This window comes from Trinickia acidisoli (assembly GCF_017315725.1).
Lineage (GTDB): Bacteria > Pseudomonadota > Gammaproteobacteria > Burkholderiales > Burkholderiaceae > Trinickia > Trinickia acidisoli.
This window is the reverse complement of the sequence record NZ_JAFLRG010000001.1, coordinates 1,659,041-1,716,711: the sequence shown is the minus strand read 5'-3', so window position 1 is coordinate 1,716,711 and position 57,671 is coordinate 1,659,041. Positions and strand designations below refer to the sequence as shown.

The window sequence follows — 57,671 nt, the reverse complement described above, 5'->3', positions numbered from 1 at the left end:
GTCGTCTTGCCGTCGCGGCTGTCGGGCTTTGGTAGAGCGCGTTGCACGCGACGCATCAGTGCCCGAAACAGAGGTTCGCGACGGGCACTCGCCGCATCGGCGATCCGCACAAAGTGAAGAAGCGCTTCATTCGGGACAAAACCAGGAACTGTCTTCGGCCAAAGATTGCAGCGCGCCAGCAACTCGTCAGGATGCAGCCGCTCGAGTTCTGTGATTTGTGCCTCAACGGCCTCGCGCCGCACATAGGGCGCCCCGTCCCTCGTTAGTTTGCGTAATGGCCGTGCCATGGCCGGTCTCCTATCGGGTGTCCGATGTGAACCTACATGCGTATTCAGCACATTTTATCGCCACATGCGAGCGGAATGCGAATCAGCAGGGGGACCCAAGATCCGAAAATCTTTCAATCACATATCACCCTCCCGAACGCGGTCAGCAACGACCGCTCCGCCGATGCGATCCCGCTTCGGTGCAATTCATTCAGGAGCTTTCGTGAATTTTTCTCTCAATACCGTCTTATTGGCCGGATTGTCGCTTACGCTCGTCGCTATGTTCGCCCTGGTTTTCTACTGGCTCGCCGCAAATCGCCGTTCGACACGTGCTCATTCGCCTATCGCCCCCCCGCCCGTTCGGGCTGCCACCGTCCAACGCCCGGCATTCGACATCGGCGAACTTGACGAATGGGAAGCGCTCGGGCATTACCCCGATCACGTCCTACATCCCATGCATGAAGCCAGCGTCGAACCACCGGGCATCCCTTCACAGTTCGAACGCTCCGAGGAAGTCGCCCCTTCTCCCCACAAACTCAACGTCTGCCGCGACCCGCACGATGCGATCGAGCCGCTTTTGAGCGCAGCGGCAAAGCCAGAAGCGGCACCGGCCCAAGCACCCGCCAAGGGTGGTACAGCGTCATCCGAACCGGTGCTCCGCTGTCCCCGGTGTCTGTCATCGCGCATCGATACGCGCAACCGCGCCCGGAAAGCGGGCAGCGCGATCGGCAGCGTCGCAGGTGCTACCGGTGGTATGGCGGCAGCACTTGCCGGCGCGGAAACCGGCGCGGTTGTCGGTTCGGTTGCCGGCCCCATCGGTACCGTATTCGGCGGCCTTGCCGGCGCCGTGATTGCCGGCCTCGTCGGCAGCGCCGCAGGCTGCGCGGCCGGTTCTGCGGTCGGCTCTGCGGTCGACGACAATTTGCTCGACAACTATCAATGTCTGGCATGCACGCATTCGTTCAGCGTGAAGCAAGCCGTCTGAATCCTCTCGTTACCACGCTGTCGCCAGCGCGGCGCCCTCTCTTCTCCTTTCCATTCTCAACCTGTCCGGCGATTGCCGGGCTGTATGCACTCGCATATTTTCAGGAGGCTTTATGCATCTCGTTCAAACGATGGCCTATGTCGGCGCCGAACCGTGGCACGGCCTCGGCAATAAGCTCACCCCGAACCAGCCGATCGAACTGTGGGCCGAACGCGCTGGCATGAACTGGCGCATCGAAGAAGCCGAAGTCCGTTTCGTCGCCGCCGGCAATCGGAGCCTCGGCTCGATCCACGCATTTCCCGAACAGAAAGTCCTTTATCGCTCGGACACCAAGGCGCCACTGTCGGTCGTCTCCGCTCGGTATCAGGTCGTGCAACCCTCGGAGATCTTGGAGTTCTACCGCGATCTCACAGAGGTGGGGGGCTTTCAGCTCGAAACCGCAGGTGTCCTGAAAGACGGCAAAAAACTGTGGGCGCTTGCCCGTACCGGGCAGGGTGCGACGCTCAAGGGTAAAGATCAGATCGACGGCTACCTTCTGTTGGCGACGGCCTGCGACGGCACTCTGGCGACCACGGCGCAGTTCTGCAGCGTGCGCGTGGTCTGCAACAACACGATGCAAATCGCGCTCGGCGATAGCACCGGCGCGGTCAAGGTCCCGCACCGCTCTCAGTTCGATGCCCAAGCCATCAAGCGCCAGCTCGGCATCGCGATTTCGTCGTGGGACGCCTTTATGGCAAGAACCAAAGCACTTGCGGAACGAAAGATGTCGGACTCGTCTGCCGAAACATTTCTGCGCCGCGTGCTCACCTACTCTACGCCCAACCTCGCCGACCGCGATGCACTCGCCGTCAATGAACGCGCGATCAAGGCCGTGGGCCAGCTGTATGCCGGACGTGGCAAGGGTGCCGATCTGGCGTCGGCGAGCGGCACCGCGTGGGGACTGCTGAACGCAGTAACGGAATACGTCGATCACCACCGCCGGGCGCGCAGCGACGATCACAGACGCGACGCCGCTTGGTTCGGTCAAGGCGCATCCATCAAGCAAAAAGCATGGGACGAAGCACTCAAGCTTGTCGTGTGAGCCAGGCTTCCCCCGTTTCTCCTCACCCTTGGCCCGGTCAGGTTCGCCTGCCGGGCCGCTTTGTTTTGAGAGGCACTATGACTGCAGTCCAGCCCGACGGGCCACGTACGCGCCGACCGGCGCTCAAGCTCGTCAAGACACAGGACCTGAGCCGCGACGACTGGCTCGCCGTTCGCCGCACGGGTATCGGCGGATCGGACGCCGCCGCGGCCGTCGGACTTAATCCGTACATGAGCACCTTGGAACTATGGCTCGACAAAACGGGACGAGCCGACGGCATGCCCCGCCCGGCACCAGACGACACGACATCGCCCACTTATTGGGGGACGCTGCTCGAGCCCATCGTTGCCGCGTCTTACACCAAGCAAACCGGCAACCGGGTTCGACGCATCAACGCCGTGCTGCGGCACCCCACGATCCCTTTCATGCTCGCGAATCTCGATCGTGAAGTAGTGGGGTGCCGCGATGTCTCTATTTTGGAATGTAAAACGGCGGGGGAGTTCGGCGCGCGGCTCTGGCGAGAAGGTGTCCCGGAGTACGTGCAGATTCAAGTGCAGCACCAACTGGCAGTGACAGGCAAGCAGGCAGCGCACGTCGCGGTACTGCTGTGCGGGCAGGCACTAGAGGTCTATCGCATCGAACGCGACGACGCATTGATCGGTCGACTCGTCGAACTCGAAGCACGCTTTTGGCGTTACGTCGAGTCGGACACGCCTCCGCCTTCGGACGGGTCCGAGTCGGCCGACCGGGCACTGCGCCACCTCTATCCCGGCAATGGCGGCACCGTCGACTTCACGGACGACCGGCAACTCTCGTCGGTGTTCGCCGACCTCGTTGCCGTACGTGCACAGATCGAATCACACCAAGCGGTCGAGGCGCGATTGAAACAGACGATTCAACAAGCGATGGGCGAGGCAACGCGCGCGGTGTTCGAGACCGGTCAAGTCTCGTTCAAGCGCAGCCGAGACTCGTCCACCGTCGACCTGAAACGGCTGCTCGCCGAACACCCGGAATTGGAACAGCAATACGCCGATTCGAAACCCGGTTCGCGGCGCTTCCTCGTTTCCAACTGATCGGAGTTTGTCATGACCAATCTCGAACGCCTCACGCAGATCATGACTTTCTCTCGGTACGGCGCGCTCGCGCAAGCGTTCGTCATGGACGCATTAGGCAAGCAGGCCGAGCACATCGCCCAGATGCCGCTTGAACAGTTACAGGAGAGCTTCGGCAATCACCCCATGATCGGCGCAAACGCTTGGCAGCTCGTTGCCAAAGAGATTCACGAAAAGCTCCAGGCCCACTTCGCTCGATAAAGGCCCACAAAGCTACTTACCCGCGACCGGACGCGGTGACGCCGTCATCGATCTCAGGCCACCCTTCCATTTTGAGGAACATCATGCTCAAAGGCTTAGCCATAACTCCGCCCGTCGTCGGGCGCATTGCCATCGGACGTATCGTCGAGCGTGCAGGCAAACGTCTGCCCGAGAAAGACGATCAATTCACTCTCACCACGCAGGTCCAGCAGCGCGGAGAATGGTTGCTTCACCCGCTCAACGAACAACTGCGCAAAGCCACGTCCGGCAAGCTGCGCGCGATTCCCGTCCGGGTGCTCTTCAACGATCCGAATCTGAACCTGCGGGCCGACTACAGCCTGTTCGATCGCGACACCGGTCGGCCCGTGTGTGTCGGCGACGGTCAAACGTGTAAGCGTGCTACGGATAAAGGCATCGAGACGATGTCCTGCGCTTCACCCGACGGCTGCGCGTTTGGACAACAAGGCGGCTGCAAGCCATATGCGCGGCTGAACGTGCTAATCGATGACGAAGATGAGATGGGCTCCTTCGTCTTTCGTACAACCTCGTTCAATTCGATTCGCACCCTCGCCGCGCGCCTGTACTACTTCGCCGCGGTGTCGGGCAACCTTCTCGCTTGCCTGCCGCTTGAGCTGAAACTGCGTGGCAAGTCGACCACGCAAAGCTATCGGACGCCGATCTACTACGTCGATCTGTCGGTACGGGCTGGCGGTACGCTCGAAGACGCTCTTGTGCAGGCCCGGGAACTCGATGCCCGGCGACGAGCAGCCGGTTTCGACCAAGCTGCGCTCGATGCGGCGGCGCGTCTCGGCTTCGCTAACGGTGCATTCGAGGACAGCCCCGAGGAACGCGCAGCAGTGGCCGAGGAGTTCTATCCGTTACCTGAGCCAGTGAAGCCGAGCGGCGAATCTTCACCCGTCGAGGCCGGAGCAGCCGCGAAACCCTCGTTGCGTGAGAAGCTCGAGCGCCAAGCAGTGCTGCTCGGCGGAGCGGCGGCATGACAACGCAGCGCTGGGCGTTTGCCTTGGCGGTCGCCGCCACCGGCACGGCCGTCACACTGTCTATCCTTTCCGGGTGGCAGCGCGGCGGCACGCTACCTGAACGACTGGTGTGGGTCGCGATCGGAGTCGTCCTGGTCGTGACCGCACACCTGTTGCCGGCGTTGGTAGGTTCATCGGCGCAGCGCCTGCGGTTCCTCGCGGCCGGATTGTGGCTGGGCTGCATGGGAGCGGCCGTCTACGGTCATTCGGCGTTCTTCCTATTGGCACAAATGCATGCAGGTGAGCGGCGCGCGGCATCGGTGGCATCGCCCGCTAAGCCGTCCAGTCGCAGCCTCACCACCGTCATGGCCGAGCGTGCCGTCGTGGTGACGCAGGTAGCAGCGGCGGGCGTTCGGCGTTGCACGCGTGACTGCCCCAGCCTGCGTGCGCAACGCGCGTCGCTTGCTGCGCGGCTCGATGCGCTGAACGCGGAAGCCAGCGACATTCGACGTCACGAGGCATTTGACGATCGAGTCGAGGCCCAACGTGACGCATTACTCGCCGATCCGGTCACGTCGCGACTCGCGGTGTTACTCGGGACGACTGCTTCGCGCGTCGATCTGCTGTCGGGGCTGACGTTCGCCGCAGTCCTGGAAGGCGTGGCCTGCCTGCTGTGGGTGCTCACGCTGGAGTCGTCGCAGTCACAAGTGCCGACACCTGTCGTTAGCGGGGCTGCACTGGCCGCGGTCACGCCGGCCACCTCCGTGACTGCCGTGACTCCATCCGAAGTAACGGTCGATGAGGAAAGTCACGCGGACGAGACTGTGACTTTCGAACGCGCGTCGGCCGGTCACAGCGGTACGACTCCCAGTCGTGCTCCACGCGACGATCCGCTCACGCCGCTATCGGGCTCCCACGCCTCCGACGACGTGACACGGCTCATCCAGGACATCGCCGGAGGCCGTGTTCGGCCGACTGTCTCCGACATCCGACGCCATCTTGGCTGCTCACAAGCCAAGGCAACGGCTCTGCGCCGTCAACTCGTCAAACGCACTGTGGCGGCATAAGACGGAGCATCACGCCCCGCGTCTCTTTCCTTTAATCACCTTCACGCCATACCGGCCGCAGGCTTATGGACACTACAACCGAACTTGTCAAAAGCATCAGCATTACCAATCTCGTCAACCAGCGTGTCGCCGTCGTCGAGCGCGTGCATGCCGCGCTCGATCTGCTCGCCGAAGCGGAGCGAATCGCAAAGACGGCTCACCTAGGTTTTCCACGACTAGTCCTTGACGACAGCTATGCCTGTCGAGGCCGACCGTCCGTCACCGGTGACTACGCCAAACGTGACGAGGCTGAAGGCGCCATCGTCCGCGTGATCGACGTGCGCGGCTGGAGCTACCTACTGTCCGAATCAGGCTTGCGCACCTTCATGGATGCCCAAGCCCGAGAGCAATGGGATCGACAGCTTTCCGAGGGCGACGTACCCGAACTGACCGCAGCCAACATCGAAGCGACGTTCGCGCAGCTATACGGCGCGCGCGGGGATATGTTCGAACGCGGCGTGATTCAGTGTTTCCGGAGACTGTCGTGGGATTACAAGACCAATCGGCCGTTCAAGTTCGGAAAACGGATCATCGTGAAGTACCTTCTACGGGACGGCTGCACTAATCACCGCGTCACCAATGAACTGGACGACCTCATCCGCGTGTTTTGCGTGCTCGACGGTAAGCCCGAGCCGGATCACCGACACGCGGCCTACGCTCTGGTCTCAGACGCACAGCAAGCCCGGCAAACCGAAGCCGAACACGGCTACTTCCACCTACGTTGGTTCAAGAACGGCAATGGGCATCTGACGTTCAAGCGGTCCGATCTGGTCGAGCAAATGAACCGCCTTCTCGCCAAGCACTACCCGAACGCCCTCGCAGCCGAAACGCGATAGCGCGCTGCCTTCTCATCCTGTTCCCTGACGCGCCCCGCGTCTCGGCCTTTTCCCGATTGCTTTCAATGCTCGCGCATCCGGCAGGACCGGAGGCCGGTACTCAACCATTTTCAGGAGAAATTTATCTTGAATCTTCCTTCGACTGACCACGCGGGTCCCCGTTTCAAGCTCGGCCGCATCCTTGCGACGCCCGGGGCGTTGGAAGTCATCGCCGACGCGCGCGTTTCGATCGTCGACCTGCTCATCCGGCACCTGCGCGGCGACTGGGGCGAGCTGTCCGATTCGGATCGCCAGCAAAACGAGCTGGCGATCACGGCCGGCCAGCGCATCCTGTCGAACTACGTGCTGCCCGGTGGCCGCACTATCTGGATCATTACCGAGGCCGACCGCTTCGCCACGACATTCCTGTTGCCGGGCGAATACTGACATGCTGGTCCAGAGATTCCACCCGGCGCTGCGGCCCGGCCAGCAACTGGTCCTCGCTGAATCCGGCAATCCGCTCTTCAGCCGTCAAGGCCATTGGGACAGCGGCAGTGCCCTGCATTGCGTCGCCATGGCCCTCGCGCTACTGGGCAAGCTGGCAGATCCGGTCGCGCTTTCCCGAAGCGACACCGGCCCGGAAGCAGGTTTTTGGGATCGTGCTTGGCCGTACTACCTGCACGGTCTCACGCTTTCCGAACTGGAAAGCTTCATCTGGGAACTAAACCTTGGCGTACGGCCGGGTGCGCGACCCGATGGTCGGGGCTCAATTCTTAACTTTTGTGAACGTGAACTGAAGCGGGGATGGCCCGTCATCGTCGGCTGGCGTCGCCACCCTGTTCGCGATGCACACGCCGCACTTGTCATCGGCATCGAAGGGCGGTGGCAGAAACGAGCCTTCGAACCCAACGCCCTGCTGCTTCTTGATCCGGCCGCGACCGAGCCAAGGCTTTCGGCCTACAACGCGCGCTTGGCCTTCGATCGCAAGCGCCCGTCGTACATGACTGAGACTCACGCCTATCCGGTCACACTTGATGCCGCCATCGCGCTTCGGCCTATCGCCAGGCCGCCGCCTGCCGTCATCTCAAGCGGCTGCGCTTGATCTCCGGGGGCGTCGCGGCATTGGCGCGGCGCTCCCCTGTCGGTTTCAGCGACACGCCGTCCAACGGCGCGAAAAGCTCGGCGAGCGTGATGTTTAGCGAATAGCAAATATTCGCAAGCGCCTCGATGGTCGGATTGGCAATCCCGCGCTCGATCGTCGAGATATAGGTGCGGTCGATGTGCGCCTCGAAGGCGAGCGTTTCCTGCGATTTCTCGGCTTCGTGCCGGCATTGCTTGACGCGTTTGCCGAGGGCAATCGAGATCGGGGCCGGCCGGGCGGCGGATGAAGTGGAGCGCTTGGCAGTCATGCCGAGCAGGATGCCTATCCGTCGACTAATTCTCGACGCTATAAACTCGACAATTAACGTAGAGTTTACTCTTCATTTTTATCCATGCGCGCCGATATAGCGGTCTGAGGGCGTGCAGCCCAGGCCGGCTCACGCTCTATTTTGTCGAGTAAACACGACAACCACTTCTTTGAAAGGAAAATGGAAGAAATGAACAACGATCGTCCTAATCGAGGAATTCGAATCGCGCTCGGCGCATCCTTCGGCTCCCTTACCCTACTTGCTGCGTGCGGCGGGGGCGGTGGCGGCTCGTCGACAGGGACCACGTCGACGCCAACATCGACTTCGCAGCTATCGGGAAAAGCTATCGATGGCTATCTGTCGGGCGCCACAGTCTGCTTCGATAACGGCGCAGGCGCTTGCGACACGTCGCTGCCCTCGACGACCACCGATGCGAGCGGCAACTACACGCTCAATGTCAGCGGAAGCGTCACCGGCAAACAGATCGACGTTATCGTCACCCCGAACACGACCGACCTGTCGAACCCGACAACGCCATTTACGTCGACGTTCACGCTGTCGGCGATCATGGCCGGGACCACGCAGAACGTGACGCCACTGACCACCATGGTCGTGTCGCAAATGAACGCCGGCCTCACGCGGGACCAAGCCACGCAAGCTGTGCAAACCCTCATCGGCAGCAGCGCCGATCCCAATGCAGACTATGTCTCCAACGGCGACAGCAGCACCGCTTCGGTCGCTGCGAGCATGGTCAGCCACATGACGGCACTCGCCGGCCAAGGCGCGATTTCCTGGTCCCAGGTGCAGGCCACAATGAACGCATATGCGGCCAAGGGCAACGTCAACGGCGTCCAGCAGTCCGACGTCGATGCACAGCTGACCAACCCGAAATTCAGCACTGCGGTCGACGCCTCGTCGGCGCTCGCCGATCCGCTCTATACGGTCGACGGCGACCTGACACAATTCATCGTCGGCAGCAGCGTTTCCGTGGCGCTCTCGCCCGTTCGCGAGAACTACACGCTCAATGGTTCGACGCTGTCGGTTGCCCAAGAAGTCCAATCGAACGGAAGTTGGTCCTCGGCGTCTCCCGTCGGTAGCTACGATGCCGGCTTCAGCGGCGCCTGGATTTCTCTGGATGGCGGGGTGGGCGAGTACGAGATGAAGGCCGATGGCTCCTGGACGAGTTGGCTCACGGCGGCGCAACTGCATCCATCGTACAGCCTTTCGGCGGCCGGCACGAACCTAGTCGGCATCGATCCGAACACGGGCGACACGGTTACCGTCTCGTACCGGAAAACCGACGTCAGCGGTCAGCCGTTGTCTTCGGCATTGCAAATCGACTATCGCAATCCGATCCGGGGCGCCATGACGGGCAGTTTCTCCTCCGGCACCACCGCTTACCTCGCGACGACCGCCTATGCCAATGACCGCCTGATGCTCGTGAATCAAGGGCTCGGTCAGTCTTGGATGAATGGCGGGGATGTGAACTCATCTACGGTGGTCAATGGGTCGGTCCTTTATGCCCTCGGTGATCCGAATACAACGTACACGTCAGTGCAACAGGCCGTAGGGACGCAAACGGACATCGGCGGCGGCTGCCTCCTGCTGAGCATTCAGGCTGGCGGAGTTGCTCAAGTGGTTGAAAGTGGTAAGTCGGGCTGCAACTACAGCAATGAACCGATCTCGCTCGCCGTGACGGGTAGCTGGTCAGTCTATCCGCGTAACGCCAGCGTCATCACGATCAGTCTGCCGAAATCGATCGGTGCGCCCACGGTGCCCATCGACGACACGATCAAGAACACGATCAACGCCGGCGGCTCGCTCGTGGTTGCGCTGATGAACGGCAAGCTGATGGGAGGTTTTATGCTGCCCGCTAGTGCGTCGGCCACTGTCGCGCAATTTCCATCGTCTGTCTCCGACGCCATTGCGACATCGATGCGTGCAGCTGCCGCGAAGCTCGGCATCACGCAAAACCCGTAAGACAGCAGTACCTCTCCTGAGAGCGTCAATAGCGCTGCCTTTGTATGTCGCAGCCCACATCTTGGACGGTCTCGGTCCTGGCAATGGATTTTCACCCTCGGATCGCCAGGACCTTTTCGCCGACCGGTTCGCCGGTCGGTCTTTTTCCAGCGGTTGACTGTCACTTCGCGTGCATCGACATGCACCGCTGCTATTCGATCCTCCTCCGAAGCTCATGAAAACTATCCATGTTCAACGCCGCGGAGCGGCGCTCGCCGCTGCCGCGATTGCGGCTGTTCTTCTCGTCGGTTGCAAAGGCGAAGTACTCGACTATCGCAACGCTCAGATGGTGAACGGCAAAGTCTATGACGGAAGCGCCAATGAGCCTTTTTCCGGGAAGCTGACGAACGTGCCGGATCGCTCGCTGCTGATCGCGCAAGCTGGGTTTCAGTTGGCAGGCAAACTTGCGAGCATTGCCCTCTCTGATAGCGTGCCCGCTACCGAACGCAATGCGCAGTCGTTCCTCGGTAGGTCGGGCGCCGAAACTCTGCTCTCCGGCGCGTCGTGTGATGTTCAGATCAACGACGGCCAGCCTGATGGCCCTGCGGTGTGCAAAGCGCCGCAGTCGGACCTCGTGCGCATCGAAACATCGTTTAAGCACGGCGCTCTCAACGGTCCGCTCAAGCTCTCTGGTGGTCAAAACGAGGGGCCGCTGCTCGAGGCGACATTCAACAACGGCCAGCTCGACGGTACCGAAAAGGTGTACAGCTGGACTGACCACAAACTCATCCACACCTTCCCGTGGAACAATGGCGTCGCCTCCGGCACTGAGGAAGCGTTCGATCCGAATACCGGTGCGGTCGTTAAGCGCGCAACGTTCGTCAACGGAAAATATGAAGGCGAAGTCGTCCACTACGCCCCTGACGGCAAGCAGGTCATCCTCAGAGCGACCTACGTGAACGGTAATCTCAACGGGCCTTACAAGGAATGGGATGCGGGCGGCTCGCTCATCGCGGACAAGACCTACTCGAGTGGTGTTGAAGTCGGTGCTGACGGTTCGGATGTCGGGGCGTGCGTGAGCGAATGGGACGACGCATATCGGGCTGTGCCGGGCCGTCCAGCTTTTCCCGCGGCAGAACTGAAACAGGAGTGGGAAGCGTCCTGTCGCGAAGGCAAGCATCCTTTGAGCTCCGATTCGGAGCTCTCGGGCCGATCAGCTTCCGGCGGACAGCCAGCCCTGAAAGGTTGCGTCGACGCATGGACCGCCGCCTACCAACGCGAACGCGGTGGCGACGCTATCGTCACGGTCGATCAACTCGGCGAGTGGCAATCGTGGTGCAAAGAAGGGAAGCGGCCAAGCTAATGTCTCATTGCTGACGACGGGAGGGCCACGAGGGATGCGCCTTCGGGGCGCATCCCTCGCCACACCGTATCTCTTATTTTTTTATTGGGACTACTGCGCGATCATCGGCGCAATCGATTCGACCGCCGCCCACGTCGACGGATGTTCGCTACGCTGCTCGCGCACCAGTGGCACTGCGCGCTCCCGGACTTGGAGCCTCCACAAAATCCGGGGCGCTTCATCTCCTAGTCACGACCCAAGTAGTTGGCGATCGGTAGTCATGCCACCCGGGAGCCAGACCATTGCTCACTTTCCGGTGGCCGATATGGAGAAAGGTCCAATACTAGTCCCCGCAAAATGGCGAACGTCCCGTCGCTCCCTTCAGACAGCATCTGCACCACGTCCTCCGGATTAGGCTGACCTAGTGCGATGCGATAAAGTAGACGCTGTCGCTGCAGTTGCTCAAATCGCTGCTCGTCCTTGCCAAGTGGGAGTCTGAACAAGTACCGCGTCACCCGGGCGCCGGCTACTTGCCACCAGGGCTGCAAACCCGAATCATCACCGCATCGCTCACCGGCGAGCCGCTCTACGATTGCCCACGGCGAAACGCTATTTTCAGCGTGCACACCTAGCGCCTCGCGGCGCAATGCTGTCGCTAGTGTACGGCGTACAGCAAGTCCGGCATAGCGGTTGACCCGCCCCTCCCGTTGTTCCAGTTCCACAGGCGTCGGGCAGAGATCCCAGTGTGCCACCCTTGAGCACCAAGTGTGAAAATCGAGGCCCTCCTGGCCAACTGAGGTCGACGAGAGAACGTGAGGCCAGAACGGCGTATTGAAAGCTTCGCGCAGCTCATCGGGCCGCGCTGGCGGTCGCGCGCCCTGACCATGCTTGCCGCGGTCCTGATCATCAGTGCCGCCGAACGGTACGGCCGCGTGGCAGCGTATGCGAATGCCCTTGGCAGCGCGTTCCCCGTTGCGTTCGATGACTTGAAACGTGAACGATCCCGCGCTAAGTTGAAAGGTCTTCGCCAGGTCTTCCGCGAGTTTTGGCGCACCGCCTTCGACCGTGGGTAAACGCATCCAAAAGTGTTCGTCCAGTACAGATTCGAAACAACCATCGACCATCAGGGCGTGCACGGATTCCACGACCGCTCGCTTTTTCCACCTGGCCCAGAATACCGGTTCGTCAAGATAGACCCGCAATCCGCCCCACGACAGAGCCACGAGCTTGGCGAGCTTATTCGGGGACAACGCATCCGCATAATGGCGACGTAGTGCTCGCGCGCATATGACGCCCGGCGCCGACAGCGCCATTTCGATCAGGTCGTCAAGTTCGGGCGCGCTCAACGCCTCAAGCGGCTCGACAGCGCACCATGCTTCGCGCATTGCGTTCACGCTCGTGTCCCGTCCTGCGAGTTCCGCCCAAGCGATGTGCATCTGCCCGGAATAGTCGAAAAGGCGCTCGATTGCGGCCAGTACCCTCCACACTGGCCGACGTGTAGTGCGCCGCTTCTGAGCGCGCATGCTCGGCAATGCGACTCTGCCGTCGAGAGCCCGACGAATCTGAGCGCCTAGCTCGCGGCGAACCTTGTCGGGGGAACAGGGCATACCCGCCGCAAGTGGGTCAGTGAACGTCGCGAGAAAAGGCGAAGGATGGAATAACGCGAACAGCGGCATTTGTGGCTTACCGGGCTGTAGCCGGCTCGCGCGAGTTCCTCGCTGATAGCCACGATGCACGGCACGAAGTTCAGTGGCGTCAACGGCGTAGCTAGTAAGTGCTGCGATGCTCTGCGGGGTCGCCTTAAAGCGGCTGAAAACCAAAAGCTTTTCGGGCGCGCGCTTTTTCCACGCGCCACGTAGATCCCACCAGGGCAGCGTCGGCGCGATCCAGGGCAAAGCGAGGCTCGCCGGCGGCACAACCTGATGTAGTGCGCGCAGTTTCGGATGCGGCCAAGCCGATGGCTGCTCCAGCCGCGCGACGGAGGACGCATTTAGCTTAGGGCCGCTCAATGCGCCCCGTTTGCGCTGCTTCCATGCCTCGTAACGCGGGCCGAGCGCTTGTCCTGGCAAGGGCACGGAAAGCCAGTAAGCTAGAGCGTCACATTGATCCTTCGGCCGGAACAGCGACACGAGTCCGCGGTATGCCATAAGGTCGGCGTCCGATAGCGGCACGGTGCAGTGCAATGTCTTGAAATCGGAAACGGAAGCATCCCACATGTGCCTCTCCGTTCGCGCCATTACGGTCGTCATCTTCCGTTGGATCGCATCCCTCAGATCGCGGGCCTTTGTGACGAGTTCCATCTGACATTTTGGATCGCCAGCCGCTCGAGCTATCGCTTGCAGGAATTCACCAAAACCCTGGAACTGGTCGGCCAGACTCTTGGCGAATTTATCGCTTCCCTTCAAAAACGCCAGAAGCTCGAACAACTGGTGACGAGCGTTTTCGCCGACACTCGGATAGGGCGTTCCTGACAACAGCAGGACGGCGGGACGCTTACCATCTCGTCCGTCATAAAGCGTACTGACGAGACGGTCGCGGCATCCTTGCTCGGTCACCATGTGCCGATATTTCTGGAACTCGTCAAGTATCACTAAGTCCGGCGGATGATGCAGCAATGCAGCATGCGATAACGCGCGACGCAGGCGCGTCAAAAGCGTGCGGGCGGAAGACTGGGCCACTGTGGTGCAGGTATCTAGGAGAGGTTCGCCGAACTCCTCGCGCATACACTTCTTGAATAAGTGGAGAAGCGCCAATGACAAGGCCGAAACCTGCGGCGCCATTCGTTCGCAGGCCTTTGTCCAGGTCTCGGACCCTGCTCGCTGACGCAATAACTTCTCAGACACCACGCGGGCAACGTCCGGCAGTGCCCGTTGCATGATACAGAACAGAAACGCGCGCTCATCGACTCGCCCCCCGGTAAAAGGCATCACCCCCCCCGGGAAAGACGTCGCGGGTGTCAGCGCAAATAGCTCCACGGGACCACGCAATCGAGGAGTCTTCAAGATGAGCGATAGCCGCTCGGCGGGCGAGACGAGTTCATGCTGCGTGGTTTCCTGAAGCGCTGCCACGAGCCGATTGCTGTTCTGGTGAGCAACCCGCAAACCGTTCGTGACGTAGTACACAACCACCGGGCGACGCGAATCGATCTTGCGGCGCTCGGCAACGAATGCTGAAATGATCTCCCGCGCCACCATAGTCTTGCCGAGGCCCGGCTCGTCGGCGACTAGGAAGCGGCGCAGCCCCTTGAAATCTGTGAGCACCGCGCAAGCCCGTTCAGCAGTGGCGGACTGAAAGCGTTTCGGAACAGCAGCCATCAATGAGCCCCCAGGGATGCGTGGAGGAGCTTCCAAACGCTGCGCAATTGCTCGATATGTACCTGTTCCGCAGCCGTCGGAACCGTTGTTCGCAATACCGCTTCCGCGTATGCGTCGATCCGTGCTTGAGCGGTGGCGAAAGCCTGCGGGTCACGACTCCAACTGGACAGCATCTCTTCGAGCGTAATTCGCTGGAATTGGTACGCTTTGCGGGTCTGCCGATGGGCCGATTCGTTGGTGTCATCCGGTTCGTCCGGGGTATCCGATTCGTCATCGTCCCAGTTGGGGTCGTCGGGATCCGCGCTTGAACCATTCAACATGGCACGTACCCAGACTAGGAATTGCTGCGGACCTAGATGAGCGGCGATGGCATCCCGGTCACGCTCGGCGACCAGCCCGGGCTCAATCTCGAACTTCTGAAGCCATTCGCAACTTTGCCCTGCCAGCAGGAGCTGGATGCGGACCAATCCCGTCTGCTCGGCCGGTGAGATGCTACCGAGCAGAACATCTTGCTGTCCGCTGTGCCAGGCCACCGTCTCTGCAGTCGCCAGCCCAATTCGCAAGCTGACCTCTGGGTCCGGCAGTGTCGGAGCGTACGTTGCTCGCAGCGTGAAACGATCATCGTCACGGTGAAGTCGCGCGTCCAGCGACTCAGCGAGCACACGACGGCAAGCCTCCAGCCGTTCGGTCAGGTGATCCGGCTCGACCGGCTCTTTGCGCAAACGATCGACATCGACAGGACGGCCCAAACCTTCCAGATGGTTGAGCCCATCAAGCGCCGCGACGTCGCATTCCAGCTCTGCGATGACCTCGGTGTTGCCCTCGCCCCATCCTCTTTGAGTCGCGTTTGCACTCCCGACCCACATGCGCACCGTACGCCCCGTTGCAACCGCGAGGATTTTCGCGTGAAGGCCAAAAGGAATGACCTCGTCCTCGCGCACCACGTCCGCGAGCGCAGTGTCCGGCGCTTCGGCAAGCCGCGGCGCGCTCGAATCGGGCTCTGGCTGGTCGTAAACGTACACATTGTTGGCGAATCGCGTGAGCGGACTGCCCACCTGGCAGGCTAGCTTGCGCACGGCCATCTCCGTAGAGATCAAAACGTGGCTGGTTTGCTTGTCGCCCCACGTACCGATGCGTTTAACGAACGCGCCGTCGAGAAACGGGCTCACAAGCACGATCCTGTCCGCCCTCCCGACCGCGGGTAGATCCACCTCGGTCAGCTGATCGCGCTTGAGGACAATGCGCCTAACCTTGACGCCGCGCGGCATGGTCCACTTCAATCCATCCAATTGCTCGTAGACAGCCGCGGGATGAGCCCCTGGAAGCGCGCAGAACGAAGCCAAATGGCGACCGAGATCCGCCACCCCTTCAACGCTTCGCGCGTGCCTATCCTGCGCGCCTGCCTCGAGCACCAAACCGAAATCAAGATTCCAGGCTTTCGTAAGGTTTTTGCTTCCGATCCAAAGTCGCCATGAACTCGCCTCCCCACCTCGCTCATAGCAGACCAACGCAATCTTCGGATGCCAACTGCCCTGTGATTCATTTAACGGAACTTCCGAAACGAATTGGTCAAACACCGCGGCAATTTTGACCATGCGCTGCGGCTTGGCCAGCCTGCCGCGTTGAATCGCTATGCCAACGCGCCCCTTCAGCGATTCGACGGCTTCTGCCATATCGGCGCGGCTGCCCCGTCCGTTGTCAAGATCCCTGCCGGTCAATGCAAGCAACGTGGCTCCAATCGACCATAAATCCGCGGAATAAGTGGCGAGCAGTGCGTATCGAACGCGCTCGCCGGATGGAGGCCGCAAGGCATCGAGATACGATGCGCCGGGCCATGGCATTTCCCGCCCCTTCATGGCTGACCACTCAGATCGGCAAGCATGCGCGAGACACGGTCCCACCTGTAGTGGAGCGGTTTGGCCAGCGGATAGTCTTCGCTATTCCACTCGAGGCGGCGCGTGCGCGCGAAACCGAGATCCGGCAGCCGTGCTCGAGATCCTTTGCGGTCGACCTCAGCCAGTTCATAGACCGTGCGTAGCCTCTCTAGATCCCCGTCACGACTGCGCAGCCACAAGCAGGTACTCGTCATCACGTCGCGCAGTGTCGTTGCTAGCGGCCCGATGTCCATCTCTGTAGCAGCCAAGTCGAACTGCAGTGCAGCCTCGCCGTGGTCCGTGATTATTTCCCTGAGGTAATCACGGTGCGTTGTAGCCGTGGGCCGCCGATCCAGCTGCTCACGAGTTTGTTCAGTGAGCGCCGCATACACACCGCGACCTATGCAGGCCAACGCTGCCGCGGCCCGGGCGCGTTGCAGAGGTCCAGTGTGTTCTACAGCGGCCTCGCATACTTCCTCGTCCCAACAGGTCGGCACGCTCATGAAATCCGGCAATGCGTTCAAAGCCAATCGGGCAAGTACCGAGGGAGTGCCGTTCGCGCACCGCAAGCCACACCACATTCCGCGAAAGAATTTTCGTTCAGCCAAGCTCAGCTCGAAGCCGATCTCGCCATCGGCATTCCAGTCATCTGGGATGGGGGGGAGTTCATTGAATGGCTCAATGAGATCGCCGAGCGGCACGCCATCGTCATCACGTGCGACCTTACCGGGCGAAATGCTGCGAAGCACTTCGGCACGGCTGTAATACCGGACGCCATCCTTTCGCCGCAAGATACCCCAGACGCCCAAGGCGCCCCAGTACACCACGGATGGGGGCTGATTGCTGACGTGGTTTGGACTATCGCGGCCAATGATGCCGCGCTTCTCAAGCGCACCCTCCGGCCTCTTCAATAAGCGATCGACTAAGCGACGTTCGGCGTCACGCACAGCATGCGCGACACCGCCCCTTAGTGGCCTCGTTCGCAAGCTCTTGAGCATCCACGGGACAAACAATGCATAACGAAGGCGGGTCTGGAGCACCGATGTGCCCGGGAAAAAGAGGTCCGCGTAGCGTTGGTGCAACTGCAGGAAACCGATTTCGTCCCTCACGCCACGTGATTTCTCACTCATCTGCTCTTCCGCACGGCGCAGCGCGTCTCGCGACAAGTAGGTCCAACCGAAAGTCGCTACCATAGTCCGCAACCCGAAGTCATGAAACGCATGTCGCTAGCCCAAAACCGGTCTTCGCCGGCCAGACGTTCGATCACCATTAGGATCCGACCCGCAGCGCAAGAGGAACCTAGCCGCCGTGCGTCTCAGCGCAGATCTGCCGTCCGCCTTAAAGGCATGTCGTCAATATAACGGGTGGCTCGCCAGCGTGAGAGATAGTTATGTTAACGGACAAAATCCAAATGTCTTAATGCCTATCCGCAATGTTTCGGTCTATCGCTCTAATATCACTTCACGGATTTCAGTCAGTCGAGTACGATTCGTACTGTCGTGCGGAGCAGCATCCCACGCTGGATGCACGGTTGCATTGCAAGTTATTCGCGCGTCCAGCGCAACTCTCGATAGAGGAGACCGAGCAACGCAATGGCCGCCTCCGCGTCCGCCTCGGACGGCGGCATCGTATCCCTCTTGATCCGCTCCGCCGATTTGGCTCTTGCATGCCATCGGGCGAGGATGAGAGCGGCGTTGCCGAGCACTTCCATTTCTTGACGAACGAAGAAATTGCCCAACGCTCCGAGATCCTTGGCATCTGATACATCGTCGCCCGTCTTCGCGAAGCGCGCCGCGTTCAAAGCGGCACTCGCGGCCTCGCGGCATCGATCAATTACGCTCTCCGCATCATCGCGGTATGCAGCGCTAGCAGCTTTTTCGTACTGTTCAACCACAAGGGCGGCATAGCGCTCCGAAATCAACGCAACGATTAGCTCGGGCAGGCCACTCACGCCAGGACGCGTTCTCAGGGTAATCAGTTCCTCCCCCGTCGCCAACCGCTCAACATCGACCAGTGAGTGAACGAATCCGCGCTCGCCAGCCCCCATGACCAGCACGGCACGACGGCGCTTCTTGAGAAAGTCTTCCGACGCCCGCCATGATTCGAATGTCGTTAGCCTCATCGAGAAAAATCCGCGCTCGTCTGGGCCGCCGCAACCATCTCGATTCGTTGATGTACTCAAGCCAGAAGTCGCATACGCAGGGTGCCGCTGGACCCGCCAATACGCGGGGTTTTCCTGCTGACGGCGAACGTACAGGCGACCGCGTCTCACCCGAGTAACAGGATCGAACGAATCTTCGCGAAACAGCATAGGTGCGTCCATCAGGTTCGCACCTGCTGTACCTCGTCTCCATGCCGACAACTCGCCAATATGAGACACCACCGACATAAACGGCGATGGCCAGATCGCATGCCCATACAGACCCAGCGAGCCCTCGTAGCAGAGCAACGTATTGTCATCGATCCCAATATTCAATCCGCTCATAGCAGGCACTGGAAATCAAAATATTGACAACAGGCGTGGAATGACCGTGCACGACTTACCGCACCAGCCACCGCCTCTTTTACTTGTCGGCCAATTCCAACAGTACCCTTACCGCGATGCCCTTGGATACCGTCGGCTGGACGATCGGGTGAATGTCGACGATGCGGTAAGCGGCGATCTCGTCGTCGTTGGGCCCAGTGAAGAGTGGCCCTCCTTTTACGAGATGCGGCATTGGAAGCTGCTGCTCGACCGAACATAGCTCCTCCTCCACGCCGTTGCTGACGAGGGTAAACATATATAGATAGGACGACACGCTCTTTGCTCCTCCATCCTCAAAGTCGCTCATTCTAACTGTAGACTGCCGCTCAATGGCCGCGCGGCCCCGGCCGCACCACCGTAAGGGCCCCGCATTCCCCTTTGCCATGGCGCCGACGCTCATTCGAATCGGCAAAGACAGCGATTTTGGACTTGACCCTGCACGATCGAACACGCGATCACGCTTAGGTTGGAGAACTTTCTCGCTGGCGAAACCCGCGTGGCGAGCGGTATTTCAAGGCGCCGTTCCGGCACATGTTGTTGTAGTGGGCGAACGCAATGGCCAAGTTCTGCAGCGCCGACTTCGCGTCCGGCTTGGGCATCTGCCAGAATCGTCGTCGCCTCCCTTTACAGAAAATAATCGGCAAGAAGATCGTGCAGCGACCGCGCGCCGCCTTTACCTCGAGACACTGCTTTACCCTCAACGTTCCGAGTCAATGTTGAACCAAGGGCGTAGATGTCCGACCAGCCGGTCCTCAGCAAAAAAGCGCTCTGCGACCGCGTTTTCTGGGAAGTCGTCACACCAAGAATAGCCCACAGCTTCGTCGATGAGTCCTGCTGGGTTTGCCTCAGCCGCGAAGATGTGTTCGATGCCAAACCGCAATTGGCACGATGTCGTCCGAGGCGTTACCTTCGCATTCTCGGTCGGTGGTTGATGCGCGCGGCCCGCAGTACCTCGCAGAAGATGCTGCGCAAATCGGCGCCGCAAATTGGTAGCCTTGCCCACGTACAGGCAGGGGTAAGGGGCGTCAGTCGGCCACCAGTCGCGATAATGCACATCGACGCTTATACCGCCCGGCCCTTTCAGAACGATGTGCCGATTAGCTTGCATCAACTGTGTCCTGCTCCCAATCCACCAAAAAGCGTACACGCCGGCGCTCGATGGCACACCGACGGCACCTCGTGAGTCACAGAGATCACTCACCCGACGAACCGATTCCGTCGTGAGCATTGCTGCCGTGAGCGATTGCCATGCAACTTGGACTTCCCCTGCTCGATTCCTGTCGTTCATATTCGATTGTCATGACATTGGACGAAACAATGCGACGAGCAACCGCCTGTGCCGGCGCGATTCGACCTGGGCGATTCCGCCTAGGCCGAGAAATTGTAATGTCGCAACGCTAGCCCGCGCGCGACACAGAACCAGCACCGCGCAGAAGCCTCCGATGCTTCCTATTGACCCAGTGGCAAGATCCAGCCCCCAGAACCATCGAATCTCGCTCCCACTTGCTCGCGACCTTGAGATAGAATTTTTTTCAGCACGTCGCCATCGCCGTCGATTGCCGACCGCACGACCTCGCGCTCCAACCCGACAAACAACGGCCGAAGATTCAGCCGAGCTAGCGTGCGCTCGTCAGTCGGTGATACACGCCTCTCTGCAATCGGCCCCTGACGCGTCACGACACCGCCGATGAGATCATCAGGCCAATTGGCCGCCTTTTCCGCACCGACGCCCCAAACGGTCGCAGCATCCAACGCTTGGTTTGCCCGCGCAATCAGTTGGTTCTCTAATCGTCGTGTGGCTGCAAGGTCCAATAATGCGTTCCCTAGCTCAACATGACCGAGGGAGCGTAGCAAGGCTGCGATATGGCGACGTAATAGGCCAACAAACATCGCGCGTTCGTCTTCCGGTGAAATAGGCAGGCCGGGTTCCTCGGGATCATGCACCGAGATCATCGGATTTCTTGCTCCGCCGTTTGCAGCGCCCCAACGCGTAGCAATTGCGACCCTTTTGATTGTTACCGATCGTCCGCGGCACACGACACCGACTCGCCCCGTTTGAGTCCAAGCACGCGCGAGCGCCGCACTAGGGCCTGGGCGATCATGGCACCCCTTGGCCTCTGCCACGGTGAGGTCGGACAGTCTGCACGTGCAGGCAACCCAATCAGGAAGATCTCCGCGAGCCATTCTTCTGATGCTTATGCTTCGACGAGCGTTCAAGGCAATGTTTCGCTGTCCGAGGTGAGCAAATATCGATAGGCCCATGTATCTCTCGAGATAAGCCCGAGCGACGAAGCGTCCGAACAGCCCCGACAATGCCACTTTGACCTCCCGAGCTTGCCCGAGCGGTTCTCGAAACACAAACGGCGTTCCAGGCCCCGTCGGCTCGAGCAGTGCATCAATAAACGACCAGCACGCCAAGGCAGGACCTGGAGACTGCAAAATCTCACGCACCCCCGCGTCTTCAATCTCTGTCACGGAAAGACTAACTTGCGGAGTACCGACGGGATCAGCCGTCGGCGGAACAAACGAATGTTGGAAAGTGCGTTGCATGTCAGAAGCCCCCAATTTATTTGTTCTTGCTTGTGCCCGAGCTGATCGAGCGGATGCTTAACGGGAGCAGTGACGCCCATCTATGCGACCAATACATCGCTTGCAACGTGACCGTTTCGTCACCGCGCCTTTCATCTATTTCTTCGCTCGAGGCACATGCGCAATTTGCGCTTTCAGAGAAAGCGTGAGATTCAACTTGTGCTTCGTAAAGTCCGAGAATCGATATTTCCCAGGCTCCCTCGCCAGGCCGCGTTTTCCGGGCTTTGCCTTCCACAAACCGAGTACTACGACCTCCGAATCCTCTTCGATACCATCAAACCAGTCAGCATTGTCGGTCCAGATGCTGGGTTCGACGCTGATACCATGCATCGCATCCGATGCATCGTCGACATACTTCGGGATGTGGAGGTTGATTACGTTCGTCGGTCGACCGTCAACTAGCGGACTTCGCTTTGATTTGACGACCCCGTGCAGCGCAATCGGATGTTTTACGGTCTGGAGCGACACCGCACGGAACGCCTCCATGTATCGCTCGGCTTCGAAGTAGAACGATGACCACGGCACTACCGTGTTGCCTTCGAACACAAGTTCCAGATACCTAGCGATGCTCTCATCATCGTCACATGCAGCGCGAAGCACGAGCACCTTCTTGGCCGAATTGATGTACGCCGGTAGATTTCCCGACTTGCGCTTATAAACTGTTCCTCCCGGCCGTGTCGTACCGGTGATCCGCGGCGTATCCGGCTTGCGTGTCGTCCCTAGCGCCTCCGCGATCATCATAAGCCGCAATCGATACTTGCCGTCGCGCAAGCTCTCGATCAAGCCTTCTGACGGCGTCGCGAGCTTCTTTACATTGTGCTCGACTGCGTGCGGACAGTTGTCGACATGCTCACCGTCTTTCAAGAGCCGGAAATATGCCGGCACCTTGATTGACTTGTTGTGCCGCTCGCAAGTGTAGGCGCTCTGGTGCGTTACCCCGGTCGGACAATGCTTGCAGCGCAACGGCTCCCGGCCCTTTCCTTTCGCGTAATCCTCGGCCTGCCACTCGTTACCGTCGGAGTCGATCGCCGTCGACATCTTAATGCCCATCGGTTACCTCGCGTGATCGAGAGACGGCCAGTTTAACCGTTCCGACGTTTGCCGACGTTACCTCGCAAATGAAGCCCTCGACAGAATCGTTTACGGTTTTTAGCTCCATCCCGCTGTGAAACGAGCCGCGCTAGCCGGGGATGGCGGCAGTGCCCGCCGTAGAGTCCCTTCCCACGTGGATCGCGACCGCAAATACGTGAGCGTCGGCGCGACCAATACGGCAACCGTGTCCGATTCCGTCATTCCGTCCCGCGTCACTGCTGACGGCAGACAAGCTGTTCATCGCACCGCCGCACAAAGGCTCGGACGCAGAGATTGCCGTTCATGCGTTCGCTAGCGGCCCGCCGCAGGTGTTAGCAATGGCGTCGACGAGCAAATCACGACTCGCCTCGCGCCTCGCGTGAGAGCCACATAGAGGTGTTGCGCAGTCATGCGTTCAGGTTCAAGAATGACCGCGACGTCAGCCTCCAGCCCTTTGAGAAGAAGCGTGCTTCCAACTGCGCGATGGCCCAGCGGCCGAGCCAGTTGGCGGTTTCGCTCGCGCGCCCGAATCGCCGCACCAATGAACCCGCCTTCGCCGCCCGCCGCTCTCAGCGCCGAGATACAGCAGTGCAGCACCTCGGGTCGGTAGACACGGGCACCGCGTTGGTCCGCGAGGGCTTGGAGTAAACCGATTGAGGTGGTATGGCTGGGAGACGCCACGAAGGTCACTGCCGCGGCTTCTGCAGGCGTCGCGGGTGTCCGGCCACGGCCGCCTCGTATGGTCTCGACTCGCGCGAGGAGGTTTGCAGCACCCACCCCGGTCATCAGCGAAGCCGCGAACTCGACAATTTGTCGCAGCGCGTTGGGACTCGCCAAATCGAATCCGCGGGCGAAGTTCACCAGATCCTTCAGGTCGACCGCCTCAACGGAAGTGGCGCCCGGCGTCTGCATGGTAAGTTGATGGCGACCATTAACATTGATCGAGTCGCCAATGACGAGAACGCGGCCGTCTCGGTTTGGCGCTTCTGTCCGGGCAGCCACCAATCGCTGCTGCAGCTCCGTGCCTCGAGCTAGTTGAACCCACTGGACTCCATCTGGCGCTCCTCGCAGGTCCACAGGTTGACCGGCCTCCAATGATGCGCGGGCTTGAAGTAGCCAGGCACCCAGCGCATCCATGCCTGCGAGTCGCCATCGCCAAGGGATCTGGAGAGCGCCGATCGGCGGGAACGCAACTTGTGCCTCACGCTCCCAGTGAACCAGTGGGTCGCGGAAGCCGAATATCGCCTGCATCGGGTCACCAAGGATGCAAGTGGGCAATATTTGCGCGATGGAACAGACGATGGCGTGCTGCGCAGCGTTGCAGTCCTGATACTCGTCGACCAGCAAGCGCGAATATGTTGAGGCTATGGGATCACTGATGTGACCGGTCTGCAGGAGCCCTTGCACGGCACCTCGGATAGCAGGGTAGTCCGCGTTCGGGTTGGCCAGTTCGAGAACGCGCGCATCGAGGCGCGAACGGAACGGAAACTTGCCTGCTAGCCGCATCGCGAAACCGTCGATGGTCGACACCCTATACGCTGAGCTTGGGACGCCGCCACGCTGAAGCCTAGCGCGTAGAGCGGCGACTCCAGCGTTGGTGTGCGTCAGCACCAAGACTGGCTTGTTGTCGGTGTGCTGACTCAGCGCGTCCGCGATGAGCTGGGTCTTGCCGCACCCGGCTGGGGCGGTAACTGAGCCTAGGCGCGCCTGAAAGATGTCGATTTCAGGCGGCCGCACTCGTCCACCCCCAGAGCTGGTTTGTAATTTGGATGAAACCCGCCTCTGCATTCGCGAGATGAGGGCCGACGACCGCCTTAGCGATTTCCTGGAAACCGCTCACTGACTTGAACCAGCCGTTCTTGTTATTGCGAGCGGCAAGTCCGAGTAATGCTCGGCTCGCAGGTGTGAAGCCCCCATTCAGCCGTTCGGCCTCTATGGCGTCCAAGGCAACTTGCCCGTTCGACTTTGACTTGATGTGCTCGGCCATGAGCTCGCGACCGACCATCTCATCCGCCTTATTCAGCAGCGCGTGCACCGCGTCATTGCTTGAATGACGGAATAGCTCGTCCTCGAGTGCCAAGCCTGGCCGCCATGTAATGTACTGCCCGCCAGCCGCAAGGAATCGCTCGATGAGTCCAACAGTGGAAACAGGCTTGTCCGCGTCGACGAAGACGAGCACCCGATAGCCCAACTTGAGGAACGCCTCCCCCCGTGTGAAGCATTGATCGGGGCTTCCTCCGCCTGCGTCCACGTATGAGCCTCCGTGGGCCAAGAATGACGTCGCGCCACACTGGACCCACCACTGATCCATTCCGCGAGCGAATCCGACTTCGCTGGCACCTTCGCAGACGATGACGGACTTGGACAGAAAAGCCTCGGCCGCCTTGCGCAAGGTACCCTGGATGCCGTCGTCCGTGCCAGCGCACGTAGCCGTGTGGATGCCCGAACGCTGGCGCACGACGAAAAGCTGGTTGCCAGCGAGCTCCCTGAGCGTCACCGGCGAATGCGTTGTCATAAAGACTTGCAGCGGCTCGGTCGCGTCCTTCGCTCCGAGTGAGTCGAGCAGGCGCATGAGCCGGTGCGGCTCAAGTCCGTACTCGACTTCGTCCACCAGGGCGACGGTGGCGGCCGCCGCTGCGGCCCTTTGCAACCCCGCGACAAGGAGTCGCCCTGAACCCGTGCCCAGCGACCGCAGAGGAATGCCGGTCTCGCTGTGGAGCGCGATGGCGCCGTCGCCAATCGATACCGAGTGAGCATCAAGTAGCGCCTGAGCGCTTGCACCAACGGCCACACCCAGGCCGGTAGCTGTCTGCGTGACCACTTGCAGGGTCCGGGCCAGTTGAGGGCCAGCCTGCGCGCCGAAGGTGGCGCGGGCGGCGCGTGCCGCGTCGGCGAGTTCCGAGCCAAGGTTCGCGCGCTCTTCCGTGAGTCGGTTCAACACCGAGCCCCTGGCCCAGGAAAGGTTCGTGTTTGCGTAGGTGCCGATTCGGGCTGGTGCTAGAAGGCTGCGGTCCTTCCAGGCCAGAGACCGATCCAGTTGCTGGTGGGCGGCTCGGTCGGAATAGAGCGTCCAATTCGGCTCGAGGTCACCGTTGACCTCGAGCTTCAGCGTCAAAACCGTTTCCAGACCTGCGCGCGGCTCGTCTTCAAGCAGCCCGGTGCCGAAGTCAAATCCGCGAAGGAACTCTCCGTAGGTGTCGATGTTCTTCAGCGCGTCGGGTAGTGCGCCGAGCGTGATCGCAATGGCGATGGTTCGGGTGACGTCTAGCCCAAAGAAGTCCGTGTCGCCGAAAGGTGCGCTCCTCCGCGCTCCAAGGCACAGGTCGATGGCATCGAGGATGGTCGATTTGCCACTGTCACCCGGACCAATAAGGCAATTGACGCCGTTGGACGGTGTCCAATCGAGCGTCTGTATCGAGCGGAAATTGCGAATTTCAAGGCGACGGACGCGCGTCATGTTTCCTCTCAGTTGGTCTAGTAAATATGCCAACGCGACGGAAGCCGCCGTAGGAATGCAAGGGTACTCGTCAGGCATCCACTGGCGTCAGCTGTCTCGGGCAAACCGGTCACCGCGAGTCTAGACGCTGACCGACCGCATGCAACGTATAGCGGCGACTAAAATTTTATCTTTCAATGACGGTTTTGGGTCTCTGCCGCCGCAAACGCCGGCGCGGCGACGATCCCAAAGTCAGGCAATCGACACGGCGCAGGCCAAATAGCATTATTCTTCTTCTGTGCGCCTCCCCCGTTACGAACAAATCCTTGCGAAGTGCTGGTAGGCTTGGGGCGCATTGAACAAGCTGGGAGAACACCCGTGGCACTGTCGCTCGAGAAAACAAAGGCTTCCTCAGCTGCTTTGACTCACATTTCAGAGCTGACGGGGGCAAAAGTCCGCATTTTCCTATCGGAGATCGCGGAGGGGGTGACCAACTACCGGAGCATGCACAGCCTGACGCAGCAGGTCGAGCACCAGTATCACGGTCGCTTCCTGATCGAGCTCCTGCAGAACGCTCACGATGCGCTTACCGAGCCGGCCCCCAGTGAAAGCGGTAACCGAATCGAGATCGTCTTTGATCCGGCCGATTCTCCCCATGGCTCCCTCCTGATCGCAAACGATGGCGAGCCCTTCTCACCCTCGAACTTTGAGCGGCTGTCGCAGTTGGGTCAGAGCGACAAGGATCCGCAGAAGAGCATAGGCAATAAGGGCATCGGTTTTCGGAGCGTACTCGAGATCTCCGATTCACCTGAGATCTACTCAAGAAGCGAGCCCGACAGTCCCATCTTTGACGGCTACTGCTTCGCCTTCCGCCCCGATGTCGTCAAGTCGCTTACGGAACCCATCACGCGGTTGTCGATGGATGGTCCGATACCGGTATGGTCCGTCACGGATGAACCCCTCGTCGACAATTGGTCCGGCGAGATGCTGGCGAAGTTCCGGAAGCGCGTGCAAAGCAAGGTCGCTGGGTGGCTAACTGGTGAAACTCACTATCTCTCACCCTATCTTCTTCCGGTGCCTATCAACGAGATCCAAAGTGCTCGGGTGAACGACTTCGAGTCCCGCGGGTTCGCGACAGTCGTGCGACTGCCACTCAAGTCGGCCGACCTCCGCGACTATGTGCTCGAACGCATGGCGCAGTTGTCCGGCGCAGCCGTCCTGTTCCTCGACAAGATCGGTACGCTACGCATCTTGCGAGCGGAGGGTGAAGAAAGAACCTTCGTGCGCAAGTCGAGCCCACTGGAGAACGCCCTGGGCGGCATGCATGTCGTCATCTCGGATAGCGGAAGCGGCTCTGAGGAGTACTGGGTATGGAGCAAGAGCCTGCACGTCCGTAGCGCTCCCCAAACATTTCGCAAGGCAGTCGCAGCGCTGCCCGGACGGTGGCCGGAGATCAGCGACATCACTGTTTCTGTCGCGGTACGGCTGGGGAACGAACCGGACTGCGGGCGCTTCAGCATCTACCTGCCCACCTTGGTACCCACCGGCAGCGCTGTCCACATCAACGCCCCGTTCTTCGGCGACATGAGCCGAACGTCCATCCCATTTGACGATGCCTACAACCGGCACTTGCTGGAAACTGCGTCCGATCTGTGCTTAGAAGTGGTACGCAGCGGGCTCGCTGGCCGAGGCGAGACCGAAGCTCGTGCGATCTTAGACTTCCTGGCGCCGCTTGGCACGGGTCCTGTGCCCCAACGTTGGCTTCAACTGTTGGATGAGGCGCAGTCGCGCGCTTCGGCCTCTTTGTGCGAGGAGCCTCTCGTCCTCGCGGAAAGTGGTTGGGAACCCTTGAACTTGACTTCACTCATCCCTTCCTCGCCTAAGATCACTCTGCTCACTGAAGAGGTCTTGCGACGGCACGCGACATTTCGCGTATTCCACCGGTGCCTCGACTCGCGGTTGCAGCAGGTCAAAGCGCTGGCGGCAGCGCGCTTTCCGAAAACGGGCGCCTACCCCTTGGAGTCAGACCTCGCCGAGACCATCGCTGCTGTGGCGGCGGAATTGCACGCCAACGACGGCGACTGGAATGCGTACTGGCGCGACGTGGCCATTCTCCTACCCACTGGCCAGGCAGAACTAGCCAAGCATGCCGTGCTGCTTGGTGGCGACGGCGCACTACATTGTGCCGGCAAGGGCAAAAAAGTATTTTTCGTCCCTAGGCAAGGTACCGAGGACGACAGTGACATCGGCGGCGAAGGAACAACGACGGACGTGCCGGGTTCGCTGCAGTCTTCGGTCGCCTTCCTCGATGAACAGATTCAGCTGTATGACCCCAACCGGCCGACGATACGAACAGCCGTGCGCGGTTACCTCGGCCAGGGCCTAGTCTCGCAGTTCCGCGTCGAGACAATCTTCTCTGTTGTGCTGCAACAGCAGACGCCCCCGCTGCCCGCGAGCATCAACGGTGAGCACAGTGCCGTGTGTCGCGACATCCTCGGATGGGCCATGCGCTTGATGGCAAACGTCGTCGCGCGCGGCCGAGGCACGGACGCTACGCTCAAGCTGCTGCGAACCGTTCCGGTGCCCTGCGAAGGAGGCTGGTTCCCGATGCAGCATGCGAGTTTTTCCGATGGCTGGGCGGGAAGCGTCGGCAAAACACTGACCGCGTACCTCAAAGACCTCACGTCGGAGATCGCACGAGAAGCTAGGCAGCGCCAGTTGCTGCCGCCCGGACACACGGCGTGGGGGGATGTGGGACCGGCACAGATGCCACTGCTCATCGCTGGCGGCGTGGTCGACGGGTTGCGGCTTACAGAAACGAAGCCGAACACCTGGTCCAGCCTCTTTCACGCATCCTTCTACGACTTCGAGTTGCCTGGCCCACCCCCGACCTTTAACAACGAACAATGGGCGCAGTACGTCGCCACCGTACGCACGGAGGCAAGGCCGTCGTTCAGCACGCATCACCCTTATGAGGTCGGCAGCTTGCATTCCTTCCCCGGCATGTCCGAGTATCAGTCGCTCGGCGATGAGACGCGGTCGGCACTGTGCGAGCTGATACTGCAAAGTCTTCCAATCTGGGAAGCGGGACTGCAAAAAATCACTATCTCCAAGCAAGGAGGGCAGTGGAACCGACTCGAACTGACGAGTCCACTCAAGTACTTTCTGCAGGCCCAACCTTGGCTCGTGATTCGCGAGGGAAAAGCCGCGACATGGGCACGCCCATCCGAGCGATGGTTCGTTCCTGCCGACACACTAGCTGGCCGGTCGAGGCACTTTGGACACTTGAAAGCGCTGCCGCCCGCCCTCGCGCGCATCGTCGGTCAGAGACCGGAACTCGCCACTCGCCTGCGCGAGCTGGGCATGCAATTCTTTGATCCACACGGAACGACATCGGATCCCGGCCTGCTTATCGCCCTGACGTCGGCTGTGGGCAGCGACGATGTGTCAGATCCCAACGTACTGCTCGGTCAGATTCGGGATGCTTGGCAGCGGTTCCGCCCAGCCACCACCCAGCCCCCTATTCCGCTGGTGGCGGTGCGCCGCCGGGACAAACAGCTCTGCGCCGTTACGCCGACCGATGCGTCGCCGGTCTATCTTCCTGATTCTGGGGCCTACTCTGGGGAGCTCGAGGAGTTCGACTTTCCGGTAGTCGCCATAGGCACTGCCGACGCCAAGGACCTGCGTGAATGGTTCGTCGCCGCCTATGGCGCAAAGGTTCAGTTGACCTCCGGCCTGTCGCTCGCTCCGCATGTGGATGGAGCGGCCTGGTCAGGCTTCGGATCGACTGCGCTCACAGACAGCGATCTCGGGTGGCTAGTCCGTCCGCTGTTGGTCATGGTGGCGCAAGGCCGGGGGGGTCATTCTCAGGCGTTCAATGAGCGCCATGAAATCCTGCGATCCGCACGGATCGACTGGGTACCGAACCTAAGCGTCGCTGTGATGCGCAGCGAAGTGACGCTCGCGAACACCAACGTGGTGGCTCTGTGGGAGCCAACTCGCAAGACCCTCGTCGTCACTGATCACTGTCGAACACACCTAGAAGACCTTTCCGACGCGCTCTCGCAAGCCATTGAGCGTGACGACCTTGAACTACCGTTGCGATACGTGCTGCGCGGTGTTGACTCCGTTGACAGCGCCCCCGAAGACGTCGCTGCTTTGCTTGCGCCCCTTCGCATCACGCCGGATCAGGTTCATCAAGTACTGGAACATTTGCGCGGAGACGTCGGCCACATGGGTCGATTTGTCTCGATCCTTCTCGCAGTGGTGTCGCCCAATTCGAAATCGGCTGAGCTGCGCAGTGCGAGCACGGAGGAAGAGCTCGCCGCCGGATTGGCGGCTTCGGGGACCCCGGGCTTGGACGTGCACCGGACGCTGCAGGTTGCGCGGGAAAGCCACGACCTTTTCGACTTCGGCCGCTCAATCTCGCTCGACTTTGGCGAATCCGCGTCGCTTGCTAGATGGAACCTGACGCTGGCTAAGATGGGCCAGTCGCCGCTGTCGAATCGGAACTGGAGTCTGCAACTTCAAGCCAGCCTGGAGGAAGTAGCGGCCCTGGTCAAGCGCCTCGCAGCGCACGCGCTTCGACAAGGCACGGCGCAGAATTATGCAGAGATATGCAGGCAATACCAAGCTCTCGCCACAACTGCGGACCTAAGCCGCTCACACTGGATTGTCGGCTTCCCAGATGCAATGCATCTAGTGGCACGCTGGGCGGAGTCGTGGCTCAGCGACCCCGCAGCGCTGGAGGCAGTGCATGGCGCCGAGTCGCCAGAATCGCTCCGGCTCAGACTGACTCGCGCTGGCGTGCTGCTCGACCTCGATCCGGATGAATGCGGCCGGAAGAACAACGCTCTCGTGGACACCGTTGCTCGCGGCATCGATCGGCTGCGACTCGCAGCATGGCTCAGCACGTCGCCGGCAACAGCGGCCCATGAAGACTGGCGACCGCTGGTCGACGAGTACCGCGGCGCAGCGGCAGCAGCGCTTGCAGGCGAAGCGTTCATAAGCGAGTGGTCGGAACAGCACGTCGTTCTCTTGCTCAGACAAGGGGTACCGCATCCGGTTCTGCCGCAATTTCAAGCTGCGCTCGATGCATCCACGGATTTGGCGTCGTTACAGGCATCCCTCGGCCTGTCCAGCCAGGACATCGAAAACGCGCAAGGCCGACTCGATGCAATGAAGGCGGAGCGGATTCGACGCAAGAGTATCGTCAAGGTTTGCGGCGAGAACTTCGACGGCTCCGACGACAATCGCGGGCAACTGTGGGGTTTCCTGTCATCGCGTATCTCCGATGCGGAGCTTGCCAAGGCGATGCCATTCAACCTAGCCAAGCCGACGACGCTGGCGCCCTTCAAACGCACGACCAAAGCGCGAGGCGACACGCCGAAATCCTCTGCGGCCAGACCGGAACGCCAATCGAAAGCAGTCGAGGAGCTCATCGGCTTGGCGGGCGAAATTCATGTATTCAGAATGCTGCGGCAGCAGTATGGCGAGGACGCCGTGCCTTCGTCAGCATGGATCTCAGAGAACGGTCGGCGTGTGTTTACTTTCAACCAGGCCGACGATGCAAGGGGATGTGATTTCGCCTTCACTGCCAAGGGAAAACAATACCGCGTCGAGGTCAAAGCCTCCGCGGGAGATGACGAAACGTTCAAGCTCGGATCGTCGGAAATCCGTTTGGCAATGGAAATTGGCGCAAAGGGGAAGCGACGGCGAGAAGCATTTGTTCTAGTTCACGTCAAGAACGCTTTGTCACCGCAGCCATCCGCCGTCGTGCTCCCAAACCCCTATGACCCGAAACACACGGAGATGTTCAGCATCGAAGAAGCGGATGCACGGGTTCGTTACAAGGCTCGCAGTTAATGGCCACGCGACTTGCCACCCCGAAGCGAGCGACGTAGAGGCGGTTCAACCTGATTGCCTTGGGTTGCCCGCATCCGAGAAACTTACGGATCGACGCCAGGTTACGTTTCAAGCGACCCGCAACAACCGCTTCGTGAATCTTCGCGACGAGCAAGTCATCTTCCGGGATAGCGTTATCGGGGCCTGCGTCGTTGGCGACCGGCTGGCCCGTCGCAATTGTCGCAGCGCGAGTCTGAATCAACTCACCACATGCAGCCGACGTCGCGTCCGGTATCGTCGCGACCGCCTCCTGTCTCGACGAAGACGCATTTCGAGCAGACACGACCGTCTCGCAACCCGACGCGGCCAAGCCCAGCCCCGCGAAGTACCAGGCGAAGCACGCCATTCCTTCAAGCACGAGCACACAGGCGAGATCCATCAGCACATTGAGTCGCGCTTCGGTCGTACGGAGCCAGAGCGACGCGAGCGAAGTCGCGGGATCGGAGCGACGCGACTCGCGCAGCGCTTCGGCGCGACTTGCCTGGTCGCGAAGCCAGTCTTGTTCGGTCACACGATGTTTCATCTCATTCGCCTCAGCATTAAGTGCCGCAAGCTGAGCGGAGAGCTCCACTTTACGGACACGCAAAGCCTGACACTCGCCCACGCAGCGACGAGCCTCGACGTGCGCCAGATCGATGCGGGCCTTCGCGATGTCCTGCGAAATCGCCGTAAGACCACGACCATTCGGCGCGGTCGCGACCGACGGTACTGCGGTTACGGCAACCGTCTGCGCCCGCTTGTCGGTCGCATGCATGTTCGCAAACGCCAGCACGTCCACCTGTCCCCTCAGTACCACGGACGCAGCAAGCAGCCACAAGGCAGCCAATATGAAGCGAGCGCCGTTCGGCACGAACCGCCAGAGCACTGGTGCGAGATGCATGCAAAGCGCCGCCACGAGCGACATGGCAACGCTCCACACCAACTCCGCCGCGGTGCCGGCGCGCTGCATCCCGGCGAACATAGCGATGCCCAGCGAGATAGCCGTCGTAAACAGCGCCACCGCCAGCGCGATTCTCTGTATTGTGCGCGGCGTAACGTTGGCGAAATTGAGAGCGTCCACCTGCGAGTCACCAGCAGCCACGTTGATATTCGTTTTGCTCACTGTTCAAATCCTTCTCGTGCCAGCAAGGCGCAATGAAGGCATTTCATTGCGTCGGAGAGCGGCCGCAGTGCATCGGCATCGATGCGTTGCCGATTCGAGGTTGACGCCACCTAGCCGCTGCCGACAACAGTCTGTCTAGCGTCGGCGGGCAAGCCAGCGTGAACCGCACCTAGGTGAAATGACCGCCAGGAGCCGATTGCAGGCAACTGGCTGCCTTCGTAAGACATCGCCAAGCCTGCCAGCCGTCCGATGCCCCAAGGCTGTTATCGTCCGAACTATTCGCTCTGATCCGAATTACGGCTCATCGCTTCCCCACCGATTTCATCGAGTGGTTCGAAACCGATCGAATCCTCCGCGCGCTGCCCGCTGAATCACCGTCGAGCTTCGGCTTCACGGTGCGTGGACGCCCCGATTTCTTCTTTTCGTCGACCTCACTCGTGCCGAACTGACGCACACGCGAACCGTATTTCATCTTGAGAAACTGATCCGCCTTCGTCATGTAACGAATGTTGGTCCGCAGCGATTCGCGTTTGTCGTGATCGTCCCAGTTGATTTCGCCCGTGCCGATGCCATGCCCGTATTTCTCGTGGAACCACTTGTCGGCGTTGCTATTCCAGTACTGGCCTTTGTCGCCAGTCACCTTCACCCAGTACTCGCCGATCATCTTCGCAATCTTGACGTCGCGCTGGCTGTCCGCGCTGTAAAAGATCAGCACGTGGAAGTGCAGACCGGACTCGTCACCCTCTTCGAGTTTCCAGATATAGTCGACAATGCCGCGCAACAGCTTGTTCGAGCGACAGTTGTTGAAGAACTTTTCGCGATGCTTCTGGACTTCTTTGAGCGTCAGCTTGCCGCGATAGGGTTCCTGGTAGCCGAAGTGCAGCATCAGCACGAGCTGGCGCGACTTGTTCTCGAAGACTTTCTGCTCGATCGCCAGCCCCTTGGCCTCGTTGCGTGCAGCACCACGCAAGCGAATGCGCATGCGCTCCTTGAACGCCGCCGACGCGACGATCTCGGCGACCTTGGCCACGACCTCGTTGAAGATCTGAGCATGCATCTTGCCGCTACCGCGATCGATCGACTCCGGGTCACGGAAGCTAAACGCGTACGGATGCACGAGCAGCTCCATCAACGCTTCATTGACAGCCTCGACGTGCGGGCTGAACAGGTAACGCTCAGAGCCACCGCACTGGTTAAAGAACGTCTTGAGCTGGTAGAAGTACTGCAGCGCCTTCTTGTGCTTGGGTACGACACGCGTGCGACGCTCACCCGTCTTGATCTCAAAGCCCACGCTATCCTTGTCGAACTCGATCTCGCGCGCCATCGCCTCCATCGCGATCAACGTCGGACGCAGCAGATCAAAGCCGTAGCGCAAAAAGGTCGTTTCCTTGCCATCGATCTCGGCCCCTTCCGTGTTGCTGACCCAGTCGATGAACTCGTAGTTCTTGCTGAAGTCGTCTTTTTCGTCATCCATGATGCAATACCTCTTTGTCCGCCATAAGCGCATCTAACCTGCGACTCACGACATGGACATGATGAATAAAATCGTGGCATGAGCATGCCTATGCTCAGCACCACCCTGTTCTTCCCAGTTCGATCAATAAGCCTTGATGGGTTATCCATCTCTCTCATCCGTCAGACATCGTTGAAGAACATGAGACACCCACACTTCGTAGATGCAGTTCCGTTTGTTTATCTCCTTTTGAAATTCAATCGATCCATTAGTTACGCTCGCCTCTTCAACATCAAAGTTAGGCCATTAATTTTTTGATAGATCAAGGCTTACTTACAACTAGCCGTTATTGCCCTGGATAGCCCTAGCAATTGCTACACCTATTACTCTCCAGAGATACTCCTTACTACTCTTCTACTACCCTACTAATACCTATTACATATAACCCATAAGTGGGCCAACTGAATATCGCCTTTATCGCGAGATGATCGCAATTCAATAGCCCGTGAAACGCGGGCGTTTTAATCCCTCCGGCGTTGTACATACTTATGACCGGAGTCAGGTTAATTTTCCCCAGACCAACCGTCGATCAAGGCCGAGTTTTCCGGTGAGCGAACGCGCAGCCTGCCCATACAGCGCGTAACCCTTCACTGGTCGTAAGTTGTGTGAATCGACGCAAGTTGTGCGGGCTCATTCGTGCTTTCTAGCCCAAACGTGGTGATCGATTCGTCGCAACCAACCTCGGTTCACACGCTAAACAGCGTCCGAATCAAGGTCAAGCGCTGCAAATGGCCGCCTGGAAGTCGCTGTTTCCATCCGTATCCAACTGCATCCGGCCCCGTCCAAACCATTGATTTCGCTGGTTGCATGGAAACAACAATTCAGTCGCACTTCTATTCGCAGGCTCGCTGCATAGCCCTGTGAACCGCAGGTGACCGGCATAGCGCTCCCCCAGTAGCGACCAGACAAGCATCAGAATTTAGCAACACGCACATCACATTCAAACCCGCTTTTTTCGCCTCAAAAGAGCAAAAAAAGCGATTTCTTTAACGCCTCGCGCTCCGTGTTTTTTATTGGTTGGACAGGAGTTCCAGCCCGTCATCGGGAACGCGACAATGAAAGAACAGAAAGTGGGAGGAAAGGAATCGAGGGAGACAGCCAGCAGCTTGCTCAAATACAGGTGCTGGGTGTTGGGCGGCCCACCACAGGAGGCGGTCGGGCGCGGGGATATGCTAACGGCCGTCAAATGCTTGCGAAGCTTTCGCGATAGTGGGTTGCAAGCGACCGTGCTGACAACCCCATTGGATCTATCTCGTATCTCGCCAGTGACGCATCTTGATAACCAGCTGTATTATGTCAGTCGATCTGCGCGTCGCCGCGTTGTGTTTGGGATAGCGCAAAACGAGACGACGTTCCTCGAGCCAATCCAACGCCATCTTGAACTTCGCCGAATCGGTTTTGAGGCCGTAGCGGGAGCAGAAGAGTCGCAGTTCGTTTTCTGGCATTTCGATATTCTGGTTACCCAACGTCGCAACTTCGGGCACCTGACCTCCGTTTTTTGAAGCTAGACGCTCTTTCAGTTTTTTCAGCGCATATTGCGCGGCTTCTTCGATCGCCATATCGGGATTGAATATGCGACCGAATTCGTTCAGGTACCACTCACATATTTCGATGGCCGCTTTTACCGTCGGCTCCGGAATCTCGAGCCGATCTGAGCGGTCGTCATCGGCAAGCTGATAAGTCTCGAAGAAATGGAAGAGCGCCGCCAGCCTGGCGACGTGTTCCGAATACCGGTTGACGAATTCACGCTCGTGAACATATCGTCCGCCATCTACTGTTTGAGCTTCCTTACCGTTGTGATCGGCTTCCCACAACTGTTGCGCTGTTGGCGAGAAATACAGAACCTTTCGGCTTTCAGCGCGCAGCCCAATGTCCGCATAACCACGATCAAGCAGATCCAGAACCCGCCTATTGAACCTGTCAGTCCATACCGTCGACCGTGATGCAGCGCTGTCTGCCTGACGTTGACCGTAGGGGGTCTCGGGTCGCGCGATCAGGGTTCGGGGAATAAAGCCGATCCCCTTAGCCTGCTCACCCTTGCGTTCAATAAATCGGTCAAAAACAGTAGGCTGGATCATGAGCGAGATGGTGAGCCGTGGATCGCTCACCGAGAAACTCTCTCGCGCCGTGCGCCCAACAACGTCGATGCCCAGACCGTCCCAGAGCCGATCCAGTCGAGCCATATCTGACTCCCCACGCGCGTTGAGAATGTCGGCCGCTTCGCTCGAAACCAGTCCGGCCGACGGCCAGTTCTCACACAGGCTGCGCTCCAGTTCACGCATCGAAATGCTCGAATACAAAGACCGCCTGAGGCGTGGCTTGGGCCAGGTTAATGGCTGACTACGTAATTCGTTCAGCAAGCGTTCAACCTTTTCCAGCGATTCGGCGGCATCCACAGCTTTTTCTTCACCAGCGGTATAAACCTTGCGCGTCAGGCTGGCATAGGTCCGCTCAAGTGCGCCCTCCTTCATCCTCCGCACTTTCTGCTCGTTTTCGTACGCCGCTTTTGCCTGTTCATACGCGGTCGCCTGGCCCTGATCGTGCGCCTCAATGGCCGGCGTAACGGCGCGGTCCGCGCGGGTTTTCCGGGCACCGGAATCGGCCACCGCCAACATGAAGAGCGAACAGACCGTCGGCTCACCGAAACCCCGGTCTACGAGGATCTGGTCCTGGCAGGCAATCGAGACAGCCGCGAACGTCGCCTGAACTGCGAGGGGTAATGCGAGCTTGTCGTTCTCGCAGATCTCCAGCACTGCACCACGAATCGTCTCAGGCAACGCCCGCCATGGGAAGTCGCCGAGGGGTTCGTATTCCGGAAAAGGCGGTTTTCGGCCCCAGTCCTGGATTGCCGACAGGCTCACGTGTCGTTCCGGCGGCGGGTCCTCGAGTGATGTCAATTCGCTTTCGTCTTGCATCACCGTGCCTCCCGCCTATGCGACTCTGGTGCTGTATGCGGAGTCCGCTCTTCAAGAAGGCCCTTGCGACGAGCTACGAGACACGCAACCGGCGGCGAGGAAGGTACAGTAGGGAAACAAAGTGCGAGCTTGGCCATCTGTAAATCGGTAACTGTGACAACTAATGAAAGAGACTGCTGAAGCAAAGCTGCTGTGAGCTACCGGACCGTGGCGAGCTCATCACGCCGCGGCAGTACCGGTGCCGCTTCCCAACGATGCAGCAGATCTCACTCTGGACGAGCAGCGCGACGCGCCGCCACCCATGCGTTGATCTCTTCTTCATTCCATCCGACTGCGCCACCATCGGAGCCGAGCGAAAAGGATCGTGGAAAGGTCGGATCGAAGTGCTTCGACCCGGCGTCCATCCGGTTGTATATTGAGCTTCTGCCCAAGCCAGTTAGCTCGCAGACTCGCTTGAGGCGAGCGACCTTCCCCTGCGGCAGGGATGCGACTTCCAACGGGTGCCGGAGTGCGCCGCTTACGGGCTGCCCGATGTCTGACGCTGCCCCTTCGTCTACCAGGTCGGCACTTGGGCTCGCCGACAGCGAAATAACCACACGTGAAGTCTGCGTCAATTGCTCGGGCTGCGGCATAGCAGCCGAAGCGACACCCCGCTTCGGCTGTTTCGATTGCTTATTTCCGTGAGCTTTTGCATCTGCGGCATCGTCCGCGTAAGCAAGGCCACAGCGATCCAGATAGGCGAGCGCCTGCATGCGCGGGATGAAGCTGCCAGTCGTCAGCACGGGAACCGGCGCGTTGCGCCCGTTCACCGCCGTCAATCGGCCCACGGCAAACTCCGCTTGCAGCGCTCGCCGATGTTGATCACGAACACCGTCCTGCTCCAACTCACGTCGCTTTATGTCAGCCGCTGTCACCAACACCGGCGTCCACGCCGGTCGCCCCGGGGTGCCCCGATACGCAGACAGGAACGCTTCTTCATCGAGAGGTGAGAGCGGATGGCGGAGCGCCGGGAGATGCGGCAAGAGCGCCTCGAGAACTCGCAGGTCTTCATCGTCCAGGTCAAGAACAGACGGCAACTCGACTACCTCGCGGCGCGGCACGACAACCAGCTGAAGCTCGGCGCCGGCATCAGGTGTTTCCGGCGACTCTCGCAGCATTTCATCGAGAGTGAAGCCGTCCTCCGATAACAAAGTTCGCTGGAGGCCCATATGAACCGGCCAGCGCTCATGTTGATTCATCGTCGGCGCTACCGAAATCTGGCGGGTGATCTGCTTTCCGACGACGCATTCAATACCCACAAGATCTCGCTTGACCAATGGGCATAACGCCGCCGAGATGGCATCGCAGAAGTGCCAAAACTCAAGCAACGGATCGGGCGGAAGCTTGACGCGAACTAGCACTTGGACCTCGTTGGATTGTTCTCGTAGGTTCTGCGAGTATAAGGGAGCAAGAAGCTTCCGATGCTCTCACCTGAGTCGAGTCGACCACCGCAGCGCCTTCACACTGCCGCCCTTCATCGCTGTGGCGATGGGCCAAACCGAAAGCGGGCAAGCCGGTGCTCGCTGATGGGCCCGCTGATGGGCTGAAATAGAAAAAGCCCCGTAAGTCCTTGAACTTACGGGGCTTTGTCACCGCTTATGGCGGAGACGGAGGGATTCGAACCCTCGATCCAGGTTTTGGCCCAGATGCTCCCTTAGCAGGGGAGTGCCTTCGACCTCTCGGCCACGTCTCCCAAACTCGACGTTGCGCCGGGAGGCAGCGCAACGAGACAAAGATAATAACGGGAATGGTTACGTAGGTCAAATCGTAGCCTTGTCCAATGGCAAAGGAGTCTGGGCGGGGCGGCGTGATTCCAACGGCAAAGGAGTCTGAGCGGGGAGTTTTAGGGGTCGATCATTGCGCGATGGTGATCGACATGAATACGACAAGGCTGGAGACGATCGGGCAAGTCCGGGAGTTCCTGGCGGGGGTCTGCGACGTTGAGCTGCACGTCGTTCAGGACGAGGCTGAGCGACGACGGTTCGTTGAGCGCACGCTGCGTTGGTTCGGCTATTTTCGGCGGTCTCGCGGTGAGCGCGGGCTGCTGTTCGCCTATGTGCAGCGGGTCTCGGGCTACTCACGTGCCCACGTCATTCGACTCATTGCGCAGTACCGCGAGAGCGGCACGCTCGAGCAGCGTGAACGCGGCACGCGCACCCAATTCCCACGTCGCTACACGGACGAGGATGTCGCCTTGCTGGTCGAACTGGACAGCCTGCACGACACGCTCTCGGGGGCGGCCACGCGGGCGCTGGCGCGGCGGGCCTGCCAGGTGTATGGCGATGCGCGCTACGAACGCTTGTCGCACATTTCCGTGTCGCACCTATACAACTTGCGCGCGGGCCAGGCGTACCGCCAGCGGCGCCTCACATGGACGAAGACGCGGCCCAGCCCGGTGCAGATCGCCGTGAGGAAGGCGCCGGCGCCTGAAGGCCTGCCCGGTTATATCCGTATCGATACGGTCCATCAAGGCGATCAGGACGGCGTCAAGGGCGTCTATCACGTCAACGCGGTGGACATCGTCACGCAATGGGAGGTCGTGGCCGCTGTCGAGCGCATCAGCGAGGCGTACCTGCTGCCGGTCATCGCGCTGATGCTCCAGAGTTTTCCGTTCGTGGTGCGCGGCTTTCACTCTGACGGTGGTAGCGAGTACATCAACCGCGACGTGGCTGGCCTGCTCGAGAAGTTGCGCATCGAGTTCACCCGCTCACGCCCGCGCCAGACCAACGACAACGCACTGGCCGAGTGCAAGAACGGCGCGGTCGTTCGCAAGCTCATCGGCTATGGGCACATCCCGCAGAGGCATGCCGCGGCGATCAACCGCTTCCACGAACAGGCGCTCAATCCGTACCTGAACTTCCACCGGCCCTGTTACTTCGCCGTGGACACGGTGGATGCACGTGGGCGCATCCGCAAGAGCTACCCGAGCGAGCGGATCATGACGCCGTGGGACCGGCTGCGCTCGATCCCGGATTTCGAGCAGTACCTCAAGCCCGGCGTCACCGCCCAGACCCTTAGCGACACTGCCATGGCCATGACCGACTCCCAGGCCGCCCAGCAGCTTCAGGACATGCGCCGCAACCTGTTCGCCTCGTTTCGTCGCAAACGAGCCTGAGCCGCTGCCGGTGGCTACGGCATAATCCGGGGGCGGGAGTTGCCCACCGCCGTGCCGGCCGTGGACAACTCCCGCTTTCCGATAGAGACACAGCGACCCCTGAACCCCACACCACCTACAGGTTCAGACTCATCTCAGGATTGGAAAATACTATCGTGCGACGCATTTTTTTACCGCATCGCCAACTCGCCGGACTGCCCCGCTACCTCACTACGTCACTACGTCGTCGAACCCGTTCACGCCCTATCGGAGGCCGGCGCTCGCCCGATGCTCGATCATGCTTGGTCGAGCTCGAACGCCTTGTGCAGCGCACGCACGGCGAGCTCCATGTACTTCTCGTCGATCAGCACCGATATCTTGATTTCGGACGTCGAGATCATCTGGATGTTGATGCCCTCTTCCGACAGCGTGCGGAACATCTTGCTCGCGATGCCGACGTGCGAACGCATGCCCACGCCCACGACGGACACCTTCGACACGCGCGGATCGCCGACGACCTCCTCGGCGTTGACGTGACCCTTCACGTGATTGACGAGAATGTCCATCGCGCGCTGATAATCGCCGCGGCCCACCGTGAACGTGAAATCGGTCTTGCCATGCACGCTCTGGTTTTGAATGATCATGTCGACGTCGATGTTCGCGTCGGCAACCGGGCCGAGGATCTGATAAGCGATGCCCGGCTTGTCGGGCACGCCGCGCACCGCGATGCGGGCTTCGTCGCGTTGGAACGCGATGCCGGAGATGACTGCTTTTTCCATGGTCTCGTCTTCTTCAAAAGTGATCAGCGTGCCCGATTTCATTTCCTCCTCGAGCGAAATCATCGGATCGGTCAGACTCGACAGCACGCGCGTCTTCACGCGATACTTGCCCGCGAATTCCACCGAGCGAATCTGCAACACCTTCGAGCCAAGGCTCGCCATTTCCAGCATTTCCTCGAAGGTGACGCGATCGAGCCGGCGCGCTTCTTCCACCACGCGCGGGTCGGTCGTGTACACGCCGTCGACGTCGGTGAAGATCAGGCATTCGTCCGCTTCGAGCGCCGCCGCGACCGCCACGGCCGACGTATCGGAGCCGCCGCGTCCGAGCGTCGTGATGTGGCCTTCGGGATCGACGCCCTGAAAGCCCGTGATGACGACCACTTTTCCGGCATCGAGATCGCGCAGGACGCGCTCGCCGTCGATTTCGCTGATGCGCGCCTTGGTGAACGCGCTGTCGGTCTTGATCGGCACTTGCCAGCCGGCGTAGCTCACGGATTGCACGCCGATATCTTGCAGCGCGATCGACAAGAGACCCACGCTGACCTGTTCGCCCGTCGCCGCAATGACGTCGAGCTCGCGCGCGCTGGGTTGGCTCGAGAGCTCTTTCGCGAGGCCGAGCAAGCGGTTGGTTTCGCCCGACATCGCCGAGGGCACGACGACCATCTTGTGCCCGGCCTGACGCCATTTCGCGATGCGCTTGGCAACGTTCTTGATGCGCTCAACCGAGCCCATCGAAGTGCCGCCGTATTTATGTACGATGAGTGCCATTGTCGTTCTGAACTGGAGGAGAAACCGCGCCGATGCGTCAAGAGCAGAACCGCGAGGCTGCCGTTCTGTCTCGCGGCCTCGTGAGCGCTTCGACGACGACGAAGGATGGCTGCGAATGCGTGCATGCAGCGTGCGCGGATTGCCCGGATGCGAAGCGCCTGCTGCGAGGCCTATCGCTCGCGCGGGTAGCGCAGAAATAGGCCGCGAATGCGCAAAATGCGCGCAAACGGCTGCGAAAGCGGATCGGGCGAGCCATCGAGCGTACTTGATCGAGGGCGAAAAAACAAGCGGAGGGACGCCCGCGGTGTCGATCGGGCGCGACACCATCGGTCGAACGTTCTTCTCCGAGCCAAGCCGCCCGCGCGCCCTTTTAAGCGATCAGCAAGTCCAGGCGCCATTCGAGGCGCCTGCGCCCACCGCGCCGCGCCGAAGCCGGGAAAGACTGCCCGACGGCGCCGTTCAACCCCAGCAACGGCACGAAAAGCAACGTCCCGCCGATGTAGATGAGCGGCACGTCGCGCTCCCAAGCCGGCACCCCAAGTTCCTGGAACAAATTCTTCAGCGTGCGCGCCGCGCCGCCCGACATGCGCTGCATCCGCTCGCCGCCCGTGCGCGCTCGCGCCGACAGCGGCGCGCTGGCGAGCAACGCCGCGGGCACCGTATCGGGGCCGGTATCGTCGTCGGCCGCAGGCACGAACACGATCGATCCGCGCCACTGCGGCAAGTGCCACACCTGTTGACCGCTCCAAGCCAGGCGCTCCGTCCGCTTCGCATCGTGCGGGTCGTGTCCATCGCGCGCGGCATCGTCTTCGGCGCCCTCGCTGGACTGCCCCGGCGCCACGCTCGGCGGCGAAGAGCGCTCGTCCCGCGTTTCGCGAGGGTCGATCGGCGATGCCGGCTCGGGCGCGTGCTTCTCCCAATAGATCTTGTCCCGATACATCCGTAAGCGCGCGCCACCATGCATCACGCTGAGCCCATGCCCGTCGCGTGCCTCGCGCAGTTGACGCAACATGTCGCCTAGACGCGCCGAGGACGGCGTCCGCAGCCCCGCCGCTCGGATCCAGACGCGCATGACGTTCATCGCGCGAGCGTCGTCGAGCGCCGTCAGCGCCTTGCGCGAAAGCGCGGCACCGTCGTCTCGCGCGATCACGCGCAGGTCGATGCGCGCCAAATCGTCGAGCAGCCGCTGCGCTGTCGCCGCATGCCGGGCCGTGCGCGCAAGCGCATCGCGAAAGCCGGGGAAGTGCGTCTTCAGCGCGGGCAAGACCTCGTGGCGCAGCGCATTGCGCGCATAGCGCGTGTCCGCATTCGATTCGTCCTCGATCCAGCGCAAGCCGCGCACATGCGCGTAGCGTTCGAGCTGCGCGCGCAGCAGATGAAGAAACGGCCGCACACGCGGCACGGCCGACGGCTCATCGGCGCGTTGCGGCGCCATGGCCGCGAGCCCCGCCACGCCGGCACCACGCAGTAGCTGAAGCAACACGGTTTCCGCTTGATCGTCGGCATGGTGCGCGAGCCACAGTACCACCGCCCCTTGTCGCGCGCACATCGCATCGAGCGCGCGATAGCGCGCGTCGCGCGCCGCCGCTTCGAGGCTCTCGCCGTTGTCTCGCCGCACGCGCACGCGCTCCGCATCGAAACGCACGCCAAGCGCGAGCGCGGCGGCCTCGCCGTGCGCAAGCCAGCGATCGGCGTTCGGGCTCAAACCATGATGGACGTGCAGCGCCACGCATCGCGCCGCGCCAGCGACGCGCACGGCCGCGTCGAGCAGAACGGTGGAGTCGAGGCCGCCGCTATAGGCGATCGCGATGAGCGCGTCGGACGGGACCCCGGAAAGCACGCCGCCGAGCGCATCGAGAACGATGCACTCGGCGGCGGGATCGACAGAAGGGTTCACGTCAGAGGTCACGGTAGGGAACGTGCGGCAAGCAATCGCGCTCGCCGCGCCTCCTGATAGCTTACGCGCCCGGGAACGATTCTTTGAACTTGCCGTAGGCCATGAGCCGCTCGAAACGGCGTTGCCGCAAATCCGGCACGCTCATGCCTTGGAATTGGCGCAGCGTATCGGCCAGCGCGCGACGCAGCAGCGCCGCCATGCCCTTCACGTCGCGGTGTGCGCCGCCGAGCGGCTCGTTGACGATCTTGTCGATGAGGCCGAGCGCCTTCAAACGATGTGCCGTCAAGCCAAGCGCTTCGGCCGCTTCAGGGGCCTTCGCCGCGCTCTTCCACAGAATCGACGCGCAGCCTTCGGGCGAGATCACCGAGTACGTCGAGAACTGCAGCATCAGCACGGTGTCGGACACCGCGATCGCTAGCGCGCCGCCCGAACCGCCCTCGCCGATCACCGTGGAGATGATGGGCGTTTTCAGTTCGGCCATGACGTAGAGGTTGCGCCCAATCGCCTCCGATTGTCCGCGCTCCTCGGCGCCGACGCCCGGGTACGCACCGGGCGTATCGATGAACGTGAAGAGCGGCAGCGAGAATTTTTCGGCCAGGCGCATCAGCCGTTCGGCCTTGCGATAGCCTTCGGGGCGCGGCATGCCGAAATTGCGCGCCGCGCGCTCCTTCGTGTCCCTGCCCTTTTGCTGACCGATGATCATGCAGGGATGGCCGTTGAAGCGCGCCAAACCACCGATGATCGACAGGTCGTCGGCATACGCGCGGTCACCGTGCAGTTCGTGGAAATCGGTGAATAGCTCGTTGACATAATCGAGCGTATACGGGCGCTGCGGATGACGCGCGATCTGCGAAACCTGCCATGGGGACAGGCTCGCGTAGAGGTCTTTCGTGAGCTGCTGACTCTTTTTCGACAACCGCTCGATCTCTTCCGAAATATCGACAGCCGAATCGTCCTGCACGAAGCGTAATTCTTCGATTTTTGCTTCGAGCTCCGCGATGGGCTGTTCGAAATCCAGAAAGGTCGTTTTCATATGTTCGTTCCTAGAATCCTGCGGCAGCGCGTATTCTAACCGCCCGCGCCCCGGCCAAAATCGAGCAAAACTATCGAATCACAAAATCGATAGATTACTCAGCCACCCCGTCGAGGCTGCGCCACATGTACCACGTCGCCACCGTGCGCCATGGCTCCCAGTTCGCCGCCACTTCACGCGCCTCGCTGCGCGTCACGGGCTCGCCGCTGAAGTAGTTGACGCTGATCGCCCGGATCAAACCGAGGTCGTCGAGCGGCAACACGTCGGGGCGCGACAGATTGAAAATCAAGAACATCTCGGCGGTCCAACGACCGATGCCGCGAATCTGCGTGAGCTCCGCGATGACCGCTTCGTCGTCCATCGACATCCATTTGTCGACGTGCAGCGCTCCCGAGACGAAATGCTGCGCGAGGTCGAGCAGATACTCCGACTTGCGTTTCGACAACCCGCAAGCGATGAGCTTTTCCTGGCCGAGCTTCTTGAATTGCTGCGGCGCGAGCTTCGGACATGCGAGTTCGATCCGCTCCCACACCGCTTGCGCAACCTGTACGGAAATCTGCTGACCGACGACGGAACGCGCGAGCGTCACGAATGGATCGTCGCCGTTCACGAGGTGCACAGGGCCGAACTTCGGGATCAAGCGTTTCAGAATACGGTCGCGCTTGACGAGATCCGCACACGCGCGGTCCCAATAGGCGGGGCGCGTAACGGCAGGCTCGAGCGTGCCGATCTGAACGGGCGCCGCCGCGCCGTTCGGCTTGGCGGCCGGCGGCCGCTTCGTGGTCGCGGTGCGCTTGGCTGCCGTCTTCTCGTTCGTATCAAAGGGTGCCGCCGCTGCGCTCGCGCGCGCGTCGCCCTTGCGACTAGCGCGTGCGGGCACCTTCCTGGCCGTTGCCATCTTGCCTCCTGCCTGGCGAGTCGATCAGCGCGACGTGCGATGCACGGTCGTCATACGCGGCGCCATTCGGTCAGCCCGCCCGGTTTGTCTTCAAGCGCAACACCGGCATCGAGCAATTCCGCTCGGATCCGGTCTGCCTCGGCGTAGTCTTTCGCATGCTTGGCCGCGGTGCGCGCGGCGATCTTCGTTTCGATCGCGGCCACATCGAGCCCATCGGCGGCCTGCGCGCCCGCCGCTTGTTGCAAGAACGCGCGCGGCTCGCGGCCCAACAACCCCAGCGTGCCCGCGAGCGCGCGCAGTTGCCGCGCCAATTGCGCATCGCGCGTGCGGTTCACCTCCGTTGCCAACTCGAACAGCACGGCCACGGCGACAGGCGTATTGAAGTCGTCGTTCATCGCCTCGCGAAACCGCTGCGCATGCGCTTCGCTCCAGTCGAGCGGCGCGCTGTCGGGCGCGACGTCTTTGAGCGCGGTGTACAGGCGCGTAAGCGCGGCGCGCGCATCGTCGAGATGAACGTCGCTATAGTTGATCGGCGAACGGTAGTGAGCACGAACGAGGAAGAAGCGCACGACTTCCGGATCGTACTTCGCGAGCACGTCGCGAATCGTGAAGAAATTGCCGAGCGACTTCGACATCTTCTCGTTGTCGATCTGCACGAAGCCGTTGTGCATCCAATAGTTGACGAACGTCTGCCCCGTCGCGCCTTCGCTTTGGGCAATCTCGTTCTCATGATGCGGAAACTGCAGGTCCTGCCCGCCGCCGTGCAAATCGAAATGCTCGCCGAGCAGCGCGCAGCCCATCGCCGAACATTCGATGTGCCAGCCCGGGCGGCCCGGACCGTACTTGGAATCCCACGAGCACTCGGGCGGCTCGCCGGGCTTCGTATGCTTCCAGAGCACGAAATCGAGCGGATCTTCCTTGGCGTCGTTCGCCACGACGCGCTCACCGGCGCGCAGATCTTCGAGCGACTTTCCGGAGAGCGCACCGTAACGCGCGAATTTGCGCACGGCGTAATTCACGTCGCCGTCTTGTGCGTGATACGCATAACCGTTCGCAACGAGCGCATCGATCATGCCCAGCATCTGCGGAATGTAGTCGGTCGCGCGCGGCTCGATATCGGGACGCGCTACGCCGAGCGCATCGGCATCTTCGTACATCGCGGCGATGTAGCGATCGGTGACGGCCTTGATGGTCTCGCCGTTTTCGACGGCGCGCCGGATGATCTTGTCGTCGACGTCGGTGATGTTGCGCACATAGGTCACGCGGTAGCCAAGCGTGCGCAGCCAACGCTGCACGAGATCGAATACGACCAAAAGCCGGGCGTGCCCGACGTGGCAATAGTCGTAGACGGTGATCCCGCAGACGTACATGCGCACTTCGCCCACGCGGCGCGGCACGAACGGTTGCTTGTCACGCGCGAGCGTGTTGTAGATGCGCAGTGATTCCATAGAGACGATGCGTGAGCTTTGAGCAATCCGCACTCGGCAACGCGCGTTTCGCAGCATTCCGCGATGAAGCGCTAACGGCTTGCGCGGTGCCGATGTCTTCGCGCGACGAGTGCTTCGAAACGAGCGGCGCGAAAGGCGACCACGACTGGCGGAGGACCGTTTGCCGTTCGGGGAAACCGGCAAACGTTTTGTTAGAATGGGCCGGAGTATAACATCCAGACCCGAGCCTATGAAACCTTCCAGCGGCCGCATGCACCGTACCGCGGCCCTCGCCGCCGCCTCCGTTCTGAGCCTTGCGCTCGCGGCTTTCACGAGCATGGCGGCGCATGCGCAAACATCGCCGGCGGCGGTCGACGGCACGCCGCAAATCGATGCATCGATCGCCGCGCAAAACTGGCGCGCGGCCCTCGCCGAACTCGATGCGCGCATCGCCTCGCACCCGCAAGACGCTCAAGCGAAATTCAAGCGGGGCGCCGTGCTCGCACGCTTGAATCGCGACGACGATGCGATCCGCCAATTCACCGAATTGACGCAGATGTACCCCGAGTTGCCCGAGCCGTACAACAATCTTGCCGCGCTGTACGCGAAGCACGGCCGCTACGAGGACGCGCGCGCGGCGCTCGAGACGGCCGTCCAGACGAACCCGAGCTACGGGCTCGCCTACGAAAATCTGGGCGACTTGTACCTGCACCTCGCCGAGCAATCGTACCGGCGCGCGCAAAGTCTCGGCCAGGCGAGCCCCGCCGCGGCGCAACGGATAGCGGCGATCGAGCGCATCGTATCGGCCGCGGCTCCTGCACCCGCCGCCTCGTCTACGGCGGCCGAGCCGCGCGAGCACATGGCCAGGACCCCGGCATTGACCTCGCCGGGCGTCGAATTCGGCGGCTCGAACGGCCAGTTCCCGACTCAGCCTTACATCGCGCCGTCCCATTGAGTACGGCATTCGATCCGATTTCTTCCACGTTGAGGACAAATATGAAAAGTTTTTGGTTGGCGCTCGGCAGCGCCGCTCTCATCGCGAACGTGCCCGCCTTCGCTCAAACGAACGCCACCGCCGGGCACCCGCAGGTGTTGCTGAAAACGACGGACGGCGACATCAAGGTCGAGCTCTATCCGGAGAAGGCGCCCAAGACGGTCGCAAACTTTCTCGATTACGTGAAATCCGGTCAATACAGCGGCACAATCTTTCATCGCGTGATCCCGGGCTTCATGATTCAGGGCGGCGGCTACACGGTGAGCTACGCGGAAAAGCCGACGCGCGCGCCGATTCCGCTCGAAAGCCGCAACGGCCTGAAGAACGCCGAAGGTACGATCGCCATGGCGCGCACGAGCGATCCGAACTCGGCCACCGATCAATTCTTCATCAACACCGTCGACAACGCAGGGCTCGACTATCCCAATCCGGACGGCAACGGCTATGCCGTGTTCGGCAAGGTCGTCTCGGGCATGGACGTGGTAAAGAAGATCGAGGCGGCGCCCACCACGACGCGCGAATCGATGGCGAACGTACCGCAACAGCCGATCGTGATCCAATCGGCAACCGTCGTTTCGAAATAACGCTCCCCCCGCCGGCGCTCCCCCGCGCCGGCTTGGCTTTTTAGAAAGGAATTCATCATGGTCGAACTGCATACTAACCACGGCGTCATCAAGCTCGAACTCGACGCCGAAAAGGCCCCGAAGTCGGTCGAAAATTTCCTCAATTACGTGAAGAAAGGCCACTACGACAACACCGTGTTTCACCGGGTCATCGACGGCTTCATGATCCAGGGCGGCGGCTTCGAAGCCGGCATGAAGCAAAAGCCGACCGACGAACCGATCGACAACGAAGCAAACAATGGCCTGAAGAACGTCAAGGGCTCGGTCGCGATGGCCCGCACGAACGATCCGCACTCGGCGACGGCGCAATTCTTCATCAACGTCAACGACAACGACTTCCTCAACCACACGTCGCCGACGCCGCAGGGCTGGGGCTACGCCGTGTTCGGGCGCGTCGTCGAAGGGCTCGACGTCGTCGACAAGATCAAGAAGGTGAGGACGGGCTCGAAGGGCTTCCACCAGGACGTGCCGCTCGATGACGTCGTCATCGAGAAAGCGGTCGTGGTCGATTGAATACGAGCGTCATCCGAGATGCTGGAATCTCGGCGCGGCAAGACGCGGGGCCTCGCAACGTCGAGGCCAGCGTGCCGCACGAGCATGGCCACGCGCGCCCGCACGCGCCGCGGCCGCTCTTGCTCATCTCCGATCTGCATCTGAGCACGTCGATTCCACGCACGGTCGACGCGTTCGAGCATTTCGTCCGTGTGACGGCGGAGAGCGCCGATTCCGTCTTCGTGCTCGGCGATTTGTTCGAGTATTGGATCGGCGACGACATGCTTCGAGCCGATCCGTTCGCCGCCCGCATCGCGGACATCCTGCACTCGCTTTCTGAACGCGGTATCGCCCTGTACATCATGCACGGCAACCGCGACTTCCTGCTCGGCAAACGGTTCATGAAGGCGGCCGGCGCCATCTGGCTGCCCGATCCGTTCGTGATGACCGCGTTCGGCGCACGCATCGTGCTCGCACATGGCGACGCGCTTTGCACGGCCGACCGTAAGTACCAGACGTTTCGCCGCTTCGCACGATGGCGCGCGGCTCAACTCATGTTCCTCGCGTGGCCGTTCAAATGGCGGCATGCACTCGCCGAGCGCATGCGCGCCTCGAGCGAAGAAGGCCGCACGCGGCCGCCCTCGCCGCTTTACGACGTCACGCATGAAAGCGTCGAAGCCCTGTTCCGCACGAGCCATACGACGACGATGATCCACGGGCATACGCACAAGCCCGCGCGTCATCAAGAGATGGGCGGCACGCGCTGGGTCCTGCCCGATTGGGATTTCGACCACGGCGCGCACCGAGGCGGCTATCTGCGCATCGACGCCGAAGGGATTCACGCCCTGCCGCTGGATTGACTCATCCGTGCCGTGGCCGCGCGTTCGCGTGGCTACGGCTCCAGGCGGCGCTTGCGGTGCGCTTATTTAACGCTCGGCTACGCCAGACACTTCGTCGTGCGTCGTCACGGCTCCTTGAATGGCGGCCGAAAGGCGCTGCAAGTCCACGACCGCCGCATCGCCGCTCTGCATGGCCTCGAGCCGCGCACCGAGCCGTTCGAGCGCAGCGACGATCTCGTTGACACGCAGCTTTTCGGTTGCCGCGTGGTCGATGAGGCCATGCAATGCGAGCGAGACCGGATCCTCCGCATTCGGCGCGATACCGTAGGCGCAAAACGCCGCATGCTCGGGCGAGCGCTTCGGGTCGGCCGGCATGATGACGCGCGCCGGATTGCCGACGGCCGTCCCCCCGGCCGGCACCGGTTTGACGACGACCGCGTTCGAGCCGATCTTCGCGTCCTCGCCGATCGTGAAGCCGCCGAGCACCTTCGCACCCGCGCCGACGATGACGCCACGCTCGAGCGTCGGATGGCGCTTGGCGCCGCGCGTGAGCAGCGTGCCGCCGAGCGTGACGCCCTGGTAGATCGTGCAGTCGTCGCCGACCTCGGCCGTCTCGCCGATGACCACGCCCATGCCGTGATCGATAAATACGCGCCGACCGATCGTCGCGCCCGGATGAATCTCGATGCCGGTCAGGAACCTTGCGATTTGCGAAACGAAACGCGCGAGCCAGCGGCGCCGCGCGCGCCAGCAGGCATGCGCGAGCCGATGCAGGACGAGCGCGTGCAGACCCGGGTAACAGGTGAGTACTTCCCAGGCGCTGCGAGCAGCGGGGTCCCGCTCCCGAATCGTGGCAATGTCTTCGCGAAGTCTCTTGAACATGGTGGGGCTCGCAGATTGAAAGGCCGTCGCCTAGACGCGACGGCGTGCGCGTCGATATGACATCGTGTGATTTGCTTATAAGGAACGGTTCGATTGTATGTGGATCATGCGACGCGTGCAGAACGCGTCGGAATCGCCCCTGTGCCCAGCAGGGACATTGGCGGCGGCGCGCGCCGAAATGGCGCCGTTTTATGCCACAGCCCGGCTCCCTGGTGCGCTATGACGAAGACGAGCGATCGCGCGCGTGCGCTTTCAGCAATATGTGCTTCGCGATGCCCCGCACGATGTTGACTTCCTCGCGCTCGAGGCCGGCGCGAGCGAACAGCCGCCGCAGGCGCGACATCAATTTCTTCGGGTTGGCCGGATCGAGAAATTCGAGTGCGATCAGCGCGTTTTCGAGGTGCACGTACATCCGCTCGATATCGTCGCTCGGCGCACGCGCGCCGAGCGAGTCCTCTTCTGTCACGCCGCCCGTCGCCGCCTCGTCTGCGAGGTAGGCCATCCGCAACTCATAGGCAAGCACCTGCACCGCCTGCGCGAGATTGAGCGAGCTATAGGCGGGGTTGGCCGGGATGTGCGCGAGCGCGCTGCAACGCTCGACGTGCTCATTCGAAAGTCCCGTCCGTTCATTGCCGAAGACGAAGGCAATGTCGCCGCCCAGTGCGTGGACGCGCGCCTCGCCCGCAGCCTCGCGCGGCGCGAGTTGCGGCGGCCCGTATTCGCGCATGCGCGCCGTGAGCGCGACGGACCAGGTAACGCCCGCAAGGGCATCGGCGATGGTGGGCACGATGCGGGCCGAGGCTAGCACGTCTTCGGCGCCGCTGGCCATCGCGATCGCCTCCGGGTCCGTCTGGACATGGGCAAGACGCGGCGCCACGAGGACGAGCCGCGAAAAACCCATGGTCTTGAGCGCGCGCGCGGCGGCGCCGACGTTGCCGGGGTGGCTCGGCTCGACGAGGACGAACAAAGTCGACGTGAAACCGCCGTGCGGGCCTGCCGCGCAGGTGTGGACGGTGGCCGACGACGAATGCGATGTGGAACGGTTCAAGATGACGAGTTGGGCAAGGCCCGACGAATAAAGGGGACAAGCGAGCATACGCCGATATGGTATCGCGCTCGCGGGCCCGACGCGAACGGCGCCGAAACGGCCGCGCTCTAGATCGGTCGGGGTGACGGCGAGCGATCTGCCGAGCGGCCGCGGACTCGGGTAAAATCACGGAATTCGTACCTGGCCCACCGGTCGATCGCAACCCCCGGGCAGGTACATTGCTCTTCTTCAATTCGCTTTCGTCGACGGAATGCCCGCGCATTCCGGGCGGTTTGGCCCACCCTCCGTAGCGCTCGCACCGCCGCGGTAATAGGAATCCGTTTTATGCATCCGATGCTCAACATTGCCGTCAAGGCCGCCCGTCGCGCTGGACAAATCATCAATCGCGCCTCGCTCGACCTGGACCTCGTTCAAGTCAGCAAGAAACAACACAACGATTTCGTGACGGAAGTCGACAAAGCGGCCGAAGCGGCCATCATCGATACGCTAAAAACGGCCTATCCCGACCACGCGATCCTCGCCGAAGAATCGGGCCGCTCCGAAAACAAATCCGATTACGTCTGGATCATCGATCCGCTCGACGGCACCACCAATTTCATCCACGGCCTGCCCTACTACGGCGTATCGATCGCGCTCGAGCACCGGGGCATCGTCACGCAGGCCGTCGTCTACGATCCGACGCGCAACGACCTCTTCACAGCGTCGCGCGGCCGCGGCGCTTATCTGAACGACCGCCGTATCCGCGTCGGCCGCCGCGACCGCCTCGGCGACGCGCTGATCGGCACGGGCTTCCCGTTTCGCGAAGACGACCGCCTCGAAGCCTACTGCCGACTGTTCGCAGAAATGACGCGTTCGTGCACGGGCTTGCGCCGCCCGGGCGCTGCCGCACTCGACTTGGCCAACGTGGCGGCGGGCCGGCTCGATGGCTTCTTCGAACAAGGCCTCAGCCCGTGGGATATGGCGGCAGGCAGTTTGCTGATCACGGAAGCAGGCGGACTCGTCGGCAATTACACGGGCGATTCCGACTTCCTGAAACTCGGCGAGATCGTCACGGGCAACCCGAAGATCTATGCGCAAATGGTGCCGATCCTGAGCCCCTACAGCCGCGCGACGAAAAGCGACTGACAGCGGTCGACGATCGGCCGGCAATCGGCCGGCAATCGGCAATCGCCGCCCGCTCCGTCGAGCGGCGGCGTCCAGCACGACAAAGGCGGCTCGAGCCGCCTTTTTTGCTTAATGGATTCCTTTCCGGGCGCATTCGTGGCTCGGCCCGCCGAATGAAAAAAGGCTTCTACACGATCATCGCCGCGCAGTTCGTTTCGTCGATGGCCGACAATGCCTTGCTGATCGCCGCCATCGCGCTGCTCGGCGCCATGCATGCGGCAAGCTGGTTCACGCCGCTGCTGCAGATCTTGTTCACGACCTCGTATGTCGTGCTCGCGCCGTTCGCCGGCGCATTCGCCGATGCGCTGCAGAAGCGCTACGTCATGTTCGCGGCCAACGCGCTGAAAGGGCTCGGCTGCGCGATGATGCTCGCGAACGTGCATCCGATGATCGCTTACGGTGTCGTGGGTATCGGCGCGGCCGCCTATTCCCCGGCCAAGTACGGCATTCTCACGGAACTGCTGCCGGCGCAGCGGCTCGTCGCAGCGAACGCTTGGCTCGAATCGGCAACAGTGCTCTCGACGATCCTCGGCACCGCGCTCGGGGGTGGGCTCATCAGCCCTTACGTCGCGCATCGGATCAACGGCTGGCACTTTGCATTCATACACGATGCCCCCGATTTCGCGATGTTTGCAGTGATGCTCGTCTACGCGGCCGCGGCGCTGATCAACATCGGCATTCCCGATACCGGCGCGCGCTACGAGAACCGGCTGCGCGAGCCGCAGCGCCTCGTCGGCGAATTCGTCGACTGCTTCAACCTGCTGTGGCGCGACGAACTCGCGCAGATCGCGCTATGGGTCACGACGCTCATGTGGGGTGCCGCCGTGACGCTGCAACTGCTCGTGCTGAAATGGGCTGCCGTGAACCTGGGGCTATCGCTGTCGAAGGCCGCATTGATGCAAGGCGCCGCCGGCATCGGCATCGCCCTTGGCGCGGGAGCCGCTGCGGCGCTCGTGCCGCTCTCGCGTTCCCTGAAGGTGCTGCCCTTCGGCATTGCGGCGGGCGTCGTCGCGGCGGCGATGGCCTTCTACGGCAAATGGCTGTTTCCCCCCGCAGCCGGCCTCCATCTCGGCACGCACTTCCTTGCCGCGTACATCGCACTCGCCTACCCGCTCATGATCGTGCTCGGGGGCCTGTCGGGCTACTTCATCGTGCCGATGAACGCGCTGCTGCAGCATCGCGGCGCGACGCTCATCACGGCGGGCCATTCGATCGCGGTGCAGAACTTCAATCAGAACCTGGCCGTGCTGCTGATGCTCGGCGCCTATGCGCTACTGCTTCGCGCGAACATGCCGGTGCAGGGCATCATCGTGACGTTCGGCGCGTTCGTCTGCACGATGATTTGGCTAGCCAAGCGCCGCAGCGCCGCCAATGCGCGCAGGGTCGATTTACGGCAGATGATCGAAGACTGAGCGGTTGCTCGGCTTGCATCGAAGGTGCGGGAGTCAACGGCTCCCGTTCGCACCGGCCTTCGCCTCGATCTCCTCAGTGTCCCAACGCCCCGCGACCATCGCCTCCGCGAGCATGCCCAGCGTGATCGGAACCAACGGCCGGCGCGCGCGCTTCGAAAAGATCGAAGCAATTGAACCAATGACGTCGAGCCCCTCCGGGCCAAAATAGCGGGCATATGGACATTCTTTCGCAGTGACTCCGAACCGCTCGGCCCAATGATCGATGAACTCGACAGCGTCGACGCCGGTTAGGCCGAGGTCCTCTTCGAGTCGAGTCGAAAGCTCGAGCCTCGGCTTTCCGAACAACGGCCTGCCGAGCTCCTCGCGAGCGAAAGCCTCCAACTTCTCCCAAGCATCGTCTCGCCGCATATTTCAAAGCACCTTGTCTTCCGGCATTACCAGCCGATTGTAGGTCGCAACCGTGTTGCGCACGATGAAGAAGGCGTCGTAGCTCATCGTCAGGACCCCGATCACTGGAACGGCGCGGCCGACGAAGCCTCCAAGGCTTCGCGTAAAAGCGATTTTGAGCCCGCGCGGACCGATGCCGACGATGGTCGGCAGTCTTTGGCGCAGTTGCAGCGGGAGCACCTTGCGCGCCGCAATCGAAATCACCGAAGTGCCGGCAGCCGCTCCGCCCAACTTGCCGGCGACCGGCACATCGTTCTGGCCCAGCAACAGCGCAGACGCCGCCAGGTCCTTGAATCCGAGTTGCTTCTCGGTCTCGTCGACGGCGACAAAGAAAAACAGCTCGCCAACCGATAGGTTGGTATGTGGGGAAAATCGGTATCTGTTTTCGCTCATGCGTTTTGGTTTTTTCGTTTTGATTGCTAGCCCTTCTCTCAGGCGACACAAGGACAGCAAACGTCTGCGGCTTCGACGCCCTATATCGCTCGCTTTTCGGCCAAGCCAATGCGGGCGACGCGACTGCTAAAACCCGCCTCACGGTTCAAATCCCATAGAATGTAGGGCTTGTTTTCGACGCTCGCTCGGCCGGCGCATCGCGCGGTTTGCGCACTTCGCCCGCTGCGGCGCCGATCGGCGGTCGAGCACAGCCGTTCGGACGAGTACGACGCGACGCGTGCGCGCGGTAAAGTCCGCCGAACGCCATCGCCATTTGCCGCGGCGCCGGGCCGTCGATGCGCCGTCGATACGAAGCGCATCCCAAGATCGAAAGCGAAAATCCGCACCCGAACACGATTTTTCGAAAGCCACGAATGAAAACCGAAACCAGCGTCGATGCGCCGGCGGACACCGCGCTCGCGAAGCACACGCCCTACATGCAGCAATATTTGCGCATCAAGGCCGATCATCCCGGCACGCTGATGTTCTTCCGCATGGGCGACTTCTACGAGCTCTTCTTCGACGACGCCGAAAAAGCCGCCCGCCTGCTCGATCTCACGCTCACGCAACGCGGTGCCTCGGCCGGCAACCCAATCAAGATGGCGGGCGTACCGCATCACGCCGTCGAGCAATACCTGGCCAAGCTCGTGAAATTCGGCGAGTCGGTCGCCATCTGTGAGCAGATCGGCGATCCGGCCACGTCCAAAGGGCCCGTCGAACGCAAAGTCGTGCGCATCGTCACGCCGGGCACGCTGACCGACGCGGCACTGCTCGCCGACAAGAGCGACGTCTATCTGCTTGCCGCCTGTCCCGCCCACAACAAGCGCGGCGTGACGACAGCCATCGGCCTCGCGTGGGTGAACCTCGCGAGCGGCGCGCTGCGGCTTGCCGAAGTGGCACCCGGCGAAGTCGGCGCAGCGCTCGAGCGCATTCGGCCTGCCGAGGTGCTCGTCGCGGACGGTGCGGCCGACGCCATGCCGGGCACGGCCAGCGGCAAGCTCACGCGCGTACCCGCCTGGCATTTCGACGTCGCATCGGGCACGCAGCGGCTGTGCGATCAATTGAACGTCGCGAGCCTGACCGGCTTCGGCGCCGAGGGGCTCACGAGCGCCTGCGGCGCCGCAGGCGCGGTGCTGCTCTACGCCGCATCGACGCAAGGCCAGCAATTGCGTCACGTGCGCAGCCTGAAAGTCGAAACGGAGTCGGAGTACATCGGCCTCGATCCGGCCACGCGCCGCAACTTGGAGCTGACCGAAACGTTGCGCGGCGGCGAGTCGCCCACGCTGTGCTCGCTGCTCGATACCTGCTGCTCGGCGATGGGCAGCCGCCTGCTGCGCCACTGGCTTCATCACCCGCCGCGCGCAACGGTCGTCGCACAGTCGCGCCAGCAAGCGATCGGCGCGCTGCTCGACACGCCCGCGGGAGCCAGCCTCGACATGCTGCGCGGGGCGCTGCGCCGCATCGCCGACGTCGAACGCATCACGGGCCGCCTCGCGCTGCTGTCGGCTCGCCCGCGCGACCTGTCGAGCCTGCGCGATACGTTCGCCACCCTGCCTGCACTGCGCGAGTTCGTCGCCGCGATGGCGGCCGGCACGCCGGCGCTCGAACGAATCGGGGCCTCGCTCGAACCACCGGCGGGCTGCGTCGATCTGCTCACGCGCGCCGTCGCCGAAGAACCGGCCGCAATGGTGCGCGACGGCGGCGTCATCGCGCGCGGCTATGACAGCGAGCTCGACGAGTTGCGCGACATCTCCGAAAACTGCGGGCAATTCCTGATCGATCTCGAAGCGCGGGAACGCGCGCGCACGGGCATCGGCAATCTGCGCGTCGAGTACAACAAGGTCCACGGGTTTTATATCGAGGTCACGCGCGGCCAAACGGACAAGGTGCCCGACGACTATCGCC

At 61.4% G+C, this 57,671-nt stretch carries 45 protein-coding genes and 1 tRNA gene (2 of these 46 running past the window's edge); 21 read left to right on the top strand and 25 right to left on the bottom strand.

The window, feature by feature from the left end:
* Positions 1-287, bottom strand: partial view of an RNA polymerase sigma factor gene (locus tag J3485_RS07945; RefSeq protein ID WP_206951962.1) — the start only. The gene continues 496 nt to the left of window position 1, outside the view; only the first 287 of its 783 coding nucleotides appear in the window; its start codon is at positions 285-287; its stop codon lies off the left edge, out of view.
* Positions 288-489: 202 nt separating this feature from the next.
* On the opposite strand from J3485_RS07945, the gene J3485_RS28870 reads away from it, so the two are divergent.
* The 9 genes from J3485_RS28870 (at position 490) to J3485_RS07900 (ending at position 7,648) form a co-directional block, all read left to right on the top strand.
* On the top strand, positions 490-1,251 hold the full coding sequence (locus tag J3485_RS28870) for a hypothetical protein (protein ID WP_309476985.1): 762 nt from the start codon (positions 490-492) through the stop codon (positions 1,249-1,251).
* Positions 1,252-1,363: 112 nt separating this feature from the next.
* The gene (locus tag J3485_RS07935) at positions 1,364-2,332 is read left to right on the top strand and encodes a DUF932 domain-containing protein (protein WP_206951961.1); all 969 of its coding nucleotides are present in this window, start codon (positions 1,364-1,366) and stop codon (positions 2,330-2,332) included.
* Between the two features lie 77 nt (positions 2,333-2,409).
* A complete protein-coding gene (locus J3485_RS07930; protein WP_206951960.1) occupies positions 2,410-3,405 on the top strand; it encodes a YqaJ viral recombinase family nuclease in 996 nt (331 codons plus the stop codon).
* 12 nt (positions 3,406-3,417) lie between these two features.
* Positions 3,418-3,645: a hypothetical protein gene (locus J3485_RS07925; protein ID WP_206951959.1), complete on the top strand. Its 228-nt coding sequence runs from the start codon at positions 3,418-3,420 to the stop codon at positions 3,643-3,645.
* An 83-nt stretch (positions 3,646-3,728) separates the two neighbouring features.
* Positions 3,729-4,646, top strand: a complete 918-nt coding sequence (locus tag J3485_RS07920) for a recombination directionality factor (protein ID WP_206951958.1) — start codon at positions 3,729-3,731, stop codon at positions 4,644-4,646.
* Entirely contained in the window at positions 4,643-5,692 is a 1,050-nt protein-coding gene (locus J3485_RS07915) for a hypothetical protein (protein ID WP_206951957.1), read from the top strand. The genes J3485_RS07920 and J3485_RS07915 overlap by 4 nt, the downstream gene beginning before the upstream one ends.
* A 65-nt stretch (positions 5,693-5,757) precedes the next feature.
* A complete protein-coding gene (locus J3485_RS07910) occupies positions 5,758-6,567 on the top strand; it encodes a DUF4942 domain-containing protein (RefSeq protein ID WP_206951956.1) in 810 nt (269 codons plus the stop codon).
* Positions 6,568-6,693: 126 nt separating this feature from the next.
* Positions 6,694-6,993, top strand: coding sequence for a hypothetical protein (locus J3485_RS07905; protein WP_206951955.1), 300 nt, complete (start codon positions 6,694-6,696; stop codon positions 6,991-6,993).
* A 1-nt stretch (position 6,994) separates the two neighbouring features.
* Positions 6,995-7,648 (top strand): hypothetical protein, encoded by a 654-nt coding sequence (locus J3485_RS07900; RefSeq protein WP_206951954.1) that lies wholly within the window; start codon positions 6,995-6,997, stop codon positions 7,646-7,648.
* Here J3485_RS07900 and J3485_RS07895 read toward each other — a convergent pair.
* The gene (locus tag J3485_RS07895) at positions 7,626-7,955 is read right to left on the bottom strand and encodes a helix-turn-helix domain-containing protein (RefSeq protein ID WP_206951953.1); all 330 of its coding nucleotides are present in this window, start codon (positions 7,953-7,955) and stop codon (positions 7,626-7,628) included. The two genes, J3485_RS07900 and J3485_RS07895, sit on opposite strands and share 23 nt — an antisense overlap.
* A gap of 180 nt (positions 7,956-8,135) precedes the next feature.
* Between J3485_RS07895 and J3485_RS07890 the strand changes: the two genes are divergently transcribed.
* Together J3485_RS07890 and J3485_RS07885 are read left to right on the top strand one after the other, a co-directional pair.
* Positions 8,136-9,935, top strand: a complete 1,800-nt coding sequence (locus J3485_RS07890; protein ID WP_206951952.1) for a hypothetical protein — start codon at positions 8,136-8,138, stop codon at positions 9,933-9,935.
* Between the two features lie 214 nt (positions 9,936-10,149).
* Positions 10,150-11,277: a toxin-antitoxin system YwqK family antitoxin gene (locus J3485_RS07885; protein WP_242538519.1), complete on the top strand. Its 1,128-nt coding sequence runs from the start codon at positions 10,150-10,152 to the stop codon at positions 11,275-11,277.
* A gap of 257 nt (positions 11,278-11,534) precedes the next feature.
* Here J3485_RS07885 and J3485_RS07880 read toward each other — a convergent pair whose 3' ends face one another.
* From J3485_RS07880 to J3485_RS07860, 5 genes are all read right to left on the bottom strand, one after another.
* Complete coding sequence (locus J3485_RS07880) at positions 11,535-14,570, bottom strand: P-loop NTPase family protein (RefSeq protein WP_206951950.1); 3,036 nt, start codon at positions 14,568-14,570, stop codon at positions 11,535-11,537.
* Positions 14,570-16,297 (bottom strand): phospholipase D family protein, encoded by a 1,728-nt coding sequence (locus tag J3485_RS07875; protein WP_206951949.1) that lies wholly within the window; start codon positions 16,295-16,297, stop codon positions 14,570-14,572. Before J3485_RS07875 ends, J3485_RS07880 begins: the two co-directional genes overlap by 1 nt.
* Before the next feature lie 125 nt (positions 16,298-16,422).
* Positions 16,423-17,637, bottom strand: coding sequence for a DUF6361 family protein (locus J3485_RS07870; RefSeq protein ID WP_277991597.1), 1,215 nt, complete (start codon positions 17,635-17,637; stop codon positions 16,423-16,425).
* Between the two features lie 350 nt (positions 17,638-17,987).
* The gene (locus tag J3485_RS07865; protein WP_206951947.1) at positions 17,988-18,929 is read right to left on the bottom strand and encodes a hypothetical protein; all 942 of its coding nucleotides are present in this window, start codon (positions 18,927-18,929) and stop codon (positions 17,988-17,990) included.
* A 79-nt stretch (positions 18,930-19,008) separates the two neighbouring features.
* Complete coding sequence (locus tag J3485_RS07860) at positions 19,009-19,242, bottom strand: hypothetical protein (RefSeq protein ID WP_206951946.1); 234 nt, start codon at positions 19,240-19,242, stop codon at positions 19,009-19,011.
* 459 nt (positions 19,243-19,701) lie between these two features.
* Here J3485_RS07860 and J3485_RS07855 point away from each other — a divergent pair, with 459 nt between their 5' ends.
* Positions 19,702-20,151 (top strand): hypothetical protein, encoded by a 450-nt coding sequence (locus tag J3485_RS07855; protein WP_206951945.1) that lies wholly within the window; start codon positions 19,702-19,704, stop codon positions 20,149-20,151.
* A gap of 266 nt (positions 20,152-20,417) precedes the next feature.
* Here the strand turns inward: J3485_RS07855 and J3485_RS07850 are convergent, their stop codons facing one another.
* From J3485_RS07850 to J3485_RS07835, 4 genes are all read right to left on the bottom strand, one after another.
* Positions 20,418-20,921: a hypothetical protein gene (locus J3485_RS07850; RefSeq protein ID WP_206951944.1), complete on the bottom strand. Its 504-nt coding sequence runs from the start codon at positions 20,919-20,921 to the stop codon at positions 20,418-20,420.
* Between the two features lie 732 nt (positions 20,922-21,653).
* Positions 21,654-22,607, bottom strand: coding sequence for a hypothetical protein (locus J3485_RS07845; protein ID WP_206951943.1), 954 nt, complete (start codon positions 22,605-22,607; stop codon positions 21,654-21,656).
* Positions 22,608-22,940: 333 nt separating this feature from the next.
* Positions 22,941-24,416, bottom strand: a complete 1,476-nt coding sequence (locus J3485_RS07840; protein WP_206951942.1) for a UvrD-helicase domain-containing protein — start codon at positions 24,414-24,416, stop codon at positions 22,941-22,943.
* Positions 24,352-26,085 carry an ATP-dependent nuclease gene (locus J3485_RS07835; protein WP_206951941.1) on the bottom strand — a complete coding sequence of 578 codons (1,734 nt, stop codon included), beginning with the start codon at positions 26,083-26,085 and terminating at the stop codon, positions 24,352-24,354. The genes J3485_RS07840 and J3485_RS07835 overlap by 65 nt, the downstream gene beginning before the upstream one ends.
* Positions 26,086-26,442: 357 nt before the next feature.
* On the opposite strand from J3485_RS07835, the gene J3485_RS07830 reads away from it, so the two are divergent.
* The gene (locus J3485_RS07830) at positions 26,443-31,929 is read left to right on the top strand and encodes a sacsin N-terminal ATP-binding-like domain-containing protein (protein ID WP_206951940.1); all 5,487 of its coding nucleotides are present in this window, start codon (positions 26,443-26,445) and stop codon (positions 31,927-31,929) included.
* On the opposite strand, the gene J3485_RS07825 is transcribed toward J3485_RS07830, so the two are convergent.
* The 5 genes from J3485_RS07825 to J3485_RS07805 form a co-directional block, all read right to left on the bottom strand.
* On the bottom strand, positions 31,880-33,070 hold the full coding sequence (locus J3485_RS07825; RefSeq protein WP_206951939.1) for a hypothetical protein: 1,191 nt from the start codon (positions 33,068-33,070) through the stop codon (positions 31,880-31,882). The genes J3485_RS07830 and J3485_RS07825 overlap by 50 nt on opposite strands.
* Before the next feature lie 301 nt (positions 33,071-33,371).
* Complete coding sequence (locus J3485_RS07820; protein ID WP_206951938.1) at positions 33,372-34,544, bottom strand: YagK/YfjJ domain-containing protein; 1,173 nt, start codon at positions 34,542-34,544, stop codon at positions 33,372-33,374.
* Positions 34,545-35,830: 1,286 nt separating this feature from the next.
* Positions 35,831-37,498, bottom strand: coding sequence for a YfjI family protein (locus tag J3485_RS07815; RefSeq protein WP_206951937.1), 1,668 nt, complete (start codon positions 37,496-37,498; stop codon positions 35,831-35,833).
* 266 nt (positions 37,499-37,764) lie between these two features.
* On the bottom strand, positions 37,765-38,898 hold the full coding sequence (locus J3485_RS29400) for a helix-turn-helix transcriptional regulator (RefSeq protein WP_206951936.1): 1,134 nt from the start codon (positions 38,896-38,898) through the stop codon (positions 37,765-37,767).
* A gap of 238 nt (positions 38,899-39,136) precedes the next feature.
* A tRNA-Ser gene (locus J3485_RS07805) sits at positions 39,137-39,230 on the bottom strand.
* Positions 39,231-39,401: 171 nt separating this feature from the next.
* Here J3485_RS07805 and J3485_RS07800 point away from each other — a divergent pair.
* On the top strand, positions 39,402-40,652 hold the full coding sequence (locus tag J3485_RS07800) for an integrase catalytic domain-containing protein (protein WP_206950637.1): 1,251 nt from the start codon (positions 39,402-39,404) through the stop codon (positions 40,650-40,652).
* Between the two features lie 275 nt (positions 40,653-40,927).
* Here the strand turns inward: J3485_RS07800 and J3485_RS07795 are convergent, their stop codons facing one another.
* The 5 genes from J3485_RS07795 to cysS all read right to left on the bottom strand — a co-directional run bounded on the left by J3485_RS07795 (position 40,928) and on the right by cysS (position 47,454).
* Positions 40,928-42,178 carry an aspartate kinase gene (locus tag J3485_RS07795; RefSeq protein WP_206951935.1) on the bottom strand — a complete coding sequence of 417 codons (1,251 nt, stop codon included), beginning with the start codon at positions 42,176-42,178 and terminating at the stop codon, positions 40,928-40,930.
* Positions 42,179-42,548: 370 nt separating this feature from the next.
* Positions 42,549-44,075: a tRNA lysidine(34) synthetase TilS gene (tilS, locus tag J3485_RS07790; protein ID WP_206951934.1), complete on the bottom strand. Its 1,527-nt coding sequence runs from the start codon at positions 44,073-44,075 to the stop codon at positions 42,549-42,551.
* 61 nt (positions 44,076-44,136) lie between these two features.
* Positions 44,137-45,108 carry an acetyl-CoA carboxylase carboxyltransferase subunit alpha gene (locus tag J3485_RS07785; protein WP_206951933.1) on the bottom strand — a complete coding sequence of 324 codons (972 nt, stop codon included), beginning with the start codon at positions 45,106-45,108 and terminating at the stop codon, positions 44,137-44,139.
* Positions 45,109-45,202: 94 nt separating this feature from the next.
* Positions 45,203-46,006, bottom strand: coding sequence for a DNA-3-methyladenine glycosylase family protein (locus tag J3485_RS07780; protein WP_206951932.1), 804 nt, complete (start codon positions 46,004-46,006; stop codon positions 45,203-45,205).
* A gap of 50 nt (positions 46,007-46,056) precedes the next feature.
* Positions 46,057-47,454: a cysteine--tRNA ligase gene (gene cysS / locus J3485_RS07775; protein WP_206951931.1), complete on the bottom strand. Its 1,398-nt coding sequence runs from the start codon at positions 47,452-47,454 to the stop codon at positions 46,057-46,059.
* 229 nt (positions 47,455-47,683) lie between these two features.
* Between cysS and J3485_RS07770 the strand changes: the two genes are divergently transcribed.
* The 4 genes from J3485_RS07770 to J3485_RS07755 are packed head-to-tail and all read left to right on the top strand — an operon-like array spanning position 47,684 to position 50,402.
* On the top strand, positions 47,684-48,388 hold the full coding sequence (locus J3485_RS07770) for a tetratricopeptide repeat protein (RefSeq protein ID WP_206951930.1): 705 nt from the start codon (positions 47,684-47,686) through the stop codon (positions 48,386-48,388).
* A gap of 41 nt (positions 48,389-48,429) precedes the next feature.
* Positions 48,430-49,011, top strand: coding sequence for a peptidylprolyl isomerase (locus tag J3485_RS07765; RefSeq protein WP_206951929.1), 582 nt, complete (start codon positions 48,430-48,432; stop codon positions 49,009-49,011).
* Positions 49,012-49,068: 57 nt separating this feature from the next.
* Entirely contained in the window at positions 49,069-49,563 is a 495-nt protein-coding gene (locus tag J3485_RS07760; protein ID WP_206951928.1) for a peptidylprolyl isomerase, read from the top strand.
* Between the two features lie 26 nt (positions 49,564-49,589).
* On the top strand, positions 49,590-50,402 hold the full coding sequence (locus tag J3485_RS07755; protein ID WP_309477037.1) for a UDP-2,3-diacylglucosamine diphosphatase: 813 nt from the start codon (positions 49,590-49,592) through the stop codon (positions 50,400-50,402).
* Between the two features lie 66 nt (positions 50,403-50,468).
* Here the strand turns inward: J3485_RS07755 and cysE are convergent, their stop codons facing one another.
* The gene (gene cysE, locus J3485_RS07750; protein ID WP_206951926.1) at positions 50,469-51,263 is read right to left on the bottom strand and encodes a serine O-acetyltransferase; all 795 of its coding nucleotides are present in this window, start codon (positions 51,261-51,263) and stop codon (positions 50,469-50,471) included.
* Between the two features lie 217 nt (positions 51,264-51,480).
* Positions 51,481-52,359, bottom strand: coding sequence for an RNA methyltransferase (locus J3485_RS07745; protein WP_206951925.1), 879 nt, complete (start codon positions 52,357-52,359; stop codon positions 51,481-51,483).
* A 276-nt stretch (positions 52,360-52,635) separates the two neighbouring features.
* On the opposite strand from J3485_RS07745, the gene J3485_RS07740 reads away from it, so the two are divergent.
* Together J3485_RS07740 and lplT are read left to right on the top strand one after the other, a co-directional pair.
* Positions 52,636-53,436 carry an inositol monophosphatase family protein gene (locus J3485_RS07740; protein WP_206951924.1) on the top strand — a complete coding sequence of 267 codons (801 nt, stop codon included), beginning with the start codon at positions 52,636-52,638 and terminating at the stop codon, positions 53,434-53,436.
* Positions 53,437-53,588: 152 nt separating this feature from the next.
* On the top strand, positions 53,589-54,887 hold the full coding sequence (gene lplT, locus J3485_RS07735) for a lysophospholipid transporter LplT (protein WP_206951923.1): 1,299 nt from the start codon (positions 53,589-53,591) through the stop codon (positions 54,885-54,887).
* Between the two features lie 33 nt (positions 54,888-54,920).
* Here lplT and J3485_RS07730 read toward each other — a convergent pair whose 3' ends face one another.
* A complete protein-coding gene (locus J3485_RS07730) occupies positions 54,921-55,295 on the bottom strand; it encodes a DUF1493 family protein (protein WP_206951922.1) in 375 nt (124 codons plus the stop codon).
* Between the two features lie 3 nt (positions 55,296-55,298).
* The gene (locus J3485_RS07725) at positions 55,299-55,727 is read right to left on the bottom strand and encodes an STM2901 family protein (protein WP_206951921.1); all 429 of its coding nucleotides are present in this window, start codon (positions 55,725-55,727) and stop codon (positions 55,299-55,301) included.
* Positions 55,728-56,140: 413 nt separating this feature from the next.
* Here J3485_RS07725 and mutS point away from each other — a divergent pair, with 413 nt between their 5' ends.
* A protein-coding gene (mutS, locus tag J3485_RS07720; RefSeq protein WP_206951920.1) for a DNA mismatch repair protein MutS crosses the window boundary here: on the top strand, positions 56,141-57,671 show its 5' portion. 1,169 nt of this gene lie beyond the right edge of the window; the window shows 1,531 of its 2,700 coding nt (coding positions 1-1,531); its start codon is at positions 56,141-56,143; its stop codon lies off the right edge, out of view.

What these genes read in the sequence shown, in the direction of transcription:
- J3485_RS07910 (WP_206951956.1), top strand. Translation starts at nt 5,758, where the DNA reads ATGGACACTACAACCGAACTTGTCAAAAGCATCAGCATTACCAATCTC.
- J3485_RS07900 (WP_206951954.1), top strand. Translation starts at nt 6,995, where the DNA reads ATGCTGGTCCAGAGATTCCACCCGGCGCTGCGGCCCGGCCAGCAACTG.
- J3485_RS07800 (WP_206950637.1), top strand. Translation starts at nt 39,402, where the DNA reads ATGGTGATCGACATGAATACGACAAGGCTGGAGACGATCGGGCAAGTC.
- cysE (WP_206951926.1), bottom strand. Translation starts at nt 51,263, where the DNA reads ATGTTCAAGAGACTTCGCGAAGACATTGCCACGATTCGGGAGCGGGAC.
- J3485_RS07815 (WP_206951937.1), bottom strand. Translation starts at nt 37,498, where the DNA reads ATGCAAGACGAAAGCGAATTGACATCACTCGAGGACCCGCCGCCGGAA.
- J3485_RS07845 (WP_206951943.1), bottom strand. Translation starts at nt 22,607, where the DNA reads ATGGGCATTAAGATGTCGACGGCGATCGACTCCGACGGTAACGAGTGG.
- J3485_RS07785 (WP_206951933.1), bottom strand. Translation starts at nt 45,108, where the DNA reads ATGAAAACGACCTTTCTGGATTTCGAACAGCCCATCGCGGAGCTCGAA.
- J3485_RS07725 (WP_206951921.1), bottom strand. Translation starts at nt 55,727, where the DNA reads ATGAGCGAAAACAGATACCGATTTTCCCCACATACCAACCTATCGGTT.
- J3485_RS07760 (WP_206951928.1), top strand. Translation starts at nt 49,069, where the DNA reads ATGGTCGAACTGCATACTAACCACGGCGTCATCAAGCTCGAACTCGAC.
- J3485_RS07890 (WP_206951952.1), top strand. Translation starts at nt 8,136, where the DNA reads ATGGAAGAAATGAACAACGATCGTCCTAATCGAGGAATTCGAATCGCG.
- J3485_RS07915 (WP_206951957.1), top strand. Translation starts at nt 4,643, where the DNA reads ATGACAACGCAGCGCTGGGCGTTTGCCTTGGCGGTCGCCGCCACCGGC.
- J3485_RS07840 (WP_206951942.1), bottom strand. Translation starts at nt 24,416, where the DNA reads ATGCAGAGGCGGGTTTCATCCAAATTACAAACCAGCTCTGGGGGTGGA.
- J3485_RS07865 (WP_206951947.1), bottom strand. Translation starts at nt 18,929, where the DNA reads ATGAGCGGATTGAATATTGGGATCGATGACAATACGTTGCTCTGCTAC.
- J3485_RS07935 (WP_206951961.1), top strand. Translation starts at nt 1,364, where the DNA reads ATGCATCTCGTTCAAACGATGGCCTATGTCGGCGCCGAACCGTGGCAC.
- J3485_RS07925 (WP_206951959.1), top strand. Translation starts at nt 3,418, where the DNA reads ATGACCAATCTCGAACGCCTCACGCAGATCATGACTTTCTCTCGGTAC.
- J3485_RS07930 (WP_206951960.1), top strand. Translation starts at nt 2,410, where the DNA reads ATGACTGCAGTCCAGCCCGACGGGCCACGTACGCGCCGACCGGCGCTC.
- cysS (WP_206951931.1), bottom strand. Translation starts at nt 47,454, where the DNA reads ATGGAATCACTGCGCATCTACAACACGCTCGCGCGTGACAAGCAACCG.
- J3485_RS07870 (WP_277991597.1), bottom strand. Translation starts at nt 17,637, where the DNA reads ATGGTAGCGACTTTCGGTTGGACCTACTTGTCGCGAGACGCGCTGCGC.
- J3485_RS07895 (WP_206951953.1), bottom strand. Translation starts at nt 7,955, where the DNA reads ATGACTGCCAAGCGCTCCACTTCATCCGCCGCCCGGCCGGCCCCGATC.
- J3485_RS07745 (WP_206951925.1), bottom strand. Translation starts at nt 52,359, where the DNA reads ATGCTCGCTTGTCCCCTTTATTCGTCGGGCCTTGCCCAACTCGTCATC.
- J3485_RS07855 (WP_206951945.1), top strand. Translation starts at nt 19,702, where the DNA reads ATGTCCGACCAGCCGGTCCTCAGCAAAAAAGCGCTCTGCGACCGCGTT.
- J3485_RS07730 (WP_206951922.1), bottom strand. Translation starts at nt 55,295, where the DNA reads ATGCGGCGAGACGATGCTTGGGAGAAGTTGGAGGCTTTCGCTCGCGAG.
- J3485_RS07740 (WP_206951924.1), top strand. Translation starts at nt 52,636, where the DNA reads ATGCATCCGATGCTCAACATTGCCGTCAAGGCCGCCCGTCGCGCTGGA.
- J3485_RS07780 (WP_206951932.1), bottom strand. Translation starts at nt 46,006, where the DNA reads ATGGCAACGGCCAGGAAGGTGCCCGCACGCGCTAGTCGCAAGGGCGAC.
- J3485_RS07920 (WP_206951958.1), top strand. Translation starts at nt 3,729, where the DNA reads ATGCTCAAAGGCTTAGCCATAACTCCGCCCGTCGTCGGGCGCATTGCC.
- J3485_RS07795 (WP_206951935.1), bottom strand. Translation starts at nt 42,178, where the DNA reads ATGGCACTCATCGTACATAAATACGGCGGCACTTCGATGGGCTCGGTT.
- J3485_RS07880 (WP_206951950.1), bottom strand. Translation starts at nt 14,570, where the DNA reads ATGGCTGCTGTTCCGAAACGCTTTCAGTCCGCCACTGCTGAACGGGCT.
- J3485_RS07820 (WP_206951938.1), bottom strand. Translation starts at nt 34,544, where the DNA reads ATGGATGACGAAAAAGACGACTTCAGCAAGAACTACGAGTTCATCGAC.
- J3485_RS07885 (WP_242538519.1), top strand. Translation starts at nt 10,150, where the DNA reads ATGAAAACTATCCATGTTCAACGCCGCGGAGCGGCGCTCGCCGCTGCC.
- lplT (WP_206951923.1), top strand. Translation starts at nt 53,589, where the DNA reads ATGAAAAAAGGCTTCTACACGATCATCGCCGCGCAGTTCGTTTCGTCG.
- J3485_RS07835 (WP_206951941.1), bottom strand. Translation starts at nt 26,085, where the DNA reads ATGACGCGCGTCCGTCGCCTTGAAATTCGCAATTTCCGCTCGATACAG.
- J3485_RS07765 (WP_206951929.1), top strand. Translation starts at nt 48,430, where the DNA reads ATGAAAAGTTTTTGGTTGGCGCTCGGCAGCGCCGCTCTCATCGCGAAC.
- J3485_RS07850 (WP_206951944.1), bottom strand. Translation starts at nt 20,921, where the DNA reads ATGATCTCGGTGCATGATCCCGAGGAACCCGGCCTGCCTATTTCACCG.
- J3485_RS07770 (WP_206951930.1), top strand. Translation starts at nt 47,684, where the DNA reads ATGAAACCTTCCAGCGGCCGCATGCACCGTACCGCGGCCCTCGCCGCC.